The 44,327-nt window shown below is 74.8% G+C and carries 44 protein-coding genes (1 of these 44 running past the window's edge); 21 read left to right on the top strand and 23 right to left on the bottom strand.

Going from position 1 to position 44,327, the window contains the following annotated elements:
• Positions 1-77 precede the first annotated feature (77 nt).
• Entirely contained in the window at positions 78-236 is a 159-nt protein-coding gene (locus ACWD4P_RS12105; protein WP_449779510.1) for a hypothetical protein, read from the top strand.
• A gap of 12 nt (positions 237-248) precedes the next feature.
• On the opposite strand, the gene ACWD4P_RS12100 is transcribed toward ACWD4P_RS12105, so the two are convergent.
• Together ACWD4P_RS12100 and ACWD4P_RS12095 are read right to left on the bottom strand one after the other, a co-directional pair.
• Positions 249-1,820, bottom strand: a complete 1,572-nt coding sequence (locus tag ACWD4P_RS12100; protein WP_449779509.1) for an alpha/beta fold hydrolase — start codon at positions 1,818-1,820, stop codon at positions 249-251.
• 110 nt (positions 1,821-1,930) lie between these two features.
• Complete coding sequence (locus tag ACWD4P_RS12095; RefSeq protein ID WP_449779508.1) at positions 1,931-2,572, bottom strand: NAD(P)-dependent oxidoreductase; 642 nt, start codon at positions 2,570-2,572, stop codon at positions 1,931-1,933.
• A 241-nt stretch (positions 2,573-2,813) separates the two neighbouring features.
• On the opposite strand from ACWD4P_RS12095, the gene ACWD4P_RS12090 reads away from it, so the two are divergent.
• The gene (locus ACWD4P_RS12090) at positions 2,814-3,311 is read left to right on the top strand and encodes a MarR family winged helix-turn-helix transcriptional regulator (protein WP_359831625.1); all 498 of its coding nucleotides are present in this window, start codon (positions 2,814-2,816) and stop codon (positions 3,309-3,311) included.
• 73 nt (positions 3,312-3,384) lie between these two features.
• Here ACWD4P_RS12090 and ACWD4P_RS12085 read toward each other — a convergent pair whose 3' ends face one another.
• Positions 3,385-4,236 carry a methyltransferase domain-containing protein gene (locus ACWD4P_RS12085; protein ID WP_449779507.1) on the bottom strand — a complete coding sequence of 284 codons (852 nt, stop codon included), beginning with the start codon at positions 4,234-4,236 and terminating at the stop codon, positions 3,385-3,387.
• Positions 4,237-4,283: 47 nt separating this feature from the next.
• On the opposite strand from ACWD4P_RS12085, the gene pdxR reads away from it, so the two are divergent.
• The gene (gene pdxR / locus ACWD4P_RS12080) at positions 4,284-5,774 is read left to right on the top strand and encodes a MocR-like pyridoxine biosynthesis transcription factor PdxR (protein ID WP_449779506.1); all 1,491 of its coding nucleotides are present in this window, start codon (positions 4,284-4,286) and stop codon (positions 5,772-5,774) included.
• Positions 5,775-5,780: 6 nt separating this feature from the next.
• Here the strand turns inward: pdxR and ACWD4P_RS12075 are convergent, their stop codons facing one another.
• Positions 5,781-6,188, bottom strand: coding sequence for a hypothetical protein (locus ACWD4P_RS12075; protein WP_449779505.1), 408 nt, complete (start codon positions 6,186-6,188; stop codon positions 5,781-5,783).
• Between the two features lie 317 nt (positions 6,189-6,505).
• Here ACWD4P_RS12075 and ACWD4P_RS12070 point away from each other — a divergent pair, with 317 nt between their 5' ends.
• From ACWD4P_RS12070 to ACWD4P_RS12050, 5 genes are all read left to right on the top strand, one after another.
• A complete protein-coding gene (locus ACWD4P_RS12070; protein WP_449779504.1) occupies positions 6,506-7,663 on the top strand; it encodes a glycoside hydrolase family 3 N-terminal domain-containing protein in 1,158 nt (385 codons plus the stop codon).
• Between the two features lie 56 nt (positions 7,664-7,719).
• Entirely contained in the window at positions 7,720-7,986 is a 267-nt protein-coding gene (locus ACWD4P_RS12065; RefSeq protein WP_449779503.1) for a hypothetical protein, read from the top strand.
• Positions 7,987-8,131: 145 nt separating this feature from the next.
• Positions 8,132-8,596 carry a hypothetical protein gene (locus tag ACWD4P_RS12060; protein WP_449779502.1) on the top strand — a complete coding sequence of 155 codons (465 nt, stop codon included), beginning with the start codon at positions 8,132-8,134 and terminating at the stop codon, positions 8,594-8,596.
• A 285-nt stretch (positions 8,597-8,881) separates the two neighbouring features.
• Positions 8,882-9,223, top strand: coding sequence for an ArsR/SmtB family transcription factor (locus ACWD4P_RS12055; protein ID WP_049656769.1), 342 nt, complete (start codon positions 8,882-8,884; stop codon positions 9,221-9,223).
• Positions 9,224-9,266: 43 nt separating this feature from the next.
• Entirely contained in the window at positions 9,267-9,413 is a 147-nt protein-coding gene (locus ACWD4P_RS12050) for a DUF6126 family protein (protein WP_359831167.1), read from the top strand.
• A gap of 136 nt (positions 9,414-9,549) precedes the next feature.
• Here the strand turns inward: ACWD4P_RS12050 and ACWD4P_RS12045 are convergent, their stop codons facing one another.
• Entirely contained in the window at positions 9,550-12,051 is a 2,502-nt protein-coding gene (locus ACWD4P_RS12045) for a cytochrome P450 (RefSeq protein ID WP_449779501.1), read from the bottom strand.
• Between the two features lie 340 nt (positions 12,052-12,391).
• On the opposite strand from ACWD4P_RS12045, the gene ACWD4P_RS12040 reads away from it, so the two are divergent.
• The 4 genes from ACWD4P_RS12040 (at position 12,392) to galE (ending at position 16,259) form a co-directional block, all read left to right on the top strand.
• Positions 12,392-13,156 carry a sigma 54 modulation/S30EA ribosomal C-terminal domain-containing protein gene (locus ACWD4P_RS12040; RefSeq protein ID WP_359831683.1) on the top strand — a complete coding sequence of 255 codons (765 nt, stop codon included), beginning with the start codon at positions 12,392-12,394 and terminating at the stop codon, positions 13,154-13,156.
• A gap of 52 nt (positions 13,157-13,208) precedes the next feature.
• Positions 13,209-13,676: a hypothetical protein gene (locus ACWD4P_RS12035; protein ID WP_449779500.1), complete on the top strand. Its 468-nt coding sequence runs from the start codon at positions 13,209-13,211 to the stop codon at positions 13,674-13,676.
• Positions 13,677-14,495: 819 nt separating this feature from the next.
• On the top strand, positions 14,496-15,131 hold the full coding sequence (locus tag ACWD4P_RS12030; protein ID WP_449779499.1) for a hypothetical protein: 636 nt from the start codon (positions 14,496-14,498) through the stop codon (positions 15,129-15,131).
• A 111-nt stretch (positions 15,132-15,242) separates the two neighbouring features.
• Positions 15,243-16,259, top strand: a complete 1,017-nt coding sequence (galE, locus tag ACWD4P_RS12025) for a UDP-glucose 4-epimerase GalE (protein ID WP_359831301.1) — start codon at positions 15,243-15,245, stop codon at positions 16,257-16,259.
• Positions 16,260-16,272: 13 nt separating this feature from the next.
• Here the strand turns inward: galE and ACWD4P_RS12020 are convergent, their stop codons facing one another.
• Both ACWD4P_RS12020 and ACWD4P_RS12015 read right to left on the bottom strand, forming a co-directional pair.
• Positions 16,273-16,971: a lytic transglycosylase domain-containing protein gene (locus ACWD4P_RS12020; RefSeq protein ID WP_449779498.1), complete on the bottom strand. Its 699-nt coding sequence runs from the start codon at positions 16,969-16,971 to the stop codon at positions 16,273-16,275.
• A gap of 71 nt (positions 16,972-17,042) precedes the next feature.
• Positions 17,043-17,249, bottom strand: a complete 207-nt coding sequence (locus ACWD4P_RS12015) for an antitoxin (RefSeq protein WP_359831297.1) — start codon at positions 17,247-17,249, stop codon at positions 17,043-17,045.
• Between the two features lie 309 nt (positions 17,250-17,558).
• Between ACWD4P_RS12015 and ACWD4P_RS12010 the strand changes: the two genes are divergently transcribed.
• From ACWD4P_RS12010 to ACWD4P_RS12000, 3 genes are all read left to right on the top strand, one after another.
• On the top strand, positions 17,559-18,185 hold the full coding sequence (locus tag ACWD4P_RS12010; protein WP_449779497.1) for a DUF6542 domain-containing protein: 627 nt from the start codon (positions 17,559-17,561) through the stop codon (positions 18,183-18,185).
• Positions 18,178-19,797, top strand: coding sequence for an LCP family protein (locus ACWD4P_RS12005; RefSeq protein WP_449779496.1), 1,620 nt, complete (start codon positions 18,178-18,180; stop codon positions 19,795-19,797). Before ACWD4P_RS12010 ends, ACWD4P_RS12005 begins: the two co-directional genes overlap by 8 nt.
• Positions 19,798-20,948: 1,151 nt before the next feature.
• Positions 20,949-21,362 carry an SsgA family sporulation/cell division regulator gene (locus ACWD4P_RS12000; RefSeq protein WP_359829315.1) on the top strand — a complete coding sequence of 138 codons (414 nt, stop codon included), beginning with the start codon at positions 20,949-20,951 and terminating at the stop codon, positions 21,360-21,362.
• A gap of 199 nt (positions 21,363-21,561) precedes the next feature.
• On the opposite strand, the gene ACWD4P_RS11995 is transcribed toward ACWD4P_RS12000, so the two are convergent.
• Positions 21,562-21,918 (bottom strand): hypothetical protein, encoded by a 357-nt coding sequence (locus ACWD4P_RS11995; protein WP_359829314.1) that lies wholly within the window; start codon positions 21,916-21,918, stop codon positions 21,562-21,564.
• Between the two features lie 343 nt (positions 21,919-22,261).
• Here ACWD4P_RS11995 and ACWD4P_RS11990 point away from each other — a divergent pair, with 343 nt between their 5' ends.
• Positions 22,262-23,224, top strand: a complete 963-nt coding sequence (locus ACWD4P_RS11990) for a GlxA family transcriptional regulator (protein WP_449779495.1) — start codon at positions 22,262-22,264, stop codon at positions 23,222-23,224.
• Positions 23,225-23,406: 182 nt separating this feature from the next.
• Here ACWD4P_RS11990 and ACWD4P_RS11985 read toward each other — a convergent pair whose 3' ends face one another.
• Together ACWD4P_RS11985 and ACWD4P_RS11980 are read right to left on the bottom strand one after the other, a co-directional pair.
• Entirely contained in the window at positions 23,407-23,964 is a 558-nt protein-coding gene (locus ACWD4P_RS11985) for a histidine kinase dimerization/phosphoacceptor domain-containing protein (RefSeq protein WP_449779494.1), read from the bottom strand.
• Between the two features lie 766 nt (positions 23,965-24,730).
• Positions 24,731-25,540, bottom strand: a complete 810-nt coding sequence (locus tag ACWD4P_RS11980) for a nucleotidyltransferase (RefSeq protein WP_449779493.1) — start codon at positions 25,538-25,540, stop codon at positions 24,731-24,733.
• Between the two features lie 120 nt (positions 25,541-25,660).
• Here ACWD4P_RS11980 and ACWD4P_RS11975 point away from each other — a divergent pair, with 120 nt between their 5' ends.
• Entirely contained in the window at positions 25,661-26,080 is a 420-nt protein-coding gene (locus tag ACWD4P_RS11975; protein ID WP_449779492.1) for a DUF4259 domain-containing protein, read from the top strand.
• Positions 26,081-26,102: 22 nt separating this feature from the next.
• On the opposite strand, the gene ACWD4P_RS11970 is transcribed toward ACWD4P_RS11975, so the two are convergent.
• On the bottom strand, positions 26,103-27,323 hold the full coding sequence (locus tag ACWD4P_RS11970) for an MFS transporter (RefSeq protein WP_359829309.1): 1,221 nt from the start codon (positions 27,321-27,323) through the stop codon (positions 26,103-26,105).
• 134 nt (positions 27,324-27,457) lie between these two features.
• Between ACWD4P_RS11970 and ACWD4P_RS11965 the strand changes: the two genes are divergently transcribed.
• Together ACWD4P_RS11965 and ACWD4P_RS11960 are read left to right on the top strand one after the other, a co-directional pair.
• Complete coding sequence (locus tag ACWD4P_RS11965) at positions 27,458-27,901, top strand: winged helix-turn-helix transcriptional regulator (RefSeq protein ID WP_449779491.1); 444 nt, start codon at positions 27,458-27,460, stop codon at positions 27,899-27,901.
• Between the two features lie 400 nt (positions 27,902-28,301).
• Entirely contained in the window at positions 28,302-29,642 is a 1,341-nt protein-coding gene (locus tag ACWD4P_RS11960; RefSeq protein WP_449779490.1) for a streptophobe family protein, read from the top strand.
• Between the two features lie 73 nt (positions 29,643-29,715).
• Here the strand turns inward: ACWD4P_RS11960 and ACWD4P_RS11955 are convergent, their stop codons facing one another.
• Complete coding sequence (locus ACWD4P_RS11955; protein WP_449779489.1) at positions 29,716-30,213, bottom strand: hypothetical protein; 498 nt, start codon at positions 30,211-30,213, stop codon at positions 29,716-29,718.
• Positions 30,214-30,295: 82 nt separating this feature from the next.
• The gene (locus ACWD4P_RS11950; RefSeq protein ID WP_449779488.1) at positions 30,296-30,670 is read right to left on the bottom strand and encodes a DUF1304 domain-containing protein; all 375 of its coding nucleotides are present in this window, start codon (positions 30,668-30,670) and stop codon (positions 30,296-30,298) included.
• 404 nt (positions 30,671-31,074) lie between these two features.
• Here ACWD4P_RS11950 and ACWD4P_RS11945 point away from each other — a divergent pair, with 404 nt between their 5' ends.
• A complete protein-coding gene (locus ACWD4P_RS11945; protein WP_449779487.1) occupies positions 31,075-32,424 on the top strand; it encodes an acyltransferase in 1,350 nt (449 codons plus the stop codon).
• Between the two features lie 70 nt (positions 32,425-32,494).
• Here the strand turns inward: ACWD4P_RS11945 and ACWD4P_RS11940 are convergent, their stop codons facing one another.
• The 10 genes from ACWD4P_RS11940 to ACWD4P_RS11895 all read right to left on the bottom strand — a co-directional run bounded on the left by ACWD4P_RS11940 (position 32,495) and on the right by ACWD4P_RS11895 (position 43,721).
• Complete coding sequence (locus tag ACWD4P_RS11940) at positions 32,495-33,463, bottom strand: alpha-ketoacid dehydrogenase subunit beta (protein ID WP_449779486.1); 969 nt, start codon at positions 33,461-33,463, stop codon at positions 32,495-32,497.
• Entirely contained in the window at positions 33,460-34,581 is a 1,122-nt protein-coding gene (locus ACWD4P_RS11935) for a thiamine pyrophosphate-dependent dehydrogenase E1 component subunit alpha (RefSeq protein WP_449779485.1), read from the bottom strand. Before ACWD4P_RS11935 ends, ACWD4P_RS11940 begins: the two co-directional genes overlap by 4 nt.
• Before the next feature lie 80 nt (positions 34,582-34,661).
• A complete protein-coding gene (hppD, locus tag ACWD4P_RS11930) occupies positions 34,662-36,623 on the bottom strand; it encodes a 4-hydroxyphenylpyruvate dioxygenase (protein WP_449779484.1) in 1,962 nt (653 codons plus the stop codon).
• Positions 36,624-36,785: 162 nt separating this feature from the next.
• Positions 36,786-38,063 carry a beta-ketoacyl-[acyl-carrier-protein] synthase family protein gene (locus tag ACWD4P_RS11925; protein ID WP_449779483.1) on the bottom strand — a complete coding sequence of 426 codons (1,278 nt, stop codon included), beginning with the start codon at positions 38,061-38,063 and terminating at the stop codon, positions 36,786-36,788.
• Positions 38,060-39,676 (bottom strand): class I adenylate-forming enzyme family protein, encoded by a 1,617-nt coding sequence (locus ACWD4P_RS11920; RefSeq protein ID WP_449779482.1) that lies wholly within the window; start codon positions 39,674-39,676, stop codon positions 38,060-38,062. Before ACWD4P_RS11920 ends, ACWD4P_RS11925 begins: the two co-directional genes overlap by 4 nt.
• 262 nt (positions 39,677-39,938) lie before the next feature.
• Positions 39,939-40,481: a beta-ketoacyl synthase chain length factor gene (locus tag ACWD4P_RS11915; RefSeq protein WP_449779481.1), complete on the bottom strand. Its 543-nt coding sequence runs from the start codon at positions 40,479-40,481 to the stop codon at positions 39,939-39,941.
• Between the two features lie 11 nt (positions 40,482-40,492).
• On the bottom strand, positions 40,493-41,650 hold the full coding sequence (locus ACWD4P_RS11910) for a beta-ketoacyl synthase N-terminal-like domain-containing protein (protein ID WP_449779480.1): 1,158 nt from the start codon (positions 41,648-41,650) through the stop codon (positions 40,493-40,495).
• On the bottom strand, positions 41,647-41,913 hold the full coding sequence (locus ACWD4P_RS11905) for an acyl carrier protein (RefSeq protein WP_359820233.1): 267 nt from the start codon (positions 41,911-41,913) through the stop codon (positions 41,647-41,649). The genes ACWD4P_RS11910 and ACWD4P_RS11905 overlap by 4 nt, the downstream gene beginning before the upstream one ends.
• Positions 41,910-42,194 (bottom strand): phosphopantetheine-binding protein, encoded by a 285-nt coding sequence (locus tag ACWD4P_RS11900; RefSeq protein ID WP_359820236.1) that lies wholly within the window; start codon positions 42,192-42,194, stop codon positions 41,910-41,912. Before ACWD4P_RS11900 ends, ACWD4P_RS11905 begins: the two co-directional genes overlap by 4 nt.
• Positions 42,195-42,299: 105 nt before the next feature.
• Positions 42,300-43,721 (bottom strand): class I adenylate-forming enzyme family protein, encoded by a 1,422-nt coding sequence (locus ACWD4P_RS11895; RefSeq protein WP_449779479.1) that lies wholly within the window; start codon positions 43,719-43,721, stop codon positions 42,300-42,302.
• Between the two features lie 178 nt (positions 43,722-43,899).
• On the opposite strand from ACWD4P_RS11895, the gene ACWD4P_RS11890 reads away from it, so the two are divergent.
• On the top strand, positions 43,900-44,327 hold the beginning of the coding sequence (locus ACWD4P_RS11890; RefSeq protein ID WP_449779478.1) for an alpha-hydroxy acid oxidase. The gene runs 706 nt beyond the window's last position; only the first 428 of its 1,134 coding nucleotides appear in the window; the start codon lies at positions 43,900-43,902; the stop codon falls past the right edge of the window.

Raw genomic sequence — 44,327 nt, 5'->3', positions numbered from 1 at the left:
GGCGCGGGCGAGCGGGCCGAGGTTCTCCCAGTCCCGGACGGCCCAGCCCGCGGTGAGGGCGGGCAGGTCGCGCCGCGGTGCTGCTGGCCGTCTTCCACTGGCTGGGGTGGAACATCCCGTGGATCGGCTGGATCGTCGCCAAGGCCGGGATCAAGCTCGCCGTCGGCGGTTTCGCCGGGCTCGCCGTCGGCTTCGCCTGGCTCCGGTCCAGGCTGCGCTCCGGGAGCGGGAGTTGACCGAACTCTCCGTCAACCGGCCTGCGGGGAGGGGCAGATGAGGTCGCGCTCGGGGGCGGTGTCCGCCAGCAGGTAGCGCTCGACCACCCCGCTGACGCAGGAGTTCGAGGTGGGGTACTGGCCGTGGTCGCCGTTCCCGGTGACGGTGACCAGCCTGGAGCCGCGCAGCGCGCGGTGGGCGCCGAGCGCCGCCTCGTAGTAGGTCGCCGGATCGTGCACCGAGTTGAGCATCAGCGTGGTCGGCAGGTGTGCGCCGGTCACCGTGACGGCGGGCGCGGGGGCGGTCGGCCAGGCGGCGCAGACCGCGCTGAAGGCGAGCGTCCGGGCCCCGGCCAGCGGCCACCGGGCGGTGTTCTCGGCGCCGCGCTCGATCCAGGTGTCCAGGTCCCTGGTCCACGGGGTGTCGTTGCAGGTCACCGCGAAGTACTCGGCGAGGAAGCCGGGGCTGAGGTAGCTCGCGAAGGCCTCCGCGGCCGCCGCCCTGGTCGCCTGGTCGACGGTCTGCCAGTTGTCGACGGCGGCCAGGATCCGGGCCAGGCCGGGGAAGTCGGAGGCCCGGTAGATCGCCGAGATGGCCAGGCTGTCCAGCTGGTTCGGGCCGATCGTCACCGGGCCCTCGACGATGGGCGAGTCGTGCAGGGCGGCCCGCCGCTGCTCCCAGTGCGCCCGCACCTGCTCCGGCGTGGAGCCCCAGTGGTACGTGGCGTCCCGGGCCGCGAGCCAGGGCACGAAGTCCTCGTCGAAGCGCCGCTGGAAGCTCATCGGCTGGCCCAGCTCGAACGCCTCCCAGGTGCCGTCGAAGCCGATGTTGCTGTCCAGCACCATCCGCTGGACGCGGTGCGGGAAGAGCGTTCCGTAGTAGGCGCCGATCATCGACGCGTAGGACGGGCCGTAGTAGCTGAGCCTGCGCTCGCCGAGCAGGCCGCGGAACAGGTCGATGTCGTGCGCGGTCTGCTCGGTGGTCAGGTACGGGATCAGGTCCCCGCTGCGCTCCTGACAACCGGCGGCCAGCTTCCTGGAGTTGGCGATCACGCGGTCGATCGCGGCGGGGGACTGGTCGCGGTAGTCGCCGGCCAGGAACTCCTGGAACTCCTCCGGGGTCTGGCAGACCGCCTTGGTGCTCTCGCCGACCCCGCGCTGGTCGAAGCCGACGATGTCGTACGCGGCGGCGACCGCCGGGGCGCCGGAGGCCAGGTTGGCCGGGCGCAGCAGGCCGGTGCCGCCGGGGCCGCCGGCCGCCATCAGCAGGGTCCCCTTGCGCCGGGCCGGGTCTGTGGCGCGGTGCCGGGAGACGGCGATGGTCAGGTCGGCCCCGGTGCCGGGGTGGTGCCAGTCGCGCGGGGCGGTCATGGTGGCGCAGTCCAGCGAGGGCTGCCGGGCGCAGGGCTTCCAGTCGAGGGTCTGGTGGGTGTATCGGGCGGGTGCCGGGTCGGCGTCGCCCGGGTCGCGGCCGGTGGCGGCGCCCGCGGTGGTGGGCGCCGCCAGGCCGGCCAGGACGGCGGAGGCGAGGACGAGGGCGGCGCGACGGGTGCGCCGGGTGCGGGGCGGGACGGTTCCGGTGGGCCGGGCTGCGGTGTTGGTCACGGGAACGATCCTGTCCGGGCCGGGCCTGATGATCGATCACCCCCGCTGCCGTCTTCGGGGTGGTGCTGGGTACACCCCCGCCGGGGCGGGAGGTGCAGGTGGCCCGACGCTCAGTACGCGGCGGTGAAGCGGGCCCGGCGGTGGGTGGGCCGCTCGGCCTCGTCGAGGAGTGCGACGGCGAGGTCCTCCATGGAGATCGCCGAGGCGCCCGCGGCGTCGACCAGCAGTTCGTCGCGGCCGATCCGGAACCGGCCGGTGCGCACGCCGGGTTCCAGCAGCGCGGCCGGGCTCAGGTACGTCCAGTCGACGTCCGGCCCGGCGGCGCGGTAGAGGTCGAACTGCTCGCCGCAGGCCAGGGCGATCGGCCGGATCTCGTCGGGGAAGCCGGGGCTGTCGACCAGGGCGGTCCCGTCGCCGCCCGGCACCAGCAGGCTGCCCGCGCCGCCGACGGCCAGCAGCCGCGCGCCGGTGCCGGCGACCCCGGCGAGCAGGCCCTTGGTGGCGGCGGCCAGTTCGTGCTCGCTGCCCGGCACCGGACGGGTGGCGGTGATCACCACGTCCTGCCCGGCCACGACCCGGGCGACGTCCTCGGGGTCGCGGGCGTCGCCGAGGACCAGGGGGACGGTGGCCGGCAGGCCGTGCGGCTTGGCCGGGTCCCGGACGACGGCGGTGACGTGGTGGCCGCGGGCCAGGGCCTCGGCCACGACCCGGCTGCCGACGTTGCCGGTGGCGCCGAACACGGTGATGCGCATGGGGGTGCTCCTCGGGAGTGGTGGTGGAACGGGGTCAGGCGTTCTCGTGGGTGGTGGCCAGGTAGGTCGTGCCCCGGACCGCCGGGGCGAGGGCCGTCACCAGGACGAGGGCGAGGCAATTTCTTAGCACTAAGGCAATATATCTCAGCACTAAGACATTATTCACCGCGGCGGCCGAGTGAGGTGGCTCACAGTTACCTCAGTGCTAAGGGATGTGTCGGGGATCGCCTACCCTGAACCCGTGGCAGATCATGTGGACCGCGTCGTCGCGCAGTGGGGCGCCGAGCGCCCCGACCTGGACGCCTCCCCGATGGAGGTGTTCGGCCGGCTCAAACGCCTCTACCGGCTGGTGGACGCGGCGCTCAACCGCACCTTCGCCGAGCACGGGCTGGACGCCGCCTCCTTCGACGTCCTCGCCACCCTCAAGCGCAGCGGCCCGCCCTACCGGCTCACCCCCACCGGGCTGATGCAGTCCGCGATGGTCACCTCCGGCGCGATCACCCAGCGCCTCGACCGGCTGGAGGCCCGCGGCCTGGTCACCCGCACCCGCAGCGACCAGGACGGCCGCAGCCGCGAAGTCGTCCTCACCCCCGAGGGGCACGATCTGATCGACCGCGCGCTGCCCGACCACCTCGCCACCGAGCACCGGATGCTGACGGGCCTCGACGAGGCGCGGCGCGGCGCGCTCGTCGAGGCGATGCGCATCCTGCTGGCGGACCTCGGGGACGTCCCGGAGTAGCGGCTCTCCGTCACCCGGCCCCCCGTGGGCGCGGTCACGACCCCCGTGCGCGACCCCGCCCGCGGGGGCCGCACTACGGCCGGACCGCCACCGCCTTGAAGAAGGTGTAGTGGAACGTCCCGCCCGGCTCGGCCGCGCGGCGCAGCTCCGCGATGCCCCGGTCGAAGGCCTCCGGGGTGGTCAGCCCGGCGGCCAGCGCCTCCGCCCGGACGGCCTCGACCATGGGGACGAAGGTCCGCCGGGTGAAGCCCTCCGCCAGGGCCGGACGGCCGTCGTCGGCGTAGACCGTGCGCGGGCGGACCGTCACCCGGTCGAATCCGGCCGCCGTCAGCAGCGGGTGGAGGCGGCGGCCGAGCCGTCCGTCGCCGCCCGCCCGGGCCTGCAGCCGGACCAGGTGGTCGACGGTGTCGCGGGCCGCCCGGCTCTCCGGGTGGAAGAACACCGAGCCGTGGTCGCCCTCGATCACCGTGATCGTCCCGCCCGGCCGCAGCACCCGGCGCAGCGCCGCCAGCCCGGCCGCCGGGTCGGGCAGGTGCTCCAGCACGAAGCACAGGAAGACGTGGTCGAAGGAGCCGTCCGGGAACGGCAGCCGGTGCAGGTCGCCGTGGTGCCAGACGACGTCCCCGGCCGGCGCCTGCGCGGCCACCCGGGCGCGGGCCTGGGCCAGCGACCGCGCCGAGAGGTCGGCCGCCGTCAGCCGTACGCCGGGGCTGGCGGCCAGCAGGTGCACGGTCTGCGCCCCCACCCCGCAGCCCGCCTCCAGCACCCGGCTGCCCGCGGGGAAGGCCGTACCCGCGTGCAGCAGTTCGGCGAGGGTGTCGGCCTGGTCGCCGAGGCGCCGCGCCTCGTCCTCCGAGTAGCCGTGGACGTAGTCGGGGCCGCGCTCCCGCGCCCCCGCGGGCACCGTGGACGTTTCCGTGGTCATGGACGTTTCCGTGGTCATGGCCCCACCCTCGCCGCCACTATGGTCCGGTGAACAGGTCCAAAGCCGAGGCATCCGACCGGTCCAAAGAGGTCGGCGCCGACTTCCTCCAGCTCGACACCGCCGACGCCCCGCCCGGCGGCCTCACCGACTGGCTCGCCCGCCGGCTGCGCGAGGCCGTCGCCGACGGCCGGCTCCCGGTCGGCGCCAGACTGCCCGCCGGCCGGGTCCTGGCGGCCGAACTCGGCGTCTCCCGCGGGGTGGTGACCGAGGCCTACCAGCGCCTCGCCGAGGAGGGGCAGGTCGCCGGCCGCGGCCGGGGCGGCACGGTGGTGGTCGCGGCCGCCACCGCCGCACCGGAGGCGGCGAGCGAGACACGACCGCCCAGCCCGGCACCCGCGCTGTTCCGGGCCGAGCCCGGCCCCGAGGTCTTCGACCTGCTGCGCGCCACCCCCGCCCGGATCGACCTCGCGCCCGGCGTGCCCGACCTCGCGGCCTTCCCCCGCGCCGCCTGGCTGCGCGCCGAACGCGCCGTCCTCGACGGCCTGGCCGCGGCCGACCTCGGCTACGGCGACGTGCGCGGCACCCCGGCCCTGCGCCGGGCCGTCGCCCACTGGCTGGCCCGCAACCGGGGCATCCGCGCCGACCCGGACGAGGTGCTGGTCGTCGCCGGCACGGCCCAGGCCCTCGCGCTGCTCGGCCGGGCCCTCGGCCGGGTCGGCATCACCGAGGTCGCGGTCGAGGACCCGGGCTCGCTCGGCGCCCGGCAGCACCTCGCCCACTGGCTCGCCGCCACCCCGCCCGTCGCGGTCGACGCCGAGGGCATCCGGGTCGACGCGCTGCGCGCCACCGGCGCCCCGGCCGTACTGCTCACCCCCGCCCACCAGTACCCGACCGGTGTCGTCCTCGGCGGCGAGCGGCGCCGCGAACTGCTGCGCTGGGCGGGGGAGGGCGGCCTGGTCATCGAGGACGACTACGACGCCGAGCACCGCTACGACCGCCCGCCCGTCCCGGCCCTGCGGGCCTCCCTCCCGGAGCGGGTCTGCTACGCGGGCAGCATCTCCAAGCTGCTCGCCCCGGCGCTGCGCACCGGCTGGCTGCTCGTCCCGGCCCGGCTGCGGGACGCCGTCCTGGACGCCAAGCGCTTCGCCGACCTCGGCAACCCGGTGCTGCCCCAGCTGGTCCTCGCCCGGCTGATGGAGTCCGGCGACCTCGACCGGCACCTGCGGCTGCTGCGCCGCCGCCACCGCCGGCGCCGGGACGCCATGATCACCGCCATCCGCACCCACCTCCCGGGAGCCACCGTGCACGGCGCCGCGGCGGGCCTCCACCTGATGCTGACGCTCCCGGAGCTGCCCGGCCGCACCGACACGGAGTTGGCCGCCGAGGCGCTGGCGGAGGGGGTCAAGGTGCAGCCGCTGTCCTGGCACGCCCGGCTCCCGTACCCGCCCGGCCTGGTCCTCGGCTACGCGGCGGGATCGACGGCCGAGATCGCCGAGGGCGTGGCGGTGCTGGGCCGGCTCGTCCGGCGGTCGTCCTGACCGGCGTCAGCCCCGGTACCGCCACCAGGGGTCGGCGGCGGCACGGGCGAGTTCGGCGTCGTACGGCTCCGCCTCGAAGTCGAACTCCGGAAACCGGCCCCTGGTCCCGTACCGGAGCTGCGGGACTTCCCAGTCGGACCAGCGGACGACGCCCCCGATGCGCTGCACGACGGCGGACAGGTGGCCGCAGCAGCCGCCGGTGCACTCGGGCTCGCCGAGTTCGACCCGGCGCGGCGGGCCGGTGGCCGCGAGCGGGCTCGGGGCGTGTGGCGGGAACAGCCGGCCGGCGTACGCGCCGAAGCCGCCGGGGCCGGTCGCCCCGGCCACCACGTCCTCGCCGTCGACGAGGAAGCGGACCTCGGCGGCGAGGCGCGGGCCCGGGGGCAGGACCTTGATCTCCAGTCGCTCGAACACCCGGTCAGCCTAGGGCGTGTCCTGCGCGTCCCTGCCGGGTGCGCGGGACGGGGGCACGCGGCTCGCGGCGCTGTCGTCGGTGGCCGGTGGCCCCCGGTCCTCGGCCGGGAGGTGCCCCCACCTCCGCCTCGCGGCGCGTGCACCGCGGCGCGGCGCCCCGGTCCCGCAAGATCCACAAGAGGCGCCGTGGGTGCGTCCCGGGGCGACCATGGGTGGTTGACACGTGGAATATCGGATGAAATTGCGCAGGGGGAGTGCCGGGCCGAGCCCCGGGGTAGGTTGACATGCCGAAGTCAAATTCCGGCCCGGGAGGCGTGATGGCCCTGTTCCGAAGTGTCGCCCAGTACGGGGTGGTGCTGGCCGTGATGGGCGTCGCGCTCGGGCCGGTGCCGCTCGGCTCGCCCGCCCGTCCGCACGTCGGCGCGCACGCCCCGGAGGAGAGGAACGTGGCGATGGCCGGCCAGGAGCGGGAGGACTCCCGGGTGCTCGCCGGGCGGCGTGTCGTGCTGTCGTACGCCGGTCCGACGCCGCCGGCCGGGGTGCTCCGGACGCTCCGGGAGGGCCGGGCCGCCGGGGTCATCCTGTTCGGCGAGAACGTCACCAGCCCGGAGCAGCTCGCCGAGGCCGTTGGCGCGCTGAAGCAGGCCGCGGCGGAGGCGCCGCACCCGCGCCCGCTGCTGCTGATGACCGACCAGGAGGGCGGCAAGGTCCGTCGGCTGCCCGGTGCGCCCGAACTCTCCGCCCGCGCCGTCGGGTCGGCGGCGGACCCGCTCGCCGCGGCGACGGAGTCCGGGGCCGGCGCCGCCCGGACGCTCGCCGACGCCGGGCTCAACCTCAACCTCGCCCCGGTGCTCGACGTCTACGACAAGCCGGACAACTTCATCGACCACTTCGAGCGCTCCTACAGCCAGGACCCGGCCAAGGTCGCGGAACTGGGCGGCGCCTTCCTCACCGCCCAGCAGGGCCTCGGCGTGGCCGCGACCGCCAAGCACTTCCCCGGCCTCGGCGCCGCGCCCCGGGGTGAGAACACCGACGAGCGTCCGGTCACCCTGAACGTCCCGCTGTCGCAGCTGCGCTCCCGCGGCGAGGCCCCGTACCGGGCGGCCATCGCCGCGGGTGTGCGCCTGGTGATGGCCTCCTGGGCGGTCTACCCGGCGCTGGACGCGGACCGCCCGGCCGGGTTCTCGCCCGCGATCATCCAGGGCGAGCTGCGCGGCCGGCTCGGCTTCGACGGCGTGACCGTCACCGACGCCCTGGAGGCCCAGGCGCTCGCCCCGTGGGGCGGCCCCGGTGACCGCGCGCTGGCCGCCGCCGAGGCCGGAATGGACCTGCTGCTCTGCTCGGCCCGCGACCCCCAGCAGGGCGAGGAGGCCGCTGAGGCGCTGGCCGAAGCACTGGACGACGGCCGCCTGGACCGGCACGCCTTCACCGAGGCCGTGGCCCGGGTCGACGCCCTGCGCGCCTCGCTGGGCTGACCGGCCCGCGGCCTCGCGGGCCCGCGGGTGGCGGGGCGGGAGAAGGTGGCGAGGTCGTGCAGGACGCCGAGGGCGGTGTCGAGCCCGGTCACGTTCCAGGCGGCGTTGAAGGTGCGGGCGAGGATCCGCTCCTCGGTGGGCAGGCGGCGGATATCGGTGCCCAGGAGCGCGGCGGGCGGCGGCGCGGCGGCCGGCAGCGCGAGCAGGAGGAGGGTCGTCCCGGCGGCGGTTCGGATGCGGTTCACCCCGGTTCAACGCGGGCGTCGCCTGGCAGGGTGCGAACGTTCGACCGTCCGAGAGTGATTGCGCCATCGAAGGTCTGATTTTGGTCAGGCATTCGGTTCTAAGGGTAAAGCGGCATCTGGGCATGTGAATCGCATGGCAAAGTTTCTGTCTGTGGGCCTATGAAATGTCATATGTGCCACGCCACCTGTCATAGTCCGTTCCCGTCCCCTCCAGGAGGAACCCATGAACCGGATCGCCCGGATCGCCGCCGGTGCCGCCGGCGCCGTCGCCCTGCTCGCGGCCCCCGTTCCCGCGTTCGCCGCCGCCCCGGCCGCCACCGCCGCCACCACCGTGACCACCTGCGGCTCCTACAGCCTCCAGGCCGGCCTGGCCACCTACGCCTGCGCCGATGTGACCGGCGACAGCGTCACGGTCTTCGGCAAGATCGGCCTGGCCGGCCCGCCGTCCCCGGGCACCCCGTGGCCGCCGGCGCCGAAGGAGCTGGTGACCCACCTGTCCGCCAACGTGGCCGGTGGCGCTTCGCTCGGCACGGTCAACGGCCGCACCGTGTTCCAGGTGTCCACCGTGCGGGTCGACGGCGCCACGGCCACCGTGCCGTGCGGTTCCACCGTGCACGTGTCCTTCGACGTCGAGGGCTTCTGGAGCGGCCAGGTACCGGCCGCGGTGGATGTGCCTGTAGCCTGCTGACGGCTCGTCACCGTGTCTGCCGAGCCCGGGAGTTGGCAGCGTCCCGGGCTCGGCTTTCGCATGCCCCGGCGCGGGCCGGGTGCGGCCCGGCAGCGGCCGCGAAGCGGTCCCGCGGCGGCCGCGTCCCGCCGGCGGAGCGCCCCCGGCCCGGGCCTCGACGAGGGCCGGCGCGCAGTGACGACTTGAAGAAATCTTCATCTGTCGCGATGATGCCTACCGGCCGCGGCACCGAATCCCCGCCCGGCCGGACGACCACCGAGCCGGACCCGAGGGAGCGCACGGACCATGCCGGTACCGCTGTACCAGGCCAAGGCGGAGTTCTTCCGCACCCTCGGCCACCCCGTGCGGATCAGGGTCCTGGAGCTGCTCCAGGACGGCCCCAGGCCGGTGCGCGAGCTGCTGGCGGAGATCGAGGTGGAGCCGTCGAACCTCTCCCAGCAGCTCGCGGTACTGCGCCGCACCCAGCTGGTCACGGCGACCCGTGAGGGCAACACCGTGGTGTACGCGCTCAGCACCCCGGACGTCGCCGAGCTGCTGCGCGCGGCCCGCCGGATCCTGACCGAGCTGATCACCGACCAGGGCGCGCTGCTCACCGAGCTGCGCGCCCCGGGCGGTCGGCCCCGCTGAACCCGGCCCGGCCCGTCCGTCCGACCCGAGGAGAGACACCACCATGAGCGACAGCACGAGCAACGACGGTACGAGCGAGGAGAAGCGGCGCCGCAAGGCCATGCTGATCCGCGCGGGCATCTACATCTTCGCCACGCACCTGTTCGCCGGTTTCGTGCTGCTGCTGTTCGCGCTCGGCGGGCGGAAGTAGCGCACCCGGAAGTAGCGCACCCGGGAACGGCGCACCCGGGAACGGCGCGCCCGGAAGTAGCGCGCCCGGAAGCGGCGCACCTGGGAACGGCGAGCCCGCAAGCGGGGCGCCCGCAGGCGCGCCCGGAGCGGTCCGCTCACCGATGTCCTTCGCGGTCCGGCACCAGGTAGCGGTCGCTGGTGCTGCTCCAGGCCTGGACGCCGGCGACCAGCTCCCGGGTGCCGTCCAGGTACCAGCGCCCGGCCGGGTGGCGGTGCAGCAGCTCCCGGCGCAGTTCCTCGCTCTCCTGCCGCAGCCGCACCACCCGGGCGCGCACCGCGTGGACCGCCCGGCCGCGGGTGCAGCCGTGGGCCCGCTGGAGGGTGAGCACGGTGTTGAACGCGGCCCCGGCCTGCCGTTCCTCGCGCCTCAGCGAGTAGAGGTCGTTGATCAGGGTGGCGGCGTCGGCGGTGTTGGCCCGCAGCTGGTGCAGCGCGGGTTCCGCGTGCAGCGCGGCCGGGGCGTCGGCGCCGTGGACCCGTTCCATTATGTTCATGAACGGGTAGAGGCAACTGCCGTGCCGGCGCAGCCTCATGGTGTCCGTGAGGTCGAGGCCGAGAGCGGGGACGGTGCCTCGGGCCCGGTGCTCGGCCTCGGCGGGGAAGGTCGCCAGACAGGCGCGCCACTCCCGGGCCGCCCGAGCGCGCCACTCGGGGGACATCGACGCGCTCTGGCGATTCCACAACTCGCGCCAGGCGAGCAGGAGTCGGCTGTCGGACGGGCTCCTCTCGCGGGCGCCGTCGAGGACCGCGACCAACGGGTCGACCAGGGCGCGGGCCTCGGTGGGGTGGCGGCCGGGCGGGCCGTCGAAACGGTCGTCCAGGATGGTGAACCAGCCCAGCATGTCCAGCAGGAGGTCGAGTTCGGCGCCCCGGACGCGGGGGAAGGCGTGGCCGATCAGCTCGTGCAGCGCGTAGGCCCGGTAGCGGGGCAGCTCCGAGGGGCTGAGCAGGCCGCGGCGGACCGCCCAGTCGGCGTGCCGGTCGGCGGCGTGGCGCAGGTCGCCGCGCTGCCGGGGGCCGGGCGGGGCGTCGCCGGCGCGGGCCATGGCGGAGGCCGCGCGGACGGCGCCGGTGAACGGGCACCGGAGTGGTGGCTCACTGTGCGAGGAGGGGGCTGTGTCTCCCGGTGAGGAGGCGGCGTCACCCTCACGGGCGGACGCCGCGGCGCCCCCGCGGGGGGAGCGCGAGCCCCGTGGCGCGAGCCGCACGCGCAGGCCGTGCGCCTGGACCGTCGTCCAGACCACCTCGCGGGCCCGGGCGCCCGGCACCGCCACCGGCCGCCAGCGGCGCAGGATCGTCGCGGCCGCGACGGTCAGTTCCGCCCACGCGAAGGCCTCGCCGATGCACTTGTGCTTGCCCGCGCCGAACGGCAGGAAGGACGGCCGTCCGGTGCTGCCGCCGTCCTGCCAGCGCTCGGGCCGGAAGCTCGTCGGCTCCGGGTAGCGCACCGGGTCGCGGTGCAGCGCGGTCAGGCTGTACAGCAGCTCGGTGCCGGCCGGGACGCGGTACGGGCCCAGCTCGACCGGCACCTGGGCGGTGCGCATCAGGAAGGCGTTCGGCGCGTGCAGCCGCACCACCTCCTGGGTGACGGCCCGGGTGTACGTGAGCCGGGCGAGCGCCTCCGGGGTGGGGGCGGTGCCCGCGGGCAGGTGCTCGTCCAGCTCGGTGAGGATCCGGGACTCCACCTCGGGGCGGCGCAGCAGCTCGTCCAGCAGCCAGGTGAGCGTGGTGGAGACGGTCTCGGTGCCCGCGCCGAACATGGTGATCGCCTCGGAGCGGACGTCGGCCTCGGTGAGCGGGCAGCCGGTGGCCGGGTCGGTCGCGGCGCGCAGCAGGTCGGGCAGGGTGCGCCGGGCCTCCCCGCCCGGTTCGGTCGCGGCGCGGCCGCCGACGGCCTTGTCGACCACCCGGTTGAGCACCCGCACCGCGTCGTCGAAGCGCCGGTTGACGGGCAGCGGCAGCCGGGCGAGCGCCGGATTCGGGTAGAGGGACTGGACGATCTGGCCCTTCACCAGGTCCGGCAGCGCCCGGTGGAAGGCGACGGTGGCCTCCTCGCAGAGCCGGGCGTCGAACAGCGAGCGGGTGACGATCTCCAGTGCGAGGTGGTTCATCTCCTTCGCCACGTCGAGGACCTGCCCGGTGTGCCAGCGTTCGATCCGCTCCTCGGTGACCTGCTGCATCACGGCCAGGTACTCGCCCATCCGGTCCGGCCCGAAGGCCGGCTGGATGATCCGGCGGCGGTCCCGGTGGGCCTGGCCCTCGGACATCAGCAGGCCGTCGCCGAAGGCCGTCTTGAGGGTGTCCTGGACGGCGCCGCGCGGGCAGTCGTGCGCCAGTGCGACGAGCAGCGTGTGGACCAGCCGGGCGTCGGTGACCACGCAGACGGTGCGCGGGCCGAGGCGGATGCGGACCACCCCGCCGTGGCGGGAGAGCGAGCCGAGGAAGCCGAGCGGGTCGCGCAGCAGGGCGCCGGCGTGCCCGAGGCCGGGCAGGGCGCCGGGGGCCAGTGGCGGGACGGCGGCGCGGGTCAGCGGGGAGGGGCCGGGTGCGGTTCTCGGGGGGACGATCAGCTTCCGGGTTTCGGTCAGCAGGGACATGACACTACCTCTCGTCGGAATGGTTGGCGCGAAGGTGCCCGGCGGCATCGGCGGGCCGAGCGGGAGTCGGGGGACCGTTCGGCGCGGACCCCGCGCGCGCCCCCGGCGGGAGGGCGCACGTTGGGCAAACGCGCCGGTTTCCCGAGCGTTGCGCCGAATGTGCGGGGATCACTCCAACGGCCGAGTGGATCGACCCTTTCGTGCGTGCTCGAAGCTCCGTGTTGACCTGCGCGGATGCGTCCGTACGGGTGGTCCGCGGCCTGTCGGCGGGGCAGGGTCTTTGGACCCTCGCCGCACGGGCGTGCGAAGGACAGCATGGATGCGAAGAAGGAGGAACCTGATGACCCGTCTGCGCCACCGGCCGGCCCTCGACGTCCGGGTGGAGATCCGCGGCGAGCTGCCGCGCGAGGACGCCGAGTACGCCCGGGCCCGGGCACTGGCCACCGCCACCGCGCTCGGCCCCGACGCCCACGCGCTGCGGCTGCGGCTGACCCGCTCGCGGAACCGGTCGGTGACCCGGCCCGCGCTGGCCCAGGCGGACGTCGAGCTGGCGGATGTCGGACCGGTCCGGGTGCAGCTGGCCACCGGCACCGAGCGGGAGTCGGTCGACCTCGTGCTCGGCACGCTCGCCGGCCGGGCCGTCCGACTGCGCGAGCAGGGCGACATCGGCTACGCCGTCGCGTACGAGAGCGCCTACCGCCCGCAGTTCGCCGACCGCCCGCTCGCCCAGCGGCGGATAGCCCGGCACAAGGCGGTCCGGCCGGCCCGCCGCGGCCCCGACCAGGCCGCGCTCGAACTGCTCGCCCTCGACCGGCGGTTCCACCTCTTCGTGGACGCCGGGACCGGCCGGGACACCGTGATCCACCGCTGCTCGCCGAGCGGTGCGGCGGAACTGTGCGTCGCCGGCACTGGGGCGATGCCCCGGCTCGACCTGGCCGAGGCGGCCCGCCGGCTCTGGCTCACCGGCCGCCCGTTCGTCGGCTGGACCGACCCCGGCGACCACCGGGCCCGGGTGCTCTACCGCCGCTTCGACGGCCACTACGGCCTGATAGTGCCGGTATCGGACGGCCGGATCGGGGCAGGAACCCTGTCGGCACAGGACTGACACCGCGACGCGACGACCACACCACGAACTCTCCACGACAGGGGCCGGGACCATGGACTGCGACGAGGTCATGCTGACCGTCCGGATCACCGCGACCGAGCGCGCGCTGCTGCGCGACCTCGCGCGCGGGCACGGCGGCGACGTCTCCGAGGTGGCCGTGGACGGGCTGCTGGAGGTCATCCCCGCACTGCACGACGACGCCTGCGTCCTGCCGCTGCTGCGGGTTCTGGCCAGGCCGGCGCCGTTCGCGCTCACCCTGTGGCTGCCCGCCCCGGTCGCGGACCTGCTGCCGCTGCTCGGTGAGCGGCTCGTGCGCACCGGCGGCCCCGCGGCCGGGCCGGCCAGCGCCGCGCTCTCGGCGGCCCTGCGGCTCTGGCTCGCCGGGGACCGCGGCGCCCTGGCGGCCGGGCTGGCCCGGCTGCACGGGGGGTGCGGCGCCGCCGCGGCGACGACGGTGGCGGTGCGGCCCGGGGTGGCCGCGGCGGCCTTCGGGGCGGGGCCGGTGAAGGTCGCGGCCTGACCCTCGCGGGTTCCGGGCGGGGCGTCGCCCGTCGGTCGGCGCCCGTGGCACGTCCTGCCGGGCAGCGCGCCGCACGGCCGCGCTCTCCGGCCTTCGCCGTGCCCGGGGTCGTCGTGGCTGCCCGCGCGTCCGAACGCCCGGTGAATTTCGCAGGAGGTTTCTGTTATTCCCTCCCGCCTCCCGTGCTCTCCGGAGTGTCGGAAGGCTCGACCCCCCTTCACAGCGAGGGACGCGGGCCGTGGCGGGCGGAGGGGGCGCGGTGGTGTTCGGGAACGGCGGGCCGCGCGAACTCGGGCGTCCGGTGCGGGATTCCGAGGTGGCGATCAGTCAGATCGCGCCGAATTCGGCCGTCTTGAGACGGTGTGCCACGGCCTGCGCGCGGATCCGCGGCCGGGGGAGCGGGCGGCGTCCGGGCGCCGGTGGGCCGCCGCGGACGCCGCAACTCGGCTCTCTCCGCCCCCGGTTGACCCGGGTCCGGCCCGGGCGCGAGGCGGCGCGCGGGAGTGCCGGGTGGTGGTGCCGGGCCGGCCGCCCGCCGGGTCGGCAACGGCCGAGGAACGTTCTTTACCGGAACTGGTCGTTGCCGAGGGCCTCGTGAGTCGATCGGGGTAAGGCTGTTCCTGTGAGTCCCCAAAACCGGACGGCCCGTACGCGGGCCGAACCCTCCGGCCCGAGCCGCCGACGCCCGCGGGCCCCAAGACCCGCGGGCCCGAAGGTCCGTGGTGCCGGGAACGGCCGCCGCCCACCCAGTGGCGGCCGTTCCCGGCACCGGCCGTTCCCCGCGTCCCTGCCCCCACACCGCCCCGAGGACCCTCCCGTATGCGAACCCGCCCCGACCTCGCCGCCCTCACCCTCACGACCGCGGCCCTGCTCGCCGCCGCCGTGCCCGCCTCCGCGCACGGCGACAGCGTCCACCTGGACGTCACCGGCCAGCAGAACGGCCGCGTCAGCACCGTCGCCACCTGGGAGAACGACCACGACCCGGTGACCGGGGAGTTCGTCGGCACGCTCTCCGCGACGGCCTCCGACGGCCGTGCCGTCGGCCCCTGGCGCCTGGTCACCGTCCCCGACCGCCCCGGGACGTACACCACCCGGGAGATCCTTCCCGTCGGGCACTGGCGGGTGACGGTGGACTGCGCGTCCCCCGCCCGGGGGCACGGCGAGCGCGAACTGGACATCGACACCGTCCTGATCTCCGATCCGGGGGGCCCGGGGCCGGGAAGCCCGGCACTGGCCGAAGCCTCGCCGCGGTCCGCGGAGGTGGCGCCCGCCCCGCTGCGGGAGACCGCCCCGGAGGCGGGGACCACCGCGACCCCCGTCTCCGCCCGGCAGGTCGCGCCCGGGCCCGTCCACGCCACCACCTCCGACGCCACCGCCTGGGCGGCCATCGGCACCGCCTGCGCGGCCGTCGTCCTGGTCGCCACCGGGCTCTGGCTGCGGCGCCACCACGGCTGAGCCGCCCGGTGCGGTGCCTCCGGCCGGCGGAACCGGCCGGGTGCGAACGACGTCCTTTCCGGTCACCGGGCGCCATCGGGCGCCCGGACGACCGCAAGGGAGCGTCCGCGCATGAAGAAGGTCCTGATCACCGGCGGTGCGGGATTCATCGGCAGCACCGTCGCCTCCGCCCTGCTCGACCGGGGGATCACCCCGGTCGTGCTGGACGACCTCTCCCGGGGCCGGACCGAGTTCGTCGCGGACCGGATCTTCTACCGGGGCGACATCGCCGACGCCGCCCTGCTGGACCGGATCTTCGCCGAGCACCCCGACATCGACGCCACCGTGCACTGTGCCGCGAAGATCGTCGTACCGGAGTCGGTGGCCAAGCCGTTGTACTACTACCGGGAGAACGTCGCCAAGACCGTCGAGCTCCTGGACGCCCTCCAGCGCCACGGCTGCACCCGGGTCGTCTTCAGCAGCTCCGCCTCGATCTACGCCCCCACCCCCGACGCCCGGGTGGACGAGAGCAGCCCGGTCGACGCCGGCAGTCCGTACGCGCGCACCAAGCAGATGATGGAGCAGGTCCTCCAGGACTGGACCCGGGGCGAGGGCGCCGAGCGCCAACGCGTCATCGCCCTGCGCTACTTCAACCCGATCGGCGCCGACCCGCAGCTGCGCACCGGCCTCCAGGACCTCAACCCCACCCACGCCCTCGGCAAGCTGATCGAGGCGCACACCACCGGCACCCCGTTCACCGTCACCGGCACCGACTGGGCGACCCGCGACGGCTCCGGCATCCGCGACTACGTCCACGTCCAGGACCTCGCCGAGGCGCACGTCGCGGCGCTGCTCAGGTTCGACGAGGTGATCGCCCCGGGCGTGGCGGACCGCTACCGGGTGATCAACGTCGGCACCGGCGACGGGACCACCGTGCGGGAGCTGATCGCCGCCTTCGAACAGACCGTCGGCACCAGCCTCGACGTGCGGGAGGCCGGGCCCCGGCCGGGGGACGTGATCGGCTGCTACGCCGTCGTGGACACCGCACGGGACCTGCTCGGCTGGCAGCCGCGGCGCGGCCTCGCGGAGGGGGTCTCCGACGCGCTGGCCTGGCGGCGGGTCTGGTCCGCCCGGGTCGCCGTCAGCTGACCGCCGCAGGGCGCTACTTGACGGCCTCGCCGGACTTCGACCAGTTGTCGCGCAGCCGGTCGAGGTAGGACTGCGCCTGGGAGCCGATCTTGACGCCCCGGGCGAAGGCCAGCATGTTGCCCGCGCCCGCGTTGTAGCCGAGGGCCATCAGTTCGTCCCGGGTGAGCGACACGCCCGGGCGTGCGGGCAGTTGCGCGGCGAGGTCGTGCAGGTGCCAGGCGGCCGCCTGGACGGCCAGGTTCCGGTCGTCCGGCAGCTCCTCCCACTGCCGGGAGGCGAAGGGGCGACCGGGCTTGGTGTCGTCGAAGGCGGCCCGGTGCATGTTGGCGATGCCGAAGGAGGCGTCCGGCTTGCCGCGCTGCCAGGCCCGTTCGAGCTCGGGGTCGTGCGGCTTGTACGCCTCGTTGTAGAGGATCGCCATCAGCAGCTGGGGATCGACCCCGGCCTCGGCGGCGTACTGGCGGACCGGTGCCGCGTAGTCGGCCGGGTCGTAGCGGCCCGAGGGCTTCGAGGGCTTGGGCGGCGCCGCCGAGGATCCGGCCGACGGCGCGGCGCCCGCGGCGGGGCCGGAGGGGGCGGCGGCGGTCGGGGAGGGGTCGGCGGAGGTCGGGTCGCCGTGGCCGTTGCCGCGGACGAGTCCGAGTCCGGCCACCACCACGATGCCGATCACCAGCCAGCGTGCCCGGCCGGACCCCTTCTTCTCCTCGCTCACCGCTGCCGCCCCTCCCCGTTCGCCCGTGCGCCCGTTCGACCGCCGTGCGGCTGATCGTGCCCTGTGGCAGGTTACTCGGCGGGCTTCTGGTCGCCGTCGAGGTTGCGCAGGAAGCCCTTCGCCTTCTCGACGCCGGTGTCGATCTGCCCGCTGTACTTGCCGTCCGTGCGGTCGTCGATCGCGTCGCCGACCTTGTCCAGGCCCTGGCCGATCACGTCGCCGTGCTCGCGGGCGAGGTCGGTGGCCTTGTCCGCGAGGTTCTTCAGACTCTCAAACATGGTGACGCTCTGCTCCTCTGATGCGTTCCTGATGGTGTGCCGACGTGGCGGGGATCATGACCATCCTAACGACGGCCCACCGGGCGGTCCGTCGCTGCCGGGTGGCAGCGGATGACTTTGCTGAAATGGGTTTGTATGCTCCAGCCCATCTTCTACAGCAATGTAGAGGAAGGGGTCCCACCAGGACACCGGCAGGACCACGCCAGGACACCACCGGATGCCACCGGACGTCACCGGGTCCGAAGGCGTCCCGGCACACGCGGCGGTGCGATCGCGCCGCCGCGGCCGCAACGATCGAGGGAAGTGCGCATGGCCGGTCAGCGGGCGAGAACGCCGTACCAGGACGCGGGACCGCGCACCGAGGACCGCGCCCTGCCCGCCCAGCGCTCCCGGACGGCCGGTGCGGCCCCGGCGGGCGGCCCCGGCGCGGCCACGGGCCCGGGGGCGCCCCGGCAGGTCCGCGCGCCGCGCCCCGGCGCCGCCCGCCGCCGGCAGCAGGCACGCCGGCGCGGCGGCATCGCGGCCGCGCTCTCGGCGGTCGGGCTGCCGCTGCTCGGAGCGGTCGCGGACGAACTCGACGGGCCGGGCGTCGGCCTCCTGTTCACGGTGGGCTCGGTGCTCGGGACGGCCGCCGCGGCGCTGCTCTGCAGCCGGACCGGCCGGTGGTGGGTGGTGACGGCCGCCCCGGTCGTGGTGCTGCTCACCGCCTCGGGCGTGGAGTACCTGGCGCACCCCGGGAGCTACCGGGGGAAGAACCTCGGCACCGGCGCGCTGCGCTGGGTCGTCGGGGCGTTCCCGGTGATGGCCGCGGCCGTGGCGGTGGCGCTCGCCGTCATCGCGCTCCGCACCGCGGCGGGCCGCCGCAGGCGGGCGGTACCTGTACGCCGCCGAACCGGCAGGACGGCGGCCCCGGCCGGAAGGGGCCGCCGTGGCTGAGCGCGGCAACGGCCGTACCGTCGGCCGCGGTCGGCGCGGCCACGACCCGATCCGCGCCGCCGCCCCGCTGACCGTCGCCGGGCGCACCCTCGCGTGCACCGTCTCGGCCGCCGTGCTCGGTGCCAGCGGCTTCACCTGGTACGAGTACCGCAGCCTGGACGACGGCATGATCAAGTCCACCGCGCTGAGCGAGGCCAAGAGGAACGCCCCGCCGCACCTCGACAAGTCCGTCAACCTGCTGCTGATCGGCCTGGACAGCCGCAAGGACATGGACGGCAACGACCTGCCCAGGCAGTTCGTGGAGGACGAACTCCACGCCGGCTCCAGTGAGATCGGCGGCTACAACACCAACGCCCTGATCGTGCTGCACATCCCGGCCAACGGCGGCAGGGTCACCGCGCTCTCCGTCCCGCGCGACGACTACGTGCAGACCGTCGGCGCCGACGGCCGGATGCACAAGATCAAGGAGGCGTACGGCATCGCCAAGGAGGCCGCCGAACAGAAGCTCGCGGGCAAGGGGCTCTCCAAGGCGGCCCTGGAACGGCAGAGCCGGGAGGCCGGCCGCTCGGCCACCATCCAGACCGTGCAGAGCTTCCTGGACGTCCCCATCGACCACTTCGCGGAGGTGAACCTGATCGGCTTCTACGACATCGCCAAGGCGGTCGAGCCGGTCCAGGTCTGTCTCAACCACCCGGTGGACGACCCGATCATCGCCCGCACCGCCACCCACGAGGGCGGCGGCACCGGCCTCAGGCTCCCGGCCGGGATCAGCTCGCTCAACGCCGCGCAGGCGCTCTCCTTCGTCCGCCAGCGCCACCACCTCACCAACGGCGACCTCGACCGCACCCACCGGCAACAGGCGTTCCTGTCCTCCGTGGAGTACAAGCTCAAGCAGCAGGGCATCCTGAACGACTTCGGGCAGATGCAGAAGCTGTTCGCGGTGGTGAAGAAGGACGTGGTCATCGACGACGAGTGGAACATCCTCGACTTCGCCCAGCAGGCGCCCAACCTGACGGGCGGCAACGTGGAGTTCAACACCCTGCCGATCAGCGGCTTCAAGACGGTCGGCGGACAGGAGGTCAACACCGTCAACCCGCAGCTGATCAGGCGGATCGTCCGGCAGCTGTTCAACCACGAGCCCGCCCCGGCCGCCCCGGCCGCCACGCCCGGGGAAGCGTCGGGCGAACCGGCCCCCTCGCCCACCGCCACGCCGAGCGCGGCGCCCAAGTCGGTGGTCGACGTCAACGCGGCCGCGGGGGCGGGGGCGGCGGCCAACGAGTCCAGGGCGCTGGCCGAACTCGGCTACCAGGCGGGCCGGATCGGCGACGCCCCGGCCAGGACCCGGGCCACCTCGGTCGTGTACGGGCCCGGGGCCAGGGCCGACGCCCAGCGCCTCGCCGCCCGCTACGGGGTGACCGCCACCTACTCGACGGTGGTCCCGGCGGGCCGCGTCCTGGTCACCCTCGCCGTCATCCGCACCCCGAGCCCGTCGGCCGCTCCGTCCGCCGCCGCGGCCACCGGGCCCGCCGGGGACCCCTCCGCCGATCCCGCGGCGGGGCTGCCGATGCAGGGGCCGCCCGTGAAGGCGGGCGGGATCCCGTGCGTGGACTGAGGCCCCGGCAACGGCGGGTGCTCAGCCCCGGTCGGCTCCTCGGCCCGGGCTCGGTGCCCGGCCCGGGCGGGGAGCCGGCCGGGAGCTCCGGCGGAGGCCGTTGCCGCAACCGCGCTCCGCGACCGGCCGGAGGCTCGGGGCGTCGAGGGCCGGATCGGGCCCGCCGGCGCACCTCCAGCCGGAAGACCCCGGCGCGCTTCCTCCGTCGGCCGGCCGCGTTCCTCCGCCAGGCGATGACACCGCCGGCCGGTCAGTCCTCGCTCCTCGGCCTCATCCGCGGGATGAAGCCGGTTCGGCCCACCGGGCTGTCCCCGATCGGCTCCGGACCCGGCGCGGAACGAGCGTCGTGCCGCAGCGACAGGCTGCCGGGAGCAGCCTTCGGGGGACCGCCCGGCCGGGGCCTCGCACCTGCCCTGGCCGCTGCCTTGACAGCGGCCAGAGCAGCCGCCAGGGCAGCCAAGGGAAACTGATCCTTACGCATGCGAGGTTGCTCCTCTGTTCTCGGAAACGGGTGTCCGTCCGGCGAATGACCGGCCGTGCCGTGCCGTGCCGAGTCGTTCGGTTCCGGAGATCCTGGGTGGTGGGGGGCGGAACGCCGGAGCGGTCTCTCCGTCGTACCTGACGGGGCTGTCGTGATCCGCCGGCCCGGGGAGGAGTCCCCTCTCCCACGCGGCCGGGACCTTTCCGCGATTCGAGCGCAGCAGCCGGGTGTCAATCGAATGGAATGAAGCATAGCGACGAGCGATGCATCCGAGGTCTCCGCACGGGCGGTAGGTCTCATTTCCGTCCTGAATTGCGGGTTCCGACCTGTTGCTCCTGGGCCGCACGTCCCACTGCGGTGGGGCTTTGAGTCCTTTCTCCGGAATCTTTCGCGTCACTCCTTGCGAGCCGAGCCGTCGAATGGCAAGGGTTGCCCCAAGGGAATCGGCCCACAAGCCATTGCCCCAGCGCTCGGCCGGGCGACCGTCCTCCGGCGTGAAAGGCCTCTGTTCCAAGTCCGTTGCGCGGTGTCGAATCCCCACCCGGGGCTTCGGGCCGGACCTGGCAGGGGAGCAGTTGCATAACCCGTCGCAAAGTCCGTCGAAGACATGCCTGCCTGCCATCCGACCGAGCGTCGTCGGCACACGGGCTGAACGAGAGGTACTGACGCCATGCAGCACATGACAGTTCAGGGATGCCTGGTGATGAACCTCGCGCTTCCGGCCGGGGGTGCCCTCCGTGTTCCGGTGGGCCTGAAATACACCACCAGCGATCCGTACGCCGTCCGACTCGCCTTCCGCTTTCCCGACGAAGCGCCGGTCACCTGGTTCCTCGCGCGGGAACTGCTGGTCGACGGGATACGCGGACCGGTCGGTGAGGGGGACATCCGCGTCTGCCCCGTCGGCAAGGATCTCTCGAAGGTTCGCATCTCGCTTTTCTCCCCCGAGGGTTCCGCCCGGCTCTTCGCCTCGGTGGCGCCGCTGTCCGCCTTCCTCTCCCGGACCGAAGCGCTGATTCCGGTCGGAGAGGAGTCCACCGAAGAAAGCATCGAAGCCGAACTCGCCACCATCCTGTACGGATGGTGAGAGAACCCGGGATCCGCGGCGGCTGTCGCCGCCCGGAATGGCGGGGCGCGGCGGAGCGGGGGCGTCATCGGATGTGCGCCGACCGGCGGTGTTCCCCTGTCACGTGCGCGGTCTGAAAGGCGTTCGGCAGCCGTTCCAGGCCCTCGACGGGGCGTGGAACGGCTGCTGATCGCGGACGGCCCGCGCTCTGCGGCAGGCTTCAGGACGGGGCCGGTGCGATCCTGGCCGCGATCCGCCGGGCGGTGATGACGCCCACTCCCGTGGCCTCCCGCAGGAGAAGCAGCGCCTCACGGCGACGCCCTGCTCCCAGGAGGCCCCGAAGCGCGTCCCGCAGCGCGGGCTCGTGCTCCGCGAGCACCGCGGCCGCGTCCTCCGCGGTCACCGGAAGGTTGCGCTTCGCCAGTACTGCCAGCGCGGCGGGAGCGTGGACAGGCGGTAGATCGGACTCGTCCCGCAACGCCTTCAGCGCGTCCGCCGACCGGCCCTCGGACAGGTGCCGGAGTGCGGCCCGCTGCCGGTGCTCGGGCACCGGCGTGATGATCGCGGCGGTGATCACGAGCGGTTGTCCCGGGCGGAGTCGGTGCAGCCGTCGGCAGCCTGCGCGGCCGGAGTGGTTCCCGGGAGGAGGGGGGCCGTCAGGACGGCTGTCGTCGTGGGGAAGAGGCAGGGGCTTCGCATGGTCGATCTCTTTCCATTCGGCCCGATATCCGGGCGAAACATGACGAATCAGATCCTGCCTTCGCTGACGGCTGGTGCGGCAGGCTCTCGGGGCCTGATGTCCTTCACGGTGGGACATGTGTCCCGATGGATCCCGGCCGTTGTGAACCCCGTGTTACCCCGGGGCGCATCCGTGCATCGAGCTTGGCATTTGCCACTGTTTGCGGCTTTCATGACCTTCCATGACGAACCGGAACCTGCTCTTCGTCTTGTCGGATGACATGGAAACCCTCGACATCACCGGACCGATGACGGTCTTCGAATGGGCCAACCGCCTTTCGGAGTCGGGTCGTGCCCGACCTGCGTACAGGTTGCGCACGGCCAGCCCGGGCGGAAGGTCGGTGACCGCCAGCGGTGGACTCGTCGTGGTCGCGCAGGCGGCGCTGGCGGAGGAGCCCCCACCCGACACCGTGGTGATCCCCTGTGCCTCGATCGACCCGGACGTGGTCGACTGGCTCAAGGACCACGCCTCCGAGATCCGCAGGGTCGTCGCGGTGTACGGGGGCGTCTTCACGCTCGCCGCCGCCGGCCTGTTGGACGGGCGCCGCACCGTGACGCACTGGCGGCTCGCCCCGGCCATGACCACGTGCTTCCCGTCCGTGCGGGGCGACTCCGAGCCGGTCTACGCCGGTGACGGGCGGGTGTGGACATCGGCCGGCATGACGAGCGGCATCGACGTGGCCCTGGACCTCGTGGAGGCCGATCACGGTCCGGACCTTGCCCTGGAGGTCGCCCGACAGCTGGTGGTGTTCCTCCGCCGGACCCACAACCAAGGACAGATCAGCACCCAGCTACGGCTGGCAGCGGCCAGAAGGGGTGGACTCCGGCGGATACTGGAGTGGATCGTCGACCACCCCGGCGCGGAACTCACCGTCGAGACGCTCGCCTCCCGAGCAGCCCTGTCGCCCCGTCAGTTCACCCGTGCCTTCACCGCCGAGACCGGCCTGTCGCCGGGCCGGTACGTCGCCCAGGTGCGCCTGCAGGCGGCCTGCCGAAGGCTGGTGGAGTGCCCGCAGGACAGCCTGGAGACGGTGGCGAGGTCGACGGGCTTTTCCAGTGCCGAGGTGATGCGGCGCGCCTTCCGGAGAGCGCACGGCATCACCCCCTCCGCCTACCGAAAGAGCAACCGGCGGCCGGCGGGCTGACGTCCCGCTGTCGCCCGTCCGCCCGTCCGCCCGTCCGCCCGTCCGCCCGCTCTCTGGCCACCCGCTGTGGTGACCGGCACCCCGGGCGGCTGCGGCCCCGAGCCCCGAGCCCCGGGTCACTGGTGCGTTGCGTCGGCGGCCGGCCGGCCGGTCACAGCGGGTGCCTGATCGAACCTGCCCGCTCAGCTGCCGCGCAGTATGCCCAGCGGGCGGTTCAACTCGATCTGGGCCGCCCGTCCGGTGGAGGCGATGGTGTCCACCATCTCCTTCGCCTGCTGCGGGGAGCTGTCGAGCACACAGGCGGCGGCGTCGGCCTGAATGACCATCACCGAGATGTTGTGGGCGACCACGTCGTGCAGCTCGTGGGCGATCCTGGCCTGCTCGGCGGCGACCACCACCTTCGACCGGATCTCCTCCCGTTCGCGCTCCAGCCGCGCCGCGCGGTCCTTCAACTCGCTCAGCCGGGCACGGTGTTCTCTGCTCCTTCGGCCCCAGTTCCAGCAGAGGACGATCGGGACGAGGAAGACCGGGGCCTTCCAGGAGACCAGGAGGGCGCTGAGCGAAGCAGCGATCAGAGGGAGCCACGACTGCCTGCCGGTGGCGAGTTCTCCCGCGGCGTGGACCAGCAGGAGATAGCCGACGCCCCACACGGATGCGTGGACGCCGACCGCGGCCTGGATCACCCAGACCGCGGAACCGGTGGTGACCACGAGCGCGGGTGCTCGGTGGCGAAGGGCCACGAGTGTCGCGAGGGTCAGACAGAAGGCGCCTTCCCGAACAGAGGCTGATCGAGGTCCGAGGACGAAGGACAACAGGATCGCCGACGCCCAGAGGAGGTCGGACAACAGGACCGGAGAAGCCGGGATCCGGGCGAGGCCCCGGCGGACCGTTCGGAGCATGGGCAAGATCTCCCGTTCGTGATGGCTCGCCGTGATGCGAGTCCGCTTCGACGTCGCGGGCGATGGGGTCGTGTGCCACGAGCCGGCCATTGATCAGGCCGGTGACCGCACCACCCGGGCCGTCGACGGAACCTCCGATGGCCGCGGCGGGAGCGCAGCCCGTTGCCGTTCCGGCAACGCGGCTGATGACGAGCCCGTCGGCCGGGCCGCCCTCGCCGGTGTCGGCTGCGCCGTCCCGAAAGGCCGTCACGCGCCTGGGCGCCGAGTGCCAGCCGCAGGGGCGAGGCCGAGGGCCGGCACGTCCTCGTCGCGCGATGCGGTGGCTGCTGCCCGGACCGTGTGGTGAAGGACCTTCACAAGGGCCCGGCGGGAGGCCTTCTCTCGGGGCCGCCGCGGTGGTGCGGTCGCGGGAATATCGTGACACATCACGAAAAAGAAGGGGAGGCCGTGCCGTCCGATTCCCCTGAAGATGGTTCCTTGGTCCCGGTTTTCGGGACCAACGGCCCTCCGGCGGCCCGCACGCGAGAACCCCGGCACCGGTCCGCACGCGTCCCGAATCGGGGAAGGCCCCGCGCACAGGCGGGCGGCTCGCCGCCCGCCGGTTCCGTCACGGGCGGGGCGCCTTCACGCCGTGGACGGCGGCGTACTCGGTGGCGAGCCAGGAGCCCAGGCCGTCGACGAGCGCGGTCAGGGCGGACCGGTCGGCGGTGGGGGTGCGGGCGATCGCGGCGGCGAGACGGGCGTGGGTGGCGTGCTCGGGGTAGTGGGCGGCGAAGGCCTCGGCGGAGGCGGCGAGGTCGCTCGTCCAGCCGCCCCGACGGGGCATCACCAGGGTGAAGCAGGTGCGGACGAGCCGGCGGGAGATGCCACGGGAGAGGCCGCGCAGCTCGGTGTCCGTGGTGGCGGCGGCCAGGCCCTCGCGCCAGCGCGGGAGAACCAGGGCGAGGTCGCCGTTGGTCTCCCTGGCGAGCAGCGAGGTGGGGCGGTAGCGGGGGAGCCGGGTGGCGAGGTCCTCGCCGAGCAGCGGGGTGCAGAGGCAGGCGACCATCCAGCCGAGGTCGTGCCGCTCCAGCTCGCTGAGCAGCGTGCCGACGCCGGCGAGCTCCACGCCGACGCCGTTGACCTGGGCGAACTCGGCGTCGAGCGCGGCTCCGAGGGCGCCGGCCGCCGCCCGGTCCGCGGGGGTGGGTTCGTGGTGCAGGGCGAGCAGGACGTCGAGGTCGGAGACGCCCGGGATCGCGGTGCCGCGCGGGACGCTGCCGTAGAGGTAGGCGCTGTGCAGCAGTTCGGGGGCGAAGGCCGCGGCGATCCGCTCGCGGGCGGCCGCGACCACCGGCGCGAACGCCGGGGGCACGCGGTCGAGCGAGCCCTCGCGGGCGATGAAGCCGTCCCGGTCCAGCCCCTGAGTGGTGGTCATGAGGGCACCCTGCCCCACCGCCGCCGCGTTGACCAGCGAATATCCGTCGGCCCGGCGGATTGTCAGTGGGGTGTGCAAGCATCCGTCGCACACGAACACGAACGGCGTGAGGGGATCGGCATGGGCACCTGGGACATCGGGCACTTCGACAACGACTCGGCGGCGGACTTCAGCGGCGGCCTGGACGACGCGGCACCGGGCGAGCGCGAGGCGCTGCTGCGGTCGGCGCTGCTGAGCGCGGTCGGGGCGGAGGAGTTCCTGGACTCCGACGAGGCGGTGGAGGCGGTCGCCGCCGCCGCGCTGGTGGCGGCCCAGTGCCCGGGCGGGGCGGCGGTGACCACGGCCTACGGCCCCAAGGAGCCGGTGCCGCCGCTCTCCGCCGAGCTCCGGCCGCTCGCGGTGCGGGCGCTCGACCGGGTGGTGGCGGAGGAGTCGGAGCTCGCGGAGCTGTGGGACGAGACGGAGAGCGGTCCGGCCTGGCGCGAGGGCATACGGGCCCTGCGGGAGGTCCTGGCCGCGGCGTCGTCGGCGAACGCGTAGGCGGCCGGGGGCTGGACGGCCGTCACCGGCGGGCCGCCGTCCACCAGTAGCCGAGCGCGAGGAGGCTGGTGGCGGCGCCGAGCAGGCAGACGGCCGTCCAGCCGCCGCGGTCGTGGACGACGGTGGACAGGATCGCGCCCGCGCCGCAGCCGGCGGAGTAGAGCAGCATGTAGCCGGCGGTCAGGCGGCTCTGCGCCTCGGGGCGGACTTGGTAGAGCAGGTGCTGGTTGGCGACGTGGACGGACTGCAGGCCGTAGTCGATCACCACCATGGCGAGCACCAGCCACCAGACCGAGTGCGGCAGCAGCACGGCCGGGATCCAGCCGACCAGCATGGCCGTCAGACCGATGCCGGTGGTGCGTTCGGCCCGGCCGCGGTCGGCCTGGCGGCCCGCGTACCCGGCACCGAGCGCTCCGGCGGCGCCGGCGAGTCCGAAGAGCCCGATCTGGGTGTGGCTGAGTTCGAAGGGGGGTGCGGCGAGCGGGAGCACCATCGGAGTGAGCAGCACGGTCACGGAGGTGAAGCCGAGCAGCGCCAGGACGGCCCGGGTGCGGAGCACGCGCTCCTGGGCGAAGAGCGTGAACACCGAGCCGACCAGGCGCGGGTAGCTGATCCGTTCGGCCGTCCGGTGCCGCTCGGACGGGACGGCGGCCGCGACGGCGAGGGCCATGGCGGCGGTCGCGACGGCGGAGACGACGTAGACGGCGCGCCAGCCGGCCAGGTCGCCGATGGTCCCGGCGACGGTGCGGGCGAGCAGGATGCCGACGACGATGCCGCTGGTCACGGTGCCGACCACCCGGCCCTGGTCGCCCGGGGCGGCGAGTTGGGCGGAGTAGGCGACGACCACCTGGGCGACGACCGCGAGGGTGCCGACGGCGGCCATCGCGACGAGCAGCAGCGGGGCGGAGGGGGCGACTGCGACGGCGAGGAGGGCGAGGACGGACAGGCCGAGCTGGGAGGTGATCAGGGTGCGGCGGTTTACGTGGTCGCCGAGTGGCACGAGCAGCAGCAGCCCCAGGGCGTAGCCCGTCTGGGTGAGGGTGCCGACCAGGCCGATGGTCGCGGGGGCGATGCCGTAGTCCCGGGCGATCAGGTCGAGCAGTGGTTGCGAGTAGTACACGTTGGCAACGGCGAGGCCGCAGGCGACGGAGAGCAGCCAGGCGACGGCGGGTGACAGGCCGCGTGGTGGGGCACCGGTGCGGGCGTCGGCCGTGTCGTCGGCCAGGTCGCTGGGAGAGGTCATGGGCGGACTCCCTCGGAGGGCAAGGTGGTTTCAAAGTGATACCGCGACACCATGGCATATCGTGGTTTCGATAAGCAACCACAATGTGATCGGTAGGCTGGGCGCCGACCGCAGGGCGCTGAGAGGTGGGAGAAGTGCCGAAACGCACCACGCACGAGGAGTCGACCTGCCCGGTCGCCCGCCCGCTCGACGTCGTCGGCGACGGCTGGACGCTGCTGATCGTCCGGGACGCGTTCGACGGACTGCGCCGCTTCGGGCAGTTCCAGAAGAACCTCGGCCTGGCCAAGAACATCCTGTCGGCCCGACTCGCCAACCTGGTCGCCAACGGGGTGTTCGAGCTCGCGCCGGCCGCCGACGGCAGCCCCTACCAGGAGTACCTGCTCACCGAGAAGGGCCGCGCGCTGTTCCCGGTGATCACGGCGCTGCGGCAGTGGGGCGACCAGTGGTTCTTCACGGAGGGTGAGCCCCGGGCGCGCCTGGTGGACAGCCGGTCCGGCGCGCCCGTCGCGCCGGTCGAGGTGCACTCGGCGGACGGCCGGGTGCTCGGCCCCGAGGACGCGCGGGTCCTGCTGCCCTGAGGGGCGCGCGGGTGCCGTCGCCCCGCGGCGGCGTGCGCCACCCGGCTGCTGCGCCGACGGGGTGAACGGGGGCTGCCCGGGATCGGTCGGGGCCCGCATGGTGGCCTCCGGCGCGGGCGGAACGGCCGAGTCCCGGCGGCCCGGCGGGCGGCGATCGGCACGGTGGCCGCCGCGGCCGGCGACTGCCGCCGGTCTCCGCTTCGGGTTCCGTCACCCCCGCTCGCCGCCGCAGCGGGTGCGCGGGGCGTCGCCGAGCGTGCCCGTCGGCCGTCCGCCACTCTGGAAGCCCTGGCGGACACCGGCCGGGAGCCGACGGACACCGACCGGACCGTCGATCGGGCGCGGACCGCCCCCGCGCCCGGCCGGCCGCGGTGGACCCCGCGAGCGAGGAGGAGGCGGCATGCACCAGCCCACCACCCGGGCCGCGGGCCCGCCCGGCGGCGTACGCGGCTGGCTGGACGCGCTCGCCGTCGTGCTGGCCGGGCTGGTCGCGATGGTGGCGGTGGCCGTGCCCGGGCTCTGGCTGGCCGGTGCCGACGACCTCCCGGACGGCGGCGTCCCCGCCGTGCTGGCCGCGACGCTCGCGCTCGCAGTCGGCGGCACCGTCGAACTCGACGGCGGCGCGGGGGGCTTCGCGGCACTCGGGGCGGAGATCAGCGCGATGCCGCTGAGCGTCTCGGTGGTCGGCGCGGTCGCGATGGCCGAGGTCTTCCTGCGGCAGCTGCGCTTCCGCGCGGTCGCGGGCGGCGGCGAACTGCTCGGGCGGATCGGCCGGACGGCACTGCTCTGGGTGCTGGCCCTGGTGCTGCTCACCCTCGGTGCCCGGCACAGCTTCGTCGTCCCGCTCGGCGACGACCTGGCGCAGTCGATCGGCGGTGCGCTCGGGCTGACCCCGGAGGTCGGCTTCCGGGCGGACGGCCCGACCACCGTCGGCATCGGGCTGGCCTGGCTGCTGGTGGTGCTCGCGGCCACCTTCGCGGTGTCCCGGCGGGCCCCGCTCCCGCCCGCCCTGATGCGCTACCAGCTCGCGGTCCGACCGGCGGCGTTCGCGCTCTGGCTGGTTCTGCTGGCGTACCTGGCGATCGGTGCGGTGGCCGGAGTGCTGACCGCGATCGTGCACGGCAACGCCCGGCAGACCCTGGCCGTGCTACTGCTCGCGCTGCCCGACCTGGTCTGGCTGGCCTTCGGCGTCGGGCTCGGCGCGGAGTGGCACGGGCAACTGGTCGGCACGCTCGGCCTGCCCGTCCCGGGGCCGCTCAGCGCCGTGCTGCGCACGCCCGGGGGCGGGCAGGCGACCATCGACCTCGGCGCCCTCGCACAGCAGGACGCGCGGGTCTGGTGGCTGCTGCCGGTGGCGGCCGTCCTGCTGCTCGCGGCCGCGTTCCTGGCGGCCCGCGGCTCACCGCGCGGCGTGCGGCTCCGGCAGCACGCCGTCCGGTTCGCGCTAGCCGCCGCCGTCGCCGTGCTGCTGGTGGGGCTGTGGACCCGGATGGACGCCGACTACGGGCTCTCCGTGCTCGGCGTCGGCCTCGGGCAGGGCGGCCTGGCCGGGCTGCTGGGCACCGTGCTCGGCAGCGAGAGCCCGCTGGCCGGGCCGGGCGGCGGCAGCCTCACCCTGCGCCCGGTGCTCTGGACGGCGGTGCCGCTCGCGGCGGGCTGGGGGCTGGTGACCGGTGCGCTGGGCGCGCTGCTCGCCACCCGGGTGCGGCACCGGGGCGAGGTGTCGACGGGCGCGGGGTGACGAGAACGGGACGACGGGCACGGGGTGACGAGAACGGGACGACGGGCCCCGGCCGGGGCCGGCGTCGCTCGGCTCAGAACAGCCGGTGGCCCCGCACCCACATGCTCTTCCGCCCGTCGGCCCCGAGCAGCCGCAGCTTCCCGACGCCGCTGTGGATGCCCGCGCTGAACAGCAGCGACGGGCCGACGATCACGCCCACCGCGGCCAGGGTGAAGAGCAGTCCGATGTGGTCGACGGTCTGCTCGTCGCCCTCCTCGACGGTCTGACCGCCCAGTTGGATCAGCAGCGGGACGGTGGCCAGCAGGGAGAGCACCAGCAGCCAGCCCAGCGCCCGCTGGACCACCTGTTTGGTCCGCGCCCTGGCGGCGGTCTCGATTCGGACGGCGAAGGAACGTCCGCAGCGCGGGCAGATGACGCCGATCTCCCGGTTCCCGCCGGTGGGCCGGGGTGATCCGCCCTGCGGCAGGTGCGCCACGCTCCAGTTGACCTTCGTCACGGCCGCCTCGTGTTCGACGCTCACCCGGCAGCCCAGGCTGACGACGTACCGGTCGGTGATCGGGATCCTGGCCACTGCTGCCCCCCAGCCTCCGCGACCGTCGCGGGGTAGGCGTTTCGTAGCCCGTCCGGAGGCCGGCGAAACCGGTGACGGCGGGTCAGAAGGCCTCGGCCGCGAGGACGGCGGCCGCCGGGAGGGCCTGACCGAGTGCGCCGCGCCACAGCTTCGGTTCCGAGGCGAACAGGGTGATCCCGCCCGCGACCATGAACGCGGCGAGGTAGAGCACCATGGCCCGCCCGGCCGTCGGGTGCCCGGTGTGCAGCAGGACCAGGCCGGTGACCAGGCCGAGCGCCAGGAACAGGTTGTAGAAGCCCACGTTGACGCGCCACAGCCGGACCTCGGGGGCGTCCGCCGTGCTGCCGGTCAGCAGATGGCGTACCCGGGGGTGCCCGTACAGGAAGCTCTCCAGTGGCCAGACGATCAGGTGGATCGACGCGGCGACCACGGCGAAGACCTGGCTCACGGCGTTCATGGTGAACGGCTCCCTCCGGGCGGTGGCCGGCGCGGCGGCCGGTGCGTCATTGCGCCAATGTGGCGGCCGGTGCGTCGGTGCGCCGGTGTGGCGAACGCTGTGAGGGCGGCGAAGGCCGCGAGGGGTGGCGCGGCGGTCGGCACAAGGGGCGGCACGGGGGCGGCGCGAGGGCGGCACGGAGGGTGCGCCGGGGCGCTGTCCCCCGCTGCGCATTCTACCGTCGCGCCCACCGCCGCGGCGGGCGAAGAGCCCTTCCGGAGTGCGGGATTGGACTGGACCACTGCCTCCGCGCACCACTATCGTTCGGCGTGCCCGCGGATCGCGCGCCGCCGCGAACACATCGCGCGCCGCCGCGAACGCATCGCGTGTCGCCGGAAGTCGTCGAGTGCTTCGGAACGGAACCCATGAGCATCTGGCCGCAGTTGCGAAGATCCCGAACCGTCCGGGCCGGGCACGCCACCGGCCGGGTACTGCGCTGCGGACTGATGGACACCATGCTCGCCGACCTCGCCGTCTCGGTCGTGCTCTGCTTCGAACAGCCGCTGGACGACGAGCGGCTCGCCGCCGGCCTGGCCCGCGCGCTGGAGCGGGTCCCGGTCTTCGCCGGCCGGCTGCGCACCGTCGAGGGCGTCCTGGAGGCGGTCTGCGACGACACCGGCGTGCCGTTCGAGCTCTACACCGTGGAGAGCGCGCTCGCCGGGGCGATGGGCCGGGCGACGGCGCCCGGCTCCGAACTGGTCGCCCCGCTGGACGCCCGCGCCGCCCGCGACGGCGGCGTCCCGCTGCTCACCGTCCGGGTGACCCGCACGGCCGACGGCGGCACGGTGCTCGGCTGCTCCTGGCACCATGCGGTCGGCGACCTGAACAGCTTCATGCTGCTGCTGCGGATCTGGTCCGCGGCGGTCGAGGGCGAGCCCCTTCCGGAGGCCGAACTGGTCGACGACCAGGACGAGTTGCTGGCCGAGGTGCTCCCCGCCGAGGACTGCGGCCGGCCCGGCTTCCGGTTGCCCTCGGCGGAGGAGGCGGAACTGCTCGCCCGCGAGGTGGCGGCCGGGCCGCGCGCCAACCGGATCGTCCAGATCGCCTTCACCGACGTCGAACTGGCACGGATGCGGGAGGAGTTCGAGGCAGCGGTCGGGCGGCGGCTCTCCTCCGGGGACGTGCTCTGCGCCCACCTGCTCAGCACCCTGCGGGAGTTGGACGGGGACGGCGAGGAGCGGATGCTCACCGTGCCGGTCAACGTGCGCCACTGGCTGGGCCTGTCGCCCGCGCTGACGGGCAACCTGCTGAGCGAGGTCCATCTGCCGCACCGGCCCGGGGACGGTCCGGCGGTGCTGGCCGGCGCGCTGCGCACCGCGGTCGAGGAGTTCCCGACCGCGCACCTCAACCTCCGTGCCAATCTCTGGTTCCTGGCCACCCTCGGCCGCTCGCGCCTGCGCGACTGCGTGCCGCTGGGCTTCGACCCGGCGGCACGCAGGTTCAGCTTCTCCAACTGGAGCGGCTTCGGTGCCTACGCGGTCAGCTTCCAGGGGCAGCGCCCGGTGCTCTTCAGTCCGGCCGCCAACTATCCGATCCCCTGGGTCTGTTGGGCGGTCGAGGGGTTCCGGGGCGAGGGCCGGCTGGCCACCGTGGTGCTGCCGGCCAGGCTGGCCGCCCGGGTGCGCGGGGCGGAGGGCCGGGCGGCGCTGCACCGGTTCCGGCGGGCGGAGGACCGGCCGCCCGGCTCGGCCGGAGTGCTGCCCAAGGTGGTCTGAGCACCTCCGGGCGCGGCGACGCGGGGTGCCCCGGGGGAGTTCCCTCCGGGGCACCCCGCGTCGCCGACGGTCAGCGCTGCTTCATCACGAGGTCCAGCGCGTGCCGCAGTTGCTCGCGGCCTGGTTGGACGGCCCGGTCGAGGGCGGGCGCGAAGGGCAGCACGGCGCCGTCCGGGCGGGTGATCCGGCGGGGCGGGGCGATCAGGCGCATCTCCTCGGCGGCGGTGGCCACCACCTCGGCGCCGAAGCCGCAGCTGCGGTTGGAGTCGTCCACGACGACCAGGCGGCCGGTGCGCTCCAGTGACTCCGCGAGCGCCTGCCAGTCGAAGGGGTACACGGTGCGCGGGTCGAGGACCTCCACCGAGAGGACCGGTGCCAGCTCCTCGGCCACCGCCAGGGCGTCGTGCACCAGGTGCCCGAGGGCGACCACGGTGACGTCGCTGCCGGGGCGGTGGATCCGGGCCCGGCCGAGCGGGACGGGCGCGAGCTCCCAGGTGACCGTCTCGCGCACCGGCATCGCGGCGGCGGGCGCGAACACCACGACCGGGTCCGGGTCGCGGATCGCCGAGCGCAGCAGCCCGTAGGCGTCGGTCGGCGTGGCGGGCACCACGGTCTTCACGCCGGCGTGCGCGAACAGGCTGTACGGGTGGTCGGAGTGCTGTCCGGCCCAGCCGTCCCGGGAGCCCGAGCCGGGCACCAGGCAGGTCAGCGGGACGGCTGTCTGACCACCGGTCATCAGCGAGAACTTGTGGGCCTGGTTGACGAGTTGCTCGAAGACCAGGAACAGCAGGGACGGGATCTGGAACTCCAGCACCGGACGCCGGCCGGCCAGCGCGGCGCCGATCGCCATCGAGGTGAAGGCCTGTTCGGACAGCGGGGTGTCGACGATCCGCCCCGGCCCGAAGCGGTCCAGCAGGCCGAGGGTAGGCCCGGCCAGCCCGGCGCCGATGTCCTCGCCGAAGACGCAGACCGCGGGATCGGCGGCGAGTTCGTCGGCCAGCGCCCGGTTGAGCGCCTTGGTGTACGAGAGCCTGGTCACGGCCTCACTCCCGCCCGCGGCCGCAGCCCGTCGGCGTACAGGTGGTCCAGTGCCCCCGCCGGGTCCGGGTGCTCCGAGGCGAGCGCGAACTCCTCGGCGGAGGCCAGCTGTTCGGCTACCGAGCGGTCCAGCTCGGCGACCGTCGCGGGGGCGAGCAGAGCGGCGGCCCGGGGGAGCGGGTCGCGCTCGCGCCAGACCCCGACCTCCTCGGGGGAGCGGTAGCGCAGCTTCATCCGGCGCTCCATGGTGTGGTGGCCCTCGTAGCGGTAGGTGCGGCAGACCAGGAAGCCGGGGCCGCCACCGGTGCGGGCCCGCTCGACGGCGCGCAGCGCGGCGGTGCGGACGGCCTCGGTGTCCATGCCGTCCACCTCCTCGGCGGGGATGCCGAACGCGGCGGCCCGGCCGGTGGCGCTGCCTGCCACGGCGGCGGCGGCGGGCAGGGTGGTGGCGTAGCCGTTGTCCTCGCAGACGAACAGCACCGGCAGACGCCACATCGCGGCGAGGTTGAGCGACTCCAGCAGGACGCCCTGGTTGAGCGCGCCGTCGCCGAAGAAGGCCACCGCGACCGGGGTCCGGCCGACCGGAGCCGGCCCGGCGGCGGGGCCGTCGCCGTTCGCCCGTTCGGCTGTCGTCCGTTCGGGGGAGGCGGCCGCCCAGGCGGCGCCGACCGCGATCGGGGCGCCGGCGCCGACCATGCCGTTGGCGCCGAGGATGCCGAGCGAGAAGTCGGCGGCGTGCATGGAGCCGCCGCGGCCGCCGTTCGACCCGCCGACCCGCCCCAGGAGCTCGGCGAGCAGCCGGTGCGGCGCGGTGCCCCGGGCGAGCACGTGGCCGTGGCCGCGATGGGTGCTGGCGAGCCGGTCGTCCGGCCCGAGCGCCGAGCAGACCCCGACCGCGACGGCCTCCTGCCCGATGTACGGGTGGATGCCGCCGGGGATCGCGCCGGACTTCACCAGGCCGAGCGCCAGCTCCTCGAAGCCGCGGATCAGCCGCAGCATCCGGTAGCGCTCGGCGGGGGTGTCCAGCGGAGCGGGGCGGGCCCGGGTGCCGGGGCCGCCCGTCGGTGGCGCGCCGTCGTCGTCGGCCGGGCGCGCGGCAACGATCGGGGCTGGGTGCACGGCAACGTCCGGGGCCGGGTGCGTGGGAGCGTCCGGGGCCGGGTGCGTGGGAGCGTCCGGGGCCGGGTGTGCGGGAGCGGTCACGGCCGGCCCCGCCAGACGGTCGGGCAGAACCGCGGGTCGGCGTAGTCCGGGCGCCCGTCGTCCGTGCGGCGCACCAGGACGTCGTGGTTGTACACCACCGGCTCGCCGTCCGGCCGGTCGTGCCGGCGGTACTCGTTGGCGCCGTCCTGGAGGTGCAGCGAGACCGCCCGGCGCGGGTGGGAGGCGAGGTTGGGGCCGCTGCCGTGATAGGTGCGGCAGTGGTGGAAGGAGACGTGGCCACGCGGGATCAGCATCGGGACCTTGTGCACCCGCTGCCCGTTGTGGGCGGCGTTGGCGGCCAGGATGTCCTCCAGCTCGGAGCGGTCGCGGTCGGCGAAGTGCCGGGTGGAGTCCTCCCCGGAGGGCAGCTCCTGCCAGCGGTGGCTGCCGTCGACCATGGTGATGGTGCCGTTCTCCTCGTGGCAGTCGTGGAAGGGGATGAAGGCGGTGAGCATCTCCTCGGAGGTGCAGGTCTGCCAGTAGTGCTTGTCGAAGTGCCACGGCACCCGGTTGCTGGGCTCCTCGGGCACCGGGGGCTTGTAGATCAGCGTCGACTGGAAGATCCGGATCTCCTCGGTGCCGGCGAGCAGCGCGGCCACCGCGCCGACCAGCGGCTTGCGCAGGATCGCGGCGATCGCGTCGCTCTCGTAGTGCACGTAGTCGTTGTGCCGCTGGACCGGTCCGTCCTCGGGGCGCCAGGAGGCCAGCCGGGGCGGCCGGACGGGCAGCTCGCGGTCGCGGTGACCGGCGTAGTACAGCTCGGTGGCGGCCTGGAGGGTGTCCAGTTCCTCGTCGCCGAAGAGCCTGCGGGAGAGGTACCAGCCGTGCTCGCGGTAGTGCGCCACCTCGTCGGGGGTGGGCAGCAGGGCGCGCTCGGCCTCGGTGAGCCGGAACTCGGGGGATGCGGCCATCGGGCGGGCCTCCTTCGGATGTGCGGGGGCGGGCCGGTCGGCGACGGGCCGGGTTCCCGCGGTGGGCCCGTGCCGTTCGACGGCCTCGTAGAGGGCCTTGATGTTCGCGGTGCCGAAGGTACCCGCTCCGCGCCGTTCGATCAGTTCGAGGAAGTAGGTGCGCCGGGGGTGCGTGGAGCGGGCGAAGATCTGGAACAGCTGGCCGCCGTGGTCCTGGTCGACCAGGACGTGCAGGTCGCGCAGGGTCGCGACGGGGATGGCCGTCCCGCCGAGGCGTTCGGCCAGGGCGTCGAAGTAGGCGCCGGGGGTGGTCAGGAACTCCACGCCGCGCTCCCGGGCGGTCCGGACGGCCCCGGCGATGTCGCGGGTGCTGAAGGCCAGGTGCTGGACGCCGGCCCCGCCGTGGGCGGCGAGGAACTCGTCGATCTGGCCGGGGCGGCGGGTGGCGTCGGGCTCGATCAGGGTGAAGGTGACGCCGCCGGACGCGCTCTGCACCACCGTGGAGTCCATCGCCTGCTCGCCGACCTCGATGTACTCCTCGAAGACCGTGCGGAAGCCCAGTGCCGCCTCGCAGAACCGCACGGCCCCGGCGAGCGTTCCGGCCGGCAGGCAGATCGCGACGTGGTCGAGTTCGTCCAGCAGCCGGGGCTCCGCGGCGGGCTCCGCGGCGGGTTCGGCGGCCGGCAGTGGGACCAGCCGCAGCGCGGTGTCGCCGAAGCCCTCGATCAGGGCGGCGGCCCGGTCGAGCACCCGGGCGCCGTGCCGTTCCGCCCGCTCCAGCGCGGCCGCCGGGTCGGAGCAGCCGAGCGCGAGGACGGCGACGCCGTCCCCGTGCCGGGTGACGTACTCCGCCACCGGGTGCTCCGGGTCGGCGGCGGAGGTCAGCCGCAGCCGGATGGTGCCCTGGCGCAGTTCGACGGTGCGGCTGCCGTCCGGGGCGGTGGACGGCGCGTCGGCGGTGAAGCCGTAGTCGGCGCAGAGCCCGGCCGCGGTCTTGTCGGCGTCCGCGCAGTGGAACTCGACGTGGGTGATGGTCTGGATGGACAACGGGATCTCCCCCCGGAGGGATGGTGGATCGAGGATCGGCGCGCTGCCCGCCGCGTGGCGGTGCGCGGCGGTGCGCGGCGGGTGGCGGTGCGCGGGTGTCGGGCGGCGCGCGACGGGCGGTTGTCGGGTGGCGGTCGTCGGGCGGCGGTTCTCGCGCCGGCGCTATCGGACGGCCCGGGTGGAGGCCGGGCCGAGGATCAGGCTGAGGTTGTGGCCGCCGAAGGCGAAGGCGTTGCTCAGCGCGGCGCGCACCGGGGCGGGGCGGGCGGTGCCCCGGACGTGGTCCAGGTCGCAGGCCGGGTCGGGGTCGGTGAGGTTGAGCGTCGGCGGCAGCGTCCCGCGTGCCACCGTCAGGGCGGTCACCGCCGCCTCCAACGCGCCCGCGGCGCCGAGGAGATGGCCGGTGGCGCCCTTGGTGGAGCTGACGGCGGGCGGCTGCGGGCCGAACACGGCGTGCAGCGCGGCGGTCTCGGCGATGTCGCCGAGCTTGGTGCCGGTGCCGTGGGCGTTGACGTAGTCGATGTCGCCTGGGGACAGGCCCGCGTTGGCGAGCGCGGCGCGCATCGCGTCGGCGGCGCCGGTGCCGTCCGGGCGGGGCATGGTGGGGTGGTGGGCGTCGGTGGAGGCGCCCCAGCCGAGGACGTCCGCGTACCCGGCGGCGCCGCGCGCCTCGGCGTGTTCGGCCCGTTCCAGGACGAGGACGGCGCTTCCCTCACCCAGCACGAAGCCGTTGCGGCGGCTGTCGAAGGGCCGGCCGGCCTGCTCGGGATCGTCCCAACCCTGCGCCAGGGCGCGGGCGTTGGTGAAGGCGGCGGCGATCGTCGGGTGCAGCGAGGATTCGGTGCCGCCGCACACCACCACGTCGGCGTCGCCGGCCCGGATCAGCCGCAGCCCCTCGGCGATCGCCTGGGCCCCGGCCGCGCAGGCCGTCACCACGGCGGAGCTGTAGCCCCGGATGCCGTGCTTGATGGCGATCCGGGCGGCGGCCATGTTGGAGAGCATGCCGGGCAGCAGGTACGGGCTGACGCCGGGCCGGCCGCGCTCCAGCCGGCGGTGCGACTGCTGCTCGAAGGTCTCCAGCCCGCCGCCGCCGGTGGCCAGCACCACGGCGGTGCGGTGCGGGTCGGCGTCCCGGCCGACCGTCAGGCCCGCGTCGGCGAGGGCGTCGTCGGCGGCGGCCAGGGCGAGCAGTACGAAGCGGTCGACGCAGCGGGTCTCGGTGGGCGCCAGCACCTCCCGGCCGTCGATGGCGGGGGCGATCCCGGCGGCGGGCAGCCAGCCGTGCGCGGCGTGGCCCTCGGGGACGGCCCGCAGTCCGGAGCGGCCGGCGGTGAGCGCCTCGAACACCTCGGCGGGCGCGCGGCCGAGCGGGGAGACCAGGCCGATGCCGGTGACGACGGCACCGGGGCGCGGGTTCGTGTGCGGTCCTCGTTCCTTCACGCGCCCACCGCCGCGAGGTGCCTCTCCCGCAGCAGGACCTTGCGGACCTTGCCGGTCGGGCCGAGCGGGATGTCGTCGGGGGAGACCACCAGGACCTTGCGGACGGTCGCGGCGGCGGCCTCGTCCAGGGCGGCGACCACCGTCCCGGTGCGGTCCGCCGCCTCGTCGGCGCCGGCGGTCAGGACCAGCAGCACGTCGGTGACCACCCGCTCGCCGTCCCGGACCGCGACCACCGTGCAGTCCAGCACGTCCGGGCAGGCGGCCAGCACCCGCTCCTCCGACATCGCGGTGAACAGCCGCTTGCCGCCGTCGAGTTCGACCGAGTCGACGGCCCGGTCCACGTGGTAGTAGTAGCCCTCCTCGTCCCGGTACATCAGGTCCCCGGTGAGGAAGCGGCCGCGTAGCCGGGTGCGGAAGGTGGTGGCCGAGTCGTTCCAGTAGCCGAGCGCCAAGGTCGGTGAGGCGGTGGCGAGTTCACCGACCTCGCCGGGTCCGAGCGGTTCGCCGTCCGGGCCGACGACCTCGCAGTCGACGAAGGCGTGCGGTCGGCCGACGCAGCGGCCGTAGCGATCGGTGCCGGGTCCGTGGGTGATGAAGAAGTGGGAGTGGCCCATCTCGGTGGAGCCGAGGCCGTCCACGAACTGCGAGCCGGGCAGCCGGGTGCGGCCGTTGCGGGTGACGGTCTCCCGGCTGCCGGTGGCGATCAGCCGGCGGATGTGCACCTCGTGGGCGCAGTCGCCGGTGTTCCACCAGAGCGCGACGGAGTCCAGGTCGCGGGCGCTCAGGTCGTGCCGGGCGAGGTCGGCCCAGGTGGCGGCGAAGCCGATCACCCCGGAGGGCCGCCACCGCTCGACGGCCTCCAGCACGCCGTCGCCGGACTGCCGTGAGAGCAGGGCGAGTTCGGTGTGCGAGCTGAGCGCGAGGTTGAGTGCGATCAGGGTGGCGGCGTGCGGGGCGGGCAGCGCGCTGAGCATCCGGTCCTGGCCCTGGGGGCGGGGCAGCCGCAGCCGGTGGCGGATCGCGGCGTACAGGCTCGCGTGCGAGTGGACGACGGCCTTGGGCATCCCGGTGGTGCCGGAGGAGTGGGTGATCGCGACCGGGTCGCCGGACCAGTGCCGGTAGGGCTCCGGGGCGGCGTCCGGGTCGCCGGCGCCGAGGCCCGCGATCTCGGGCAGCAGTGGCACGCCGGTGTCGTGGCCGGCCAGTTCGGCCAGGTGGGCGGGGTCCGCGAGGACGCCGACCGCGCCGAGGCGGGCGATGTAGCGGGCGGCGCGCTCGCCGTCCAGGTTGGGGTTGAGCAGGGCGGGGACGGCGCCGAGCCGGGCCAGGGCGAGGAAGGAGAGCACGTGGTCGGCGGCGTCGCTCGCGTACACCACCACCGGGTCGCGCCGGGTGACGCCCAGGCCGTGCAGCGCGGCGGCGCGGGCCCGGACGGCGCGGTCCAGCTCGCGCAGGGTGAACGGCTGCCAGGCGGGGTGGCCGTCCACCGGGGTGTCGAAGCTCAGCAGCGGCACGTCCAGGTCGAGCCCGAGTGCGATCCGGGCGGTCAGGACGTTGCCGGCGCCCACGTCGGGGTCGTCCGCGAGCTGGGTGCGGAGGCTGCGGATGGTCACGGGGGTGGATCCCTCCCTCGGGGCCGTGGACGGCCCGGGCGGCTGATCGGGTGGCAGGGCGGTCGGCCGCGCGGGCGGCGGGGCGACGGGCGGCGGCCGGAGGTGGCGGTGAGGTGGCGGTGGGCCGTGGCGACCGCGGAGGTGGAGGCCGCTCCGGCGACGGTGCCGGGAGCGGGACGGGCGGGGCGCTGGTGTGCCGGGTGCGGCTGCGTCAGGCGCCGGGGCCCCTGTTGGTTGCTACGGCCGGGGAGCGGTGCCGGGTTCAGTCCGGCGGAGTTCCCTCGGTCGGGCCGGCGAGCAGGACGGCCGCCGCGCGGTCCCCGTCGGGCGCCTGCTCGACGGCCACGGCCAGCACCAGGTCGGCGTCGCGGTCCGCGAGCAGCAGGGCGGCGAGCTCGAACGCCTCGGCCGGGACGGTGCCGGGCTCGTAGCGGGCCGGGCAGATCGCCACGACCGGGCCGGTCAGGCCCCAGCGCGCGGAGACGTGCCCGAGGACGGCGTTGGGGTTGGACTGGAAGAACAGCAGCGGGCCGGTCCGCTGTCCGGGTTCGGCGCTGCGCTCGATCGCCCGTGCGGTGTCGAGGTCGCCGCTCGCGCTGGCGAGCAGCAGGGCGGTCCGTCCGGGCGCGGGCGGCTCGCCGTGGTGGGCGCGCAGGCAGCGTTCGGCGGTGTCGGCGACCAGCGGGCCGAAACCGGAGGCCGCGAAGCCGGGCAGCGGTGGCGGCGGCCCGTCCGGGCCGGGCGCGGGACGGCGGGCCTCGGCGAGGATCCGCAGTCCGTGGGTGTGGTCGGCAGGAGTGGTCATGGCGGTGGCGGTCATCCCGGGGCCAGCAGAAGGGCGGTGTTGGCGCCGCCGAAGGCGGAGTTGAGGCTGAGGGCGTACGAGGGGCGGGCGGCGTGCGGGCCCTCCAGGACGAGGTCCAGCGCGAGGTCCTGGTCCGGGCCGAGCCAGCCGGCGTTGACCGGGAGCAGTCCGGTGCCCAACGCGCCGATGGTGACGGTGAGTTCGAGCAGGGCCGAGGCCTCCAGGGCGTGCCCGTGCACGGACTTGCTGGAGCTGACCGGCAGGCGGTCGGCGTGCGGGCCGAACACCCTCCGCAGTGCGCGGGCCTCGGCCCGGTCGGCGAGGGCGGAGCCGGTGCCGTTGGCGTTGACGTAGCCGACCTCGGCCGGGGCGACGCCGGCGCGGCCGAGCGCGGCCTCGATCGCCCGGGCCGCCCCCTCGCCCTCCGGTTCCGGACGGCAGACGTGGTGGGCGTCGCCGGTCCGGGACCAGCCGGCCAGCCGGGCGAGCGCGGGCGCACCGCGCCGTTCGGCGGCCGGGGCGGACTCGACCAGGACGGCGGCGGCCGCGTCGGCGAGCAGGGTTCCGGTGCGGCCGGAGCTGAACGGGCGCGCCTCGCCGTCCCGGGCCAGCGCCCGTCCGGCGTCGAAGACCGCGAAGACACCCGGTTCGACCAGGTGCCCGGCCGCGACCAGGACCCGCTCGTACCGTCCGGTGGACACCAGCGCGCCGGCGTCGGCGACGGCGGTCGCGGCGGCCACGCAGGCGCCGTTGTACACCCGGGTGACACCCGGAGCGCCCCAGGCGGACCGGAGCCCGGCGGCCACCGCGTCGGCGGTCGCCCGGGTGTGCCGGTCGCTGTGCAGGGCGAGCAGCACGGGCAGGCCGGCTCCCTCGGCGGCGGTCAGCCCGGCCTGTCGGCAGGCCTGGCCGATCGCGTCGAGCACGAACCCGGCCAGCGGGAAGGTGCGGGCCGGCGGCACGGTGTCCGGGAACAGCGCGGCGCGGGTGGTGCGCCGGGCGCTCACGTCGAAGCGGGTGACCGGTCCGAACAGGGCCTTTCCGCGGGTGGCGGCCTCGGTCAGCGCGGTGAGCCCGCGCCCGGCGGCGCTGAGCACCCCGACGCCGGTGACCACCGGGTGTCCGGCCGCCCGGCCGGGCGGGCCGGAGCCCGTGCCGTCGGGGGTCACGGCCGGGCGCCCGCGCGGTCGGCGAGGACGGCCTCGCGCAGCAGCTCGGTGGCGTCGTCGACGGTGCGCACCGCGCCGAAGCGGTCGTCGTCCAGGTCAAGCTGGATCCCGTAGCGCTGCTCGAACTCGGCGATGAGCCAGGTGAGTTCGAGCGAGCCGAGCTCCTCGGGTACGGTGTCGACGGCGCGCTGCCCGAACGCCGCCAGCATGGCCAGCACCTCGGCCCGGCCGGGCAGGGCGTCGGGGAGCGGCGCGGCGGTCACGCGGCGCCGCCGGAGGCGGCGGAGGCGGTGGCGAGGGCGTCGACCCGGCGGGCGACGTCGGAGGTGAACTCGTCCAGCGTCATCAGCGCGGTGGTCTCCATCTCGTCCAGGTCGAACTTGATCCCGAACTCGTCCTCGACCTGCACCGAGAGGTCGGCCAGCGCGAGCGATTCGAGGTCCAGCCCGGCCGGGCCGAGGTCGGTGTCGCCGGTGACCTCGGAGACGTCGTACTGCATCTCGGCGAGTGCGGTCAGGACGAAGGTGCGGATGCGGTCCTGCATGGTGGTGGGCTCCCTGTCGGGGTGGTGGTTCGGGGTGGTGGAGCTGTACGCGTCGGGCTGCGGCCGGTGGCGCGGTGGCGGTCGAGCCGGTGCGGCCGGTCCGGGTCAGCCGGCCGCGGTCTCGCGCAGGGCGGCCGGGTCGCGCAGCAGCTTTCCGGTGGCGGTGCGGGGGAGGCGGTCCAGCCGGGCGAGCCGGCGCGGACGCTTGTAGGCGGCCAGGCGGCGGGCCAGCCCGTCCTGGACGGAGGCGAGGTCGGTGTCGGGTTCGGTGGCCAGGTAGGCCTCGATCGCACCGCCGTCGAAGACCACGACGGCCTCGCGGACCTCGGGCAGCGCGGTGAGCGTCTGCTCGACCTCGGTGAGGTCGACCTTCAGGCCGCCGATCGAGACCTGGGAGTCGAGCCGGCCGAGTACGGTCACCAGGCCGTCGGCGGTCAGTTCGGCGGCGTCGCGGGTGTGCAGCCAGCCCGCCGACCAGCGGGTCGGATCGTCCAGCCCGGGGTACGGGGAGGAGGCCGCGCCGATCTGCAGCTCGCCCTTGACGAGGCGCAGTTCCATGCCGTGCACGGGCCGCTTGGCGGGGTGGAGCGTACCGGAGAGGTCGGTGGCGATCACCCCGGTCTCGGTCATGCCGTACATGGTGCCGAGCGGGACGCCGTAGCGCTCGGTGAACAGCGCGGACAGCCCCGGGCGGACGAGCTCGCCCGCCACGACCATCCGCCGCAGCCGGGGCAGCGGCGGGGGAGCGACCACCCCCGCCAGCAGCTCGGCGTGGAAGGGCACCCCGATGACGGTGGTCGGCCGGTCGCTCGCGGAGACCTCGGCCAGGATGCCCGCCGCCGTCATCCGCTCCGGCACGGTGAGCGCGACCCGGGCGTGCAGGCTGTTGAGCAGCCCGCCGACCAGACCGAGCACATGCACGACCGAGGAGAGCAGGACCACCCGTTCGCCCTCGCCGGGGAACTCCACGAGCCTGCGGTAGCAGTCGAGTTCGCGTAGCAGGTCGGCCGCGGTGCGGGCGATGACCTTGGCCGGGCCGGTGGATCCGGAGCTGAGCTGGATCAGCGCGTGCCCGGTGCGGGCCGGGAGCCCGCCCGCCAGTGAGAGGGTCACCGGCTCGACTTCGGAGAAGCCGCGCAGGGCCGCCGCGGAGCGATGGGCGGAGCCTACCAGCACCTGCGGGGCCAGTCGTTCCACCGCCGCGTCGATCTCGTGGTCGGTCAACCGGTGGTCGAGCAGTGCGACTTGGGCGCCGAGGCGCCAGCATGCCAGCAGCACCGAGACGAACGCCACCGAGGGAGGCAGCCGAAGCGCCGCCGTCCCGCCGGGGCCGAGCCCGGCGGTCGCCAGCCGGCCGCACTGCTCCTCGACCAGGGCGCGCAGGGTGTCCCGGTCGAGCGGTGCGCCGAGGTGCAGGCACTCCTCGTCGCCGGGGCCGGCCAGCAGCAGCCGGTCGGCCCAGGAGCCCGGGGCGTCGGAGTGCGGCGGGAAGGCAGCCGGAACTACGGAGGGGGAAAAGCCGGTCAACGCGGCTCCACACAAGTGAGGTGATTTGACATGAACGCCGTTAACATCCAGAACGGCCAATTCCGTGGCCAGACCATGGCACAGACGTTTGGTCAAATCAAGGTCTATACCAATGTGGTCGTTGCTCCTACGCTGCCCAATCGGGACCGGCCCGAGCGTGGCCGTCCTGGAACGAGGAATGCCCGTGGGAGTTCTCACGCTGGCCGGGATCGAGCGTGCGGCGCACGCCCAACTCCCACCGGAAATCTGGGATTTCATCGACGGCGGCAGCGATGCCGAACGCACCCTGACGGCCAATCGGGAGATCTTCGGACGCCATGCGCTGCGTCCGCGCACCCTGGTCGACGTCTCCGCCTGCGACCCGGCCCTGACCCTGCTCGGCGCGCCGCTGGGCCTTCCGCTCGGCATCGCCCCGATGGCCTACCACCGGCTGGTCGATCCGGAGGGCGAGACCGCCACCGCCCGAGCCGCCGGCCGGGCCGGCGCCCTGCTGGTCGTCGGGATGTTCGCCAGCCGGACCCTGGAGGAGATCGCCGCGGCCGCCACCGGCCCGCTCTGGCTCCAGCTGTACTGGCTGCGCGAACGCGCCGCCCTCGCCGCCCTGGT

The organism is Kitasatospora sp. NPDC002543 (assembly GCF_053594915.1).
This window is presented reverse-complemented; position numbering and strand designations above follow the sequence as displayed.

What these genes read in the sequence shown, in the direction of transcription:
- ACWD4P_RS12045 (WP_449779501.1), bottom strand. Translation starts at nt 12,051, where the DNA reads ATGTCCCTGCTGACCGAAACCCGGAAGCTGATCGTCCCCCCGAGAACC.
- ACWD4P_RS11990 (WP_449779495.1), top strand. Translation starts at nt 22,262, where the DNA reads ATGACGAACCGGAACCTGCTCTTCGTCTTGTCGGATGACATGGAAACC.
- ACWD4P_RS11945 (WP_449779487.1), top strand. Translation starts at nt 31,075, where the DNA reads ATGAGCATCTGGCCGCAGTTGCGAAGATCCCGAACCGTCCGGGCCGGG.
- ACWD4P_RS12030 (WP_449779499.1), top strand. Translation starts at nt 14,496, where the DNA reads ATGCGAACCCGCCCCGACCTCGCCGCCCTCACCCTCACGACCGCGGCC.
- ACWD4P_RS12010 (WP_449779497.1), top strand. Translation starts at nt 17,559, where the DNA reads ATGGCCGGTCAGCGGGCGAGAACGCCGTACCAGGACGCGGGACCGCGC.
- ACWD4P_RS12085 (WP_449779507.1), bottom strand. Translation starts at nt 4,236, where the DNA reads ATGACCACGGAAACGTCCACGGTGCCCGCGGGGGCGCGGGAGCGCGGC.
- ACWD4P_RS12000 (WP_359829315.1), top strand. Translation starts at nt 20,949, where the DNA reads ATGCAGCACATGACAGTTCAGGGATGCCTGGTGATGAACCTCGCGCTT.
- ACWD4P_RS12055 (WP_049656769.1), top strand. Translation starts at nt 8,882, where the DNA reads ATGCCGGTACCGCTGTACCAGGCCAAGGCGGAGTTCTTCCGCACCCTC.
- ACWD4P_RS11975 (WP_449779492.1), top strand. Translation starts at nt 25,661, where the DNA reads ATGGGCACCTGGGACATCGGGCACTTCGACAACGACTCGGCGGCGGAC.
- galE (WP_359831301.1), top strand. Translation starts at nt 15,243, where the DNA reads ATGAAGAAGGTCCTGATCACCGGCGGTGCGGGATTCATCGGCAGCACC.
- ACWD4P_RS11980 (WP_449779493.1), bottom strand. Translation starts at nt 25,540, where the DNA reads ATGACCACCACTCAGGGGCTGGACCGGGACGGCTTCATCGCCCGCGAG.
- ACWD4P_RS12060 (WP_449779502.1), top strand. Translation starts at nt 8,132, where the DNA reads ATGAACCGGATCGCCCGGATCGCCGCCGGTGCCGCCGGCGCCGTCGCC.
- ACWD4P_RS12035 (WP_449779500.1), top strand. Translation starts at nt 13,209, where the DNA reads ATGGACTGCGACGAGGTCATGCTGACCGTCCGGATCACCGCGACCGAG.
- ACWD4P_RS12095 (WP_449779508.1), bottom strand. Translation starts at nt 2,572, where the DNA reads ATGCGCATCACCGTGTTCGGCGCCACCGGCAACGTCGGCAGCCGGGTC.
- ACWD4P_RS11960 (WP_449779490.1), top strand. Translation starts at nt 28,302, where the DNA reads ATGCACCAGCCCACCACCCGGGCCGCGGGCCCGCCCGGCGGCGTACGC.
- ACWD4P_RS12015 (WP_359831297.1), bottom strand. Translation starts at nt 17,249, where the DNA reads ATGTTTGAGAGTCTGAAGAACCTCGCGGACAAGGCCACCGACCTCGCC.
- ACWD4P_RS11900 (WP_359820236.1), bottom strand. Translation starts at nt 42,194, where the DNA reads ATGCAGGACCGCATCCGCACCTTCGTCCTGACCGCACTCGCCGAGATG.
- ACWD4P_RS11950 (WP_449779488.1), bottom strand. Translation starts at nt 30,670, where the DNA reads ATGAACGCCGTGAGCCAGGTCTTCGCCGTGGTCGCCGCGTCGATCCAC.
- ACWD4P_RS11915 (WP_449779481.1), bottom strand. Translation starts at nt 40,481, where the DNA reads ATGACCACTCCTGCCGACCACACCCACGGACTGCGGATCCTCGCCGAG.
- ACWD4P_RS12040 (WP_359831683.1), top strand. Translation starts at nt 12,392, where the DNA reads ATGACCCGTCTGCGCCACCGGCCGGCCCTCGACGTCCGGGTGGAGATC.
- ACWD4P_RS11970 (WP_359829309.1), bottom strand. Translation starts at nt 27,323, where the DNA reads ATGACCTCTCCCAGCGACCTGGCCGACGACACGGCCGACGCCCGCACC.
- ACWD4P_RS12070 (WP_449779504.1), top strand. Translation starts at nt 6,506, where the DNA reads ATGGCCCTGTTCCGAAGTGTCGCCCAGTACGGGGTGGTGCTGGCCGTG.
- ACWD4P_RS12050 (WP_359831167.1), top strand. Translation starts at nt 9,267, where the DNA reads ATGAGCGACAGCACGAGCAACGACGGTACGAGCGAGGAGAAGCGGCGC.